At 68.8% G+C, this 57,671-nt stretch carries 45 protein-coding genes, 1 tRNA gene and 3 pseudogenes; 21 read left to right on the top strand and 28 right to left on the bottom strand.

The features are described 5' to 3' along the window. Positions 1–130 precede the first annotated feature (130 nt). Together aceB and ACFUJR_RS12250 are read left to right on the top strand one after the other, a co-directional pair. Entirely contained in the window at positions 131–1,762 is a 1,632-nt protein-coding gene (gene aceB, locus ACFUJR_RS12255; protein ID WP_383167670.1) for a malate synthase A, read from the top strand. A gap of 298 nt (positions 1,763–2,060) precedes the next feature. Beyond that, on the top strand, positions 2,061–3,215 hold the full coding sequence (locus ACFUJR_RS12250) for a GDSL-type esterase/lipase family protein (RefSeq protein ID WP_383167667.1): 1,155 nt from the start codon (positions 2,061–2,063) through the stop codon (positions 3,213–3,215). A 26-nt stretch (positions 3,216–3,241) separates the two neighbouring features. Here ACFUJR_RS12250 and ACFUJR_RS12245 read toward each other — a convergent pair whose 3' ends face one another. Continuing rightward, positions 3,242–5,128: a hypothetical protein gene (locus ACFUJR_RS12245; protein WP_383167663.1), complete on the bottom strand. Its 1,887-nt coding sequence runs from the start codon at positions 5,126–5,128 to the stop codon at positions 3,242–3,244. Between the two features lie 54 nt (positions 5,129–5,182). Next, positions 5,183–6,133 (bottom strand): fibronectin type III domain-containing protein, encoded by a 951-nt coding sequence (locus ACFUJR_RS12240; protein WP_383167660.1) that lies wholly within the window; start codon positions 6,131–6,133, stop codon positions 5,183–5,185. A 131-nt stretch (positions 6,134–6,264) separates the two neighbouring features. Between ACFUJR_RS12240 and ACFUJR_RS12235 the strand changes: the two genes are divergently transcribed. Then, positions 6,265–6,843, top strand: a complete 579-nt coding sequence (locus ACFUJR_RS12235) for a hypothetical protein (RefSeq protein ID WP_383167657.1) — start codon at positions 6,265–6,267, stop codon at positions 6,841–6,843. Positions 6,844–6,873: 30 nt separating this feature from the next. Further along, a complete protein-coding gene (locus ACFUJR_RS12230; protein WP_383167654.1) occupies positions 6,874–7,470 on the top strand; it encodes a TIGR03086 family metal-binding protein in 597 nt (198 codons plus the stop codon). 58 nt (positions 7,471–7,528) lie between these two features. Here ACFUJR_RS12230 and ACFUJR_RS12225 read toward each other — a convergent pair whose 3' ends face one another. The 9 genes from ACFUJR_RS12225 to ACFUJR_RS12185 all read right to left on the bottom strand — a co-directional run bounded on the left by ACFUJR_RS12225 (position 7,529) and on the right by ACFUJR_RS12185 (position 15,785). After that, entirely contained in the window at positions 7,529–8,290 is a 762-nt protein-coding gene (locus ACFUJR_RS12225; RefSeq protein ID WP_383167651.1) for an aspartate/glutamate racemase family protein, read from the bottom strand. Positions 8,291–8,358: 68 nt separating this feature from the next. Then, positions 8,359–9,807, bottom strand: a complete 1,449-nt coding sequence (locus tag ACFUJR_RS12220) for a nucleobase:cation symporter-2 family protein (protein WP_383167648.1) — start codon at positions 9,805–9,807, stop codon at positions 8,359–8,361. Between the two features lie 327 nt (positions 9,808–10,134). Next, on the bottom strand, positions 10,135–11,526 hold the full coding sequence (locus ACFUJR_RS12215) for an 8-oxoguanine deaminase (protein ID WP_383167646.1): 1,392 nt from the start codon (positions 11,524–11,526) through the stop codon (positions 10,135–10,137). Positions 11,527–11,602: 76 nt separating this feature from the next. Further along, positions 11,603–13,081 (bottom strand): nucleobase:cation symporter-2 family protein, encoded by a 1,479-nt coding sequence (locus ACFUJR_RS12210; RefSeq protein WP_383167643.1) that lies wholly within the window; start codon positions 13,079–13,081, stop codon positions 11,603–11,605. 70 nt (positions 13,082–13,151) lie between these two features. Continuing rightward, positions 13,152–14,075: a factor-independent urate hydroxylase gene (gene pucL, locus ACFUJR_RS12205; protein WP_383167640.1), complete on the bottom strand. Its 924-nt coding sequence runs from the start codon at positions 14,073–14,075 to the stop codon at positions 13,152–13,154. Between the two features lie 5 nt (positions 14,076–14,080). Next, the gene (uraH, locus tag ACFUJR_RS12200) at positions 14,081–14,473 is read right to left on the bottom strand and encodes a hydroxyisourate hydrolase (RefSeq protein ID WP_383167637.1); all 393 of its coding nucleotides are present in this window, start codon (positions 14,471–14,473) and stop codon (positions 14,081–14,083) included. Beyond that, positions 14,470–14,997 (bottom strand): 2-oxo-4-hydroxy-4-carboxy-5-ureidoimidazoline decarboxylase, encoded by a 528-nt coding sequence (gene uraD, locus ACFUJR_RS12195; RefSeq protein WP_383167634.1) that lies wholly within the window; start codon positions 14,995–14,997, stop codon positions 14,470–14,472. Before uraD ends, uraH begins: the two co-directional genes overlap by 4 nt. A gap of 156 nt (positions 14,998–15,153) precedes the next feature. Continuing rightward, entirely contained in the window at positions 15,154–15,492 is a 339-nt protein-coding gene (locus tag ACFUJR_RS12190) for a helix-turn-helix domain-containing protein (RefSeq protein WP_383167784.1), read from the bottom strand. A gap of 44 nt (positions 15,493–15,536) precedes the next feature. After that, entirely contained in the window at positions 15,537–15,785 is a 249-nt protein-coding gene (locus ACFUJR_RS12185) for a hypothetical protein (RefSeq protein WP_352189185.1), read from the bottom strand. Between the two features lie 140 nt (positions 15,786–15,925). Between ACFUJR_RS12185 and ACFUJR_RS12180 the strand changes: the two genes are divergently transcribed. The 4 genes from ACFUJR_RS12180 to ACFUJR_RS12165 all read left to right on the top strand — a co-directional run bounded on the left by ACFUJR_RS12180 (position 15,926) and on the right by ACFUJR_RS12165 (position 20,573). Then, positions 15,926–16,759 carry a TIM barrel protein gene (locus ACFUJR_RS12180; protein ID WP_383167631.1) on the top strand — a complete coding sequence of 278 codons (834 nt, stop codon included), beginning with the start codon at positions 15,926–15,928 and terminating at the stop codon, positions 16,757–16,759. A 134-nt stretch (positions 16,760–16,893) separates the two neighbouring features. Beyond that, the gene (locus tag ACFUJR_RS12175) at positions 16,894–17,808 is read left to right on the top strand and encodes a 2-hydroxy-3-oxopropionate reductase (protein ID WP_383167628.1); all 915 of its coding nucleotides are present in this window, start codon (positions 16,894–16,896) and stop codon (positions 17,806–17,808) included. 189 nt (positions 17,809–17,997) lie between these two features. Continuing rightward, positions 17,998–19,455, top strand: coding sequence for a catalase (locus tag ACFUJR_RS12170; RefSeq protein WP_383180173.1), 1,458 nt, complete (start codon positions 17,998–18,000; stop codon positions 19,453–19,455). A gap of 461 nt (positions 19,456–19,916) precedes the next feature. Beyond that, positions 19,917–20,573, top strand: coding sequence for an HNH endonuclease family protein (locus ACFUJR_RS12165; protein WP_383180176.1), 657 nt, complete (start codon positions 19,917–19,919; stop codon positions 20,571–20,573). Here the strand turns inward: ACFUJR_RS12165 and ACFUJR_RS12160 are convergent. Next, a complete protein-coding gene (locus ACFUJR_RS12160; protein WP_383180179.1) occupies positions 20,509–21,711 on the bottom strand; it encodes an MFS transporter in 1,203 nt (400 codons plus the stop codon). The genes ACFUJR_RS12165 and ACFUJR_RS12160 overlap by 65 nt on opposite strands. A gap of 74 nt (positions 21,712–21,785) precedes the next feature. Between ACFUJR_RS12160 and ACFUJR_RS12155 the strand changes: the two genes are divergently transcribed. Continuing rightward, positions 21,786–22,775 carry a transcriptional regulator gene (locus ACFUJR_RS12155; RefSeq protein WP_383180182.1) on the top strand — a complete coding sequence of 330 codons (990 nt, stop codon included), beginning with the start codon at positions 21,786–21,788 and terminating at the stop codon, positions 22,773–22,775. Between the two features lie 105 nt (positions 22,776–22,880). On the opposite strand, the gene gcl is transcribed toward ACFUJR_RS12155, so the two are convergent. Beyond that, positions 22,881–24,668: a glyoxylate carboligase gene (gene gcl / locus ACFUJR_RS12150; RefSeq protein ID WP_383180185.1), complete on the bottom strand. Its 1,788-nt coding sequence runs from the start codon at positions 24,666–24,668 to the stop codon at positions 22,881–22,883. Between the two features lie 961 nt (positions 24,669–25,629). On the opposite strand from gcl, the pseudogene ACFUJR_RS12145 reads away from it, so the two are divergent. The 4 genes and pseudogenes from ACFUJR_RS12145 to ACFUJR_RS12130 all read left to right on the top strand — a co-directional run. Beyond that, a pseudogene (locus tag ACFUJR_RS12145) lies at positions 25,630–26,070 on the top strand (hypothetical protein); the annotation flags it as partial. Between the two features lie 44 nt (positions 26,071–26,114). Continuing rightward, on the top strand, positions 26,115–26,690 hold the full coding sequence (locus ACFUJR_RS12140; RefSeq protein WP_383177848.1) for a hypothetical protein: 576 nt from the start codon (positions 26,115–26,117) through the stop codon (positions 26,688–26,690). A gap of 95 nt (positions 26,691–26,785) precedes the next feature. Further along, positions 26,786–27,616, top strand: coding sequence for a TIGR04222 domain-containing membrane protein (locus ACFUJR_RS12135; protein ID WP_383177845.1), 831 nt, complete (start codon positions 26,786–26,788; stop codon positions 27,614–27,616). 20 nt (positions 27,617–27,636) lie between these two features. After that, positions 27,637–28,206: a GNAT family N-acetyltransferase gene (locus ACFUJR_RS12130; protein WP_383177842.1), complete on the top strand. Its 570-nt coding sequence runs from the start codon at positions 27,637–27,639 to the stop codon at positions 28,204–28,206. Positions 28,207–28,252: 46 nt separating this feature from the next. On the opposite strand, the gene ACFUJR_RS12125 is transcribed toward ACFUJR_RS12130, so the two are convergent. Beyond that, complete coding sequence (locus tag ACFUJR_RS12125) at positions 28,253–29,836, bottom strand: AMP-binding protein (protein ID WP_383177839.1); 1,584 nt, start codon at positions 29,834–29,836, stop codon at positions 28,253–28,255. After that, the gene (locus ACFUJR_RS12120; RefSeq protein WP_383177836.1) at positions 29,833–31,521 is read right to left on the bottom strand and encodes an AMP-binding protein; all 1,689 of its coding nucleotides are present in this window, start codon (positions 31,519–31,521) and stop codon (positions 29,833–29,835) included. The genes ACFUJR_RS12125 and ACFUJR_RS12120 overlap by 4 nt, the downstream gene beginning before the upstream one ends. Positions 31,522–31,648: 127 nt before the next feature. On the opposite strand from ACFUJR_RS12120, the gene ACFUJR_RS12115 reads away from it, so the two are divergent. Further along, complete coding sequence (locus ACFUJR_RS12115) at positions 31,649–32,527, top strand: response regulator transcription factor (RefSeq protein ID WP_383177851.1); 879 nt, start codon at positions 31,649–31,651, stop codon at positions 32,525–32,527. Positions 32,528–32,558: 31 nt separating this feature from the next. Here ACFUJR_RS12115 and ACFUJR_RS12110 read toward each other — a convergent pair whose 3' ends face one another. Then, a complete protein-coding gene (locus ACFUJR_RS12110; protein ID WP_383177833.1) occupies positions 32,559–33,680 on the bottom strand; it encodes a winged helix DNA-binding domain-containing protein in 1,122 nt (373 codons plus the stop codon). Positions 33,681–33,838: 158 nt separating this feature from the next. On the opposite strand from ACFUJR_RS12110, the gene ACFUJR_RS12105 reads away from it, so the two are divergent. After that, positions 33,839–34,966 (top strand): magnesium and cobalt transport protein CorA, encoded by a 1,128-nt coding sequence (locus ACFUJR_RS12105; protein ID WP_383177830.1) that lies wholly within the window; start codon positions 33,839–33,841, stop codon positions 34,964–34,966. Between the two features lie 282 nt (positions 34,967–35,248). On the opposite strand, the gene ACFUJR_RS12100 is transcribed toward ACFUJR_RS12105, so the two are convergent. From ACFUJR_RS12100 to ACFUJR_RS12090, 3 genes are all read right to left on the bottom strand, one after another. Next, positions 35,249–36,496, bottom strand: a complete 1,248-nt coding sequence (locus ACFUJR_RS12100) for a tyrosine-type recombinase/integrase (RefSeq protein ID WP_383177827.1) — start codon at positions 36,494–36,496, stop codon at positions 35,249–35,251. 45 nt (positions 36,497–36,541) lie between these two features. Further along, complete coding sequence (locus ACFUJR_RS12095; RefSeq protein WP_383177823.1) at positions 36,542–36,838, bottom strand: helix-turn-helix transcriptional regulator; 297 nt, start codon at positions 36,836–36,838, stop codon at positions 36,542–36,544. 563 nt (positions 36,839–37,401) lie between these two features. Next, the gene (locus tag ACFUJR_RS12090; RefSeq protein WP_383177820.1) at positions 37,402–38,055 is read right to left on the bottom strand and encodes a hypothetical protein; all 654 of its coding nucleotides are present in this window, start codon (positions 38,053–38,055) and stop codon (positions 37,402–37,404) included. Positions 38,056–38,546: 491 nt separating this feature from the next. Here ACFUJR_RS12090 and ACFUJR_RS12085 point away from each other — a divergent pair. Further along, positions 38,547–38,630: transfer RNA gene (locus tag ACFUJR_RS12085), tRNA-Arg, on the top strand. Positions 38,631–38,645: 15 nt separating this feature from the next. On the opposite strand, the gene ACFUJR_RS12080 is transcribed toward ACFUJR_RS12085, so the two are convergent. From ACFUJR_RS12080 to ACFUJR_RS12070, 3 genes are read right to left on the bottom strand one after another with little or no spacing between them, the layout of a single operon-like run. Beyond that, positions 38,646–39,110 (bottom strand): IS630 family transposase, encoded by a 465-nt coding sequence (locus ACFUJR_RS12080; RefSeq protein ID WP_383450365.1) that lies wholly within the window; start codon positions 39,108–39,110, stop codon positions 38,646–38,648. Positions 39,111–39,131: 21 nt separating this feature from the next. Further along, a complete protein-coding gene (locus ACFUJR_RS12075) occupies positions 39,132–39,386 on the bottom strand; it encodes a winged helix-turn-helix domain-containing protein (protein WP_383450362.1) in 255 nt (84 codons plus the stop codon). Next, the gene (locus ACFUJR_RS12070) at positions 39,379–39,705 is read right to left on the bottom strand and encodes a helix-turn-helix domain-containing protein (RefSeq protein ID WP_383450359.1); all 327 of its coding nucleotides are present in this window, start codon (positions 39,703–39,705) and stop codon (positions 39,379–39,381) included. Before ACFUJR_RS12070 ends, ACFUJR_RS12075 begins: the two co-directional genes overlap by 8 nt. A 1,003-nt stretch (positions 39,706–40,708) precedes the next feature. Here ACFUJR_RS12070 and ACFUJR_RS12065 point away from each other — a divergent pair. From ACFUJR_RS12065 to ACFUJR_RS12050, 4 genes and pseudogenes are all read left to right on the top strand, one after another. Then, positions 40,709–40,915: pseudogene (locus ACFUJR_RS12065) on the top strand (transposase family protein); the annotation flags it as partial. Positions 40,916–41,437: 522 nt separating this feature from the next. Beyond that, the gene (locus ACFUJR_RS12060; RefSeq protein WP_383176358.1) at positions 41,438–41,785 is read left to right on the top strand and encodes a hypothetical protein; all 348 of its coding nucleotides are present in this window, start codon (positions 41,438–41,440) and stop codon (positions 41,783–41,785) included. A gap of 93 nt (positions 41,786–41,878) precedes the next feature. Then, positions 41,879–48,934, top strand: coding sequence for an RHS repeat-associated core domain-containing protein (locus ACFUJR_RS12055; protein ID WP_383176355.1), 7,056 nt, complete (start codon positions 41,879–41,881; stop codon positions 48,932–48,934). A 561-nt stretch (positions 48,935–49,495) separates the two neighbouring features. Then, positions 49,496–51,226: a hypothetical protein gene (locus tag ACFUJR_RS12050; RefSeq protein ID WP_383176353.1), complete on the top strand. Its 1,731-nt coding sequence runs from the start codon at positions 49,496–49,498 to the stop codon at positions 51,224–51,226. Positions 51,227–51,335: 109 nt separating this feature from the next. Here the strand turns inward: ACFUJR_RS12050 and ACFUJR_RS12045 are convergent, their stop codons facing one another. From ACFUJR_RS12045 to ACFUJR_RS12025, 5 genes are all read right to left on the bottom strand, one after another. Next, complete coding sequence (locus ACFUJR_RS12045) at positions 51,336–51,956, bottom strand: hypothetical protein (RefSeq protein ID WP_383176350.1); 621 nt, start codon at positions 51,954–51,956, stop codon at positions 51,336–51,338. A gap of 58 nt (positions 51,957–52,014) precedes the next feature. Continuing rightward, on the bottom strand, positions 52,015–53,583 hold the full coding sequence (locus tag ACFUJR_RS12040; RefSeq protein WP_383176347.1) for an alkaline phosphatase D family protein: 1,569 nt from the start codon (positions 53,581–53,583) through the stop codon (positions 52,015–52,017). 150 nt (positions 53,584–53,733) lie between these two features. After that, the gene (locus ACFUJR_RS12035) at positions 53,734–54,633 is read right to left on the bottom strand and encodes a carbohydrate ABC transporter permease (RefSeq protein WP_383176344.1); all 900 of its coding nucleotides are present in this window, start codon (positions 54,631–54,633) and stop codon (positions 53,734–53,736) included. Further along, complete coding sequence (locus tag ACFUJR_RS12030; RefSeq protein WP_383176341.1) at positions 54,630–55,598, bottom strand: carbohydrate ABC transporter permease; 969 nt, start codon at positions 55,596–55,598, stop codon at positions 54,630–54,632. The genes ACFUJR_RS12035 and ACFUJR_RS12030 overlap by 4 nt, the downstream gene beginning before the upstream one ends. Positions 55,599–55,607: 9 nt before the next feature. After that, positions 55,608–56,537 carry a hypothetical protein gene (locus ACFUJR_RS12025; RefSeq protein WP_383176361.1) on the bottom strand — a complete coding sequence of 310 codons (930 nt, stop codon included), beginning with the start codon at positions 56,535–56,537 and terminating at the stop codon, positions 55,608–55,610. A 463-nt stretch (positions 56,538–57,000) separates the two neighbouring features. On the opposite strand from ACFUJR_RS12025, the gene ACFUJR_RS12020 reads away from it, so the two are divergent. Further along, positions 57,001–57,441, top strand: coding sequence for a PaaI family thioesterase (locus tag ACFUJR_RS12020; RefSeq protein ID WP_383176338.1), 441 nt, complete (start codon positions 57,001–57,003; stop codon positions 57,439–57,441). Between the two features lie 146 nt (positions 57,442–57,587). Here the strand turns inward: ACFUJR_RS12020 and ACFUJR_RS12015 are convergent. Next, positions 57,588–57,671: pseudogene (locus tag ACFUJR_RS12015) on the bottom strand (transposase); the annotation flags it as partial.

The following is a 57,671-nucleotide window of genomic DNA, read 5'->3' as shown; positions in this document are numbered from 1 at the left end:
TCAGAAGCGCCTGATCCCTGACGGCGCTCCGCGGCCGTATCTCGGCGCCTGCGGCACTCCGTGCCGACCCCCTGACGCCCGGCGGCCGCAAGGCACCGCCCGTGAAGCCCGCTGAAGGAAGTGACAGTTCATGTCCGCACCAGCGCCGTCCCCCCTGGCCGTCGTCGAAGCCGAGCCCCTGCCGCGGCAGGAGGAGGTGCTGACCGACGCGGCCCTCGCCTTCGTGGCGGAGCTGCACCGGCGGTTCACGCCACGCCGGGACGAGCTCCTCGCCCGCCGGGCGGAGCGCCGCGCCGAGATCGCCCGCACCTCTACCCTCGACTTCCTGCCGGAGACCGCCGCGATCCGCGCGGACGACTCGTGGCGCGTCGCGCCGGCCCCGGCAGCGCTGAACGACCGGCGTGTCGAGATCACCGGGCCGACCGACCGCAAGATGACGATCAACGCCCTGAACTCGGGCGCCAGGGTCTGGCTCGCGGACTTCGAGGACGCCTCGGCCCCGACCTGGGAGAACGTGATCCTCGGTCAGGTCAACCTGATCGACGCGTACACGCGGAAGATCGACTTCACGGACCCGAGGTCGGGCAAGTCCTACGCCCTCAAGCCGGCCGACGAGCTGGCCACGGTCGTGATGCGGCCGCGCGGCTGGCACCTGGAGGAGCGCCACCTCACCTTCGAGGGCCGCCCGGTCCCCGGCGCGCTGGTCGACTTCGGCCTGTACTTCTTCCACAACGCCAAGCGCCTCATCGAGCTCGGCAAGGGTCCGTACTTCTACCTGCCGAAGACGGAGTCGCACCTGGAGGCCCGCCTCTGGAACGACATCTTCGTCTACGCCCAGGAGTACGTCGGCATCCCGCAGGGCACCGTCCGCGCCACCGTCCTGATCGAGACGATCACGGCCGCGTACGAGATGGAGGAGATCCTCTACGAGCTCCGCGACCACGCGGCGGGCCTCAACGCGGGCCGCTGGGACTACCTTTTCTCCATCGTCAAGAACTTCCGTGACGGCGGTCGGAAGTTCGTCCTCCCGGACCGCAACGCGGTCACGATGACGGCCCCGTTCATGCGGGCGTACACCGAACTCCTCGTCCGCACCTGCCACAAGCGCGGCGCGCACGCGATCGGCGGCATGGCGGCCTTCATCCCGTCCCGCAAGGACGCCGAGGTCAACAAGGTCGCGTTCGAGAAGGTCAAGGCGGACAAGGACCGCGAGGCGGGCGACGGCTTCGACGGCTCCTGGGTCGCCCACCCGGACCTGGTCCCGATCGCCATGGCCTCCTTCGACGCGGTCCTCGGCGACAGGCCGAACCAGAAGGACCGGCTGCGCGAGGACGTCTCGGTGGCGCCGGGCGACCTGATCGCGATCGACTCGCTCGACGCGAAGCCGACGTACGAGGGCCTGCGCAACGCCGTCCAGGTCGGCATCCGTTACATCGAGGCCTGGCTCCGCGGCCTCGGCGCGGTCGCCATCTTCAACCTGATGGAGGACGCGGCCACGGCCGAGATCTCGCGCTCGCAGATCTGGCAGTGGATCAACGCGGGTGTCGAGTTCGAGCACGCCGGACAGACCGTGAAGGCCACGCCCGAGCTGGCCCGTAAGGTCGCCGCGGAGGAGCTGGCCGCGATCCGCGAGGAGATCGGCGAGGAGGCCTTCACGGCCGGAAAGTGGCAGCAGGCGCACGACCTCCTGCTCCACGTCTCCCTCGACGCCGACTACGCCGACTTCCTGACGCTCCCGGCGTACGACCAGCTGACCGGCTGAGTCCCCCGCTTCGGCCGACCCGCACAGCGGCCGGACAACACGCGGTATCCCCGCGGAGACAACGGCTCCGCCCCTGGTGAACGCACAGCACCGGGGGCGGAGCTGTGCTCGTTCCGGAGATCTGCCGCTCCGTGAACCCCGCTCCGGAGATTTTCGCTCCCGTGTGTTTCACAGGGCACGTGACGCAACCGAAATACGCAGCTACCTAGCGGTAACAAGCCACGGCGTGTCAGATTCCGCATGCCACCGGCCGGCGGCTGTCCCCCACTCCTCTGCACCGACGCAGGAGAACACAGCCATGTCCAGAACCCCCCACCGCACGGTCCGAAGATCCCTCGCCGCCGCCGTGTCGCTGATCGGCCTGCTGGCCGTCGGAGTGACCCCCGCCGGCGCCGCCCCGGGCGCGGGCCCGACCGCCGTCGTGTCGATGGGCGACAGCTACATCTCCGGGGAGGCCGGACGCTGGCAGGGCAACAGCCTGACCACCACCGGCAGCCGGAACGGTACCGACCGGGCGTGGACGGGGAGCGCGTACGACCCCTCGCGGGTGTACGGCGCGACGGCGGCCAACGGCTGCCACCGCTCCGACTCCGCCGAGGTGAAGAGCGCGGGCGGGATCGCCTCGGCCCTGATCAACCTGGCCTGTTCGGGCGCGACGACCCGGAACGTCTTCCGCGCCTCGAACGGCGGCGTCGCGTACAAGGGCGAGGCGCCGCAGGCCGACCAGCTGGCGGCCGTCGCCGCCTCCCACGACGTCGAGGCGATCGTGCTGTCGATCGGCGGCAACGACCTGGGCTTCGCCGACATCATCACGAACTGCGCGACCGACTACATCATCTGGTGGTCGTACTGCCACGACGACCAGCAGGCCGAGGTCGACGCGAAGATCGACACCGTGATGGCGAACGTCGGCAAGTCCGTCGACGAGATCCGCGCGGTGATGTCGGGCGCCGGATACACGACCTCCGACTACCGGATCGTGCTCCAGTCGTACCCCTCGCCCATCCCCCGCGCATCGGAGAACCGGTACGGGGAGAGCGGCTGGAGCCGCACCAGAACGGGCGGCTGCCCCTTCTGGAACCTGGACTCCGACTGGGCGCGGGACTCGCTGGTCCCCCAGGTGGCCCAGCGGCTGAAGGGGGTCGCGGCGAGCAAGGGCGTGCAGTTCATGGATCTGCGCGACATGCTGCAGGGGCGTGAAGTGTGCGCGAAGGCCAGCAAGCTGGTCAGCGCGACGGTGCCGGCCTCGGCCGCGACGAGCGAGTGGGCGAGGTGGATCGACCCGAACGAGACACAGGGGCCGATCCAGGAGAACGTCCACCCCAACCACTACGGCCAGCTGGCGCTGGGCCGCTGTCTCGCGCTGATCCACGCGCGGCCGAGCGGCGACTTCTCCTGCCGCAACACGGCGGGGGCCGGCGCCTCCGGCATGTACCTGACGGCCGTCTCCTGACGGTCACGCAAGGCCCCCCACGGGGATCAGCGGGCGCGGCGTCCGCGCCGACCACGACGCCGCGCCCGCTCGCTCGTCCTCCTGGTACCGACCCCGATCCGTCCGCGTGCACGGGGCAGCGCGACGCCCAGCGCTCCGAGGGTCCGCTCCGCGCGGTACGGATCCGCCGCGACCATCTCCTTGACGAGGGCGTCGACGCCGCCCGGCCAGCCCTCGGCGGCGGAGTCGAGGAGCGTCCGCCCGGCGGCGGTGCGGCGGTGGAGCCGGTCCAGGATCAGCACGGCGCGGGCGGACAGCGGCACGCGGGCCTCGTCCGCCGGCTCGCCCCGGGCCCGCAGGACCCCGCAGGCGTACGCGCCCATCACCGGGTCGTCCAGGGCCTCGCGCAGCGCCTCGACAGGGACCGCCTCGGGGTCGAGGAAGCCGAACAGGGCGCGGGTGTATGCCGCCTCGAACGTGCCGGCGTTGACGGTGCCGAGGGCGTCGATCAGCGCGGACCAGGCCTCGACGGTGTCGCCGTGGGCGTGCAGCCACTCGGCGAGGACGCGGGTGGCGGCGGAGGCGGACCAGCCCTCGGCGGCGGCGATCACGGTCGGGGCGTCCCAGGCCGCGGCCTCCTCGGCGTCGGGCGCCGCGACCCAGCGCACCCGCAGCAGGTAGTGGAGGACCTCGACGCCCCAGGGGGTGAGGCCGAAGGCGTCACCGGTACGGAAGACCATGCCGGTTCGCGACAGCCGGTCCACAGCGTCGGCCATGGCGCGCGCGGACGGCTCGAGGCGGGCCAGGTCCTCGTCGGTGACGGGCGATCCGACGAGCCGGGTCAGCTCGTCGGCAGGCGGGACCCGGTACTCCTCGGGGGCCGTCGCCGGTACGAGGACGGGCGCGTCCTCCAGCCGGGGGTCGACCGGCCAGTCCTCGAACTCGGCGGCGCGGCGGGCCACCGACTCGGCGCAGGAGCCCCGCTGGTAGAGCGCGTACAGCAGATGCGCCGCCTCACCGTCGTACAGACCGCCGTCCTCGCCCTTCATCTCCTCGACGGCCGCGGCGAGCAGGTCCGCGCCGGCCTCGACGGACCGCTGCGGCTCGTGGGCCTCCACGGGCGGGGGCGGCAGCGGGATGGAGGAGTCGCCGTAGTAGTTCAGATGCTCGTCGAGGAGCGTGTCGGCGAGGACGAGATGCGGGAAGGCGTCCGGGCCGGGGGCGAGATGGGCGTACGGCCCCGCGAGCGCGCCCGCGAGGCCTTCGGCCGTCCACCGGTCGACCAGCCGGCCGCCGAGTTCGGCCACGCCGTGCGAGACGTCCGCGTCGGTCAGCAGCGGCCCCGCGGGTGAGGGCCGCTCCGCCTCCCGTACGTACGCCCCGGTGAGGGCGTCCGCGAGGAGCATGTCCGCGAAGTCGCTCCGGTTCATCAGGTCCGCCCGGTTGAGCCCGTCGGGCGGCCGTAGCCCCTCGTGCCCGGCGAGCCAGGCACGTACGGCGGCGGGATCGCCGGGGTCGGCGCCGTCGGCACGCAGCAGCGAGGCGTACCAGCGCTGCCAGGTGTAGTTGGCGGGGTCCGTCATGGCCCGTTCGAAGTCGGGCACGATGTCCTCGACCGCGGCCACGATCCGCGCCTGCCGCTTGGCGTTCAGCCGCCCGGCCTCCCGCACCCGTTCGGTGAGCGCGACGAGCACGGCGGGGTAGGCCGCGAGCTCCTCGGGCGTCGCGTAGACGAACGCCGGCACGTCCTCGACGAGCAGCCGCCGCACCAGCTCCACGCTGGGCTCGGGCAGCCCGCTGCGGCGGTCGGCCCCGCGCAGGGCCAGCAGCGCGAGCACCGCGTCGGCGGCGCGTACGGACGAAGGATCACGGAGCTGCGGTGTTCCGTCGAGGAACGCGTCGAGCCCGGTGTTGGTGAGCACGGTCCCTGCCACCTTTCCCAGGGTAGTTCCGGCACGCGCCGGACGACGAGGCGCGTGGCGGCGCCGTCATGGGACGACAACGGTGCGCTGGGCCGAGAAGTCACCCCAGGCACCGTCGGGGAGGCGGGCGCGGAGTTTGACGCTGTAGCGGGTGCCCTGGGTGGTGGGGACCGTGAAGGTGTAGGTGGCCTCGGCGGGTGGGGGGTCGGTGCCCCAGATGATCGTGGTGGCGAGGGCTTCGTTCAGGAAGAGCTGGTGTTCCGTGACCGGGGCGCCGGTGCGGGGTGGGGTCCAGGTGAGGGTGATCTCGCCCTTCGTTGCTTTCGCCGTGAGGTCGGTGGGGGCGGTGTTGGGGGCGGCGCCGGGGGCCGGGGCGGTGGTGAGGTCGGCGGGGGCGCTGTCCGGGGAGGAGTTCTCGGCGGCGTCGCGGGCGCGGACGGTGAAGGAGTAGACCGTGCCGGGGCGCAGGCCGGTGAGGCGCGCGGTGGTGGCCGTGCCGGGGACGGTGTGGATCCGGGCGTCGGCCTGGTAGACGTCGTACGCGGTGACCTTGGTGTCGTCGCGGGCCGGGGCCCACGCCAGGGTGGCCGCGTGGCTGCCGTCGGGGGTGGCGCGCAGGGCCTGGGGGGTCGAGGGTGCGGTGCGGTCCTGGGCGGTCGCGGCGAGGGTCGTGGCGGGGACGGCCGCGCTGTGCGGAGAGCGGTTTCCGGCGGCGTCGCGGGCCCGGACGGTGAAGGCGTACGGGGTCGAGGGTCTCAGGTTCACGATGTCGGTCATGAGGGTCGTCGCGGGGAGGTCCTTGACCTTGCGGCCGTGCTGGTAGACCTCGTAGCCGGTGACGGCCCGGTCGTCGGCGGCCGCGCTCCACATGACGTGGACGGTGCCGGCGCTGCCGGCGGACGCGGTGACTCCGGTGGGGGCGCCGGGGGCGTGGGTGTCCTTCTCGGGGCCGCCGGAGCAGGCGGCGACGGCGAGGATGGCGACGGTCAACACGCTTGCTGTGAGCGGGCGTTGCACAGGAATGCCTCCGTCCGTCGAAAAGGTCCAGACCTGTATCCCACGGCGTGGAGGCGCCCGGCAAGGGGTCGTTGTCAGTGGGGTGCGCTTCACTGAAGTCGTCACTCTCCGTGACCGAACGAGGGGGAATCATGACGGACCGCACGATCTACACGACACTGGCCGGGCTGCGCGGGCGCGGCTGGAGCGACGCGATGGTGCGCGACCTGCTGGGCGCGCCCGACGTGCAGGGACGGGATCCGCGGCGGTGGTCCGTCGCGCCCGTGCGGCTGTACCTGATGGCGCGGGTGGAAGCGGTGGAGAGGACGCCGGAGTTCACCCGGTGCGCGGCCGCCTCGGGCCGTCGCTCCTCGGCCGCGGAGGCAGGGGCCGAGCGGCGACGGCGGGCGGTCCTCGCGGCGATCCGGGCGCAGCCGATCGAGGTGCCCCGGCTCCCGGCGGTGGAGCTGGAGCGGCGCGCGGTGCGGCACCGGCATCTCCTCGGGGCGCGCGGCCCCGGCGGGGCGGGGGCCGGGGCGCTGGTGCGGTGGCAGGTGAGCTATCTGCGGCACGCCCTTTCGCGGTACGAGTACCTGCTCGACGGGCTGTACGGGTCGACAGGCCGGGCCGAGGCCGAACGGCTGCTGCGCCGAAGGGTCTACGAGGCGATCGCGGCGGCGTATCCCGCGCTGGCGCCGGAGTGCGCGCGTCGCATCGGGGCCGAGCGATGAGTTCCGGCGTTCCCGGGGGTCTGCGTCTGCATGGAGAACAAGGAGCACATCGACCTGGGACCGGCCGCGGAGCGAGTGGCGCGGCTCGCCGAGGGCATCGACGACGAACAGCTCGGGGACCCGACACCCTGTCCCGAGTACGCGGTGCGGGAGGTGCTCGCACATCTCACCGGGCTGAGCGTGGCCTTCCGCGACGCTGCCCGGAAGCACTTCGGGGCGACGACCGGCACACCGCCCGGCTCGGTCCGGCCGGTCCTGGAGGACGACTGGCGCGCCGCCCTGCCGAAGGCCCTGAACGAACTGGCGGAGGCATGGCGCGAGCCGGGGGCGTGGGAAGGCGACACCCAGGCGGGCGGCGTCGGGATGCCTGCGGCGGTCATGGGCATGGTCGCGCTCGACGAGCTGCTGATCCACGGCTGGGACCTGGCGCGCGCGACGGGACAGGCGTACGCGGTGACCGAGGAGGAGCTGGTCGTGTCCGAGGCGCTGTTGACGCCGGCGGACGATGCGGCGGCCGAGGACGGCTTCTTCGGCCCCGTCGTCACCGTCCCGGACGACGCGCCCCTGCTGGACCGTGTGGTGGGCCTGAGCGGCCGGCGTCCGGACTGGCGTCCGCCGACGTCCTGACCGACCACCGGGCGGCTCCCGCTGTCGAGTCGACCCTCGGACGGGAGAGTGAGGGCGATCAGGCCGGAATGCCGGGGGCGGCCGTGAGAAGCCGCGCGAGCCTGCGGCAGGCCGCCGGTATCGGGGCGATCACCGGAGTCTCGAACCGGGCGCGCAGGGCATCGGCCGCCTCGCCGAGTGGGCCACCTCCGATGACGACGGCCCGGGCTCCGTCGCGTACGACGCACTCCTGGACCGCGCGCGCCAGGCTTTCGCGGAGCGACTCCGGGTCGGCGGCCAGGGCCTGGGGGTCTCCCCCGGTCAGGCGGAGACCGGTGAAGCGGTCGCGGAGGCCGAGGGCGGCGACCCGCTCGACGATGGCCCCCGCCAGCCACGGCGTGGTCGTCGCGATGCCGAAGCGCCGCCCGGAAGCGGCGGCCTCCAGCATCGCCGCCTCGCCGATACCGACGACCGGCACCGGCACCTGCTCTCGTGCCGAGCCCGGGGCGAGTGCCCGCAGTTCCGCCAGCCCCGGGTCGCCGAACGCCGCCACCAGCAGCGCCCGGCAGGTACCGGAGGCCAGGGCCAGGCGGCCGGCCTCGGCCACCTCGGGGGCGGCGGCGCGCAGGGCGGCCGGGTCCGTGAGCATCCGCGGGCCACGCGCCACGGTCACCCCCCGGACGCCCGGTCCCAGCGTCCGCCGGGCGATCGCGGTCATCATCGCGGTCGTGGCCGTCGAGGTGTTGGGGTTGATCAGGACGACCGCCGACGCCGCGCCGCGGCCGGCGGAAGCGGCGGGGTCCCCGGACACGGCGACGTCCGCGTGTGCGCCGAGGTCCATCGGCACACGCGCGACGCCGGCCCCCGCGTCATACGCGGGGACCGGCTCGTCGGGCGGAGTGAAGGCGCTCAGTGGACGTGCGCCGCCTTGGCCGTGCGGGCCTCGGAGATCTCCTCGCCCGGTTCCATGGGCGCGGTGACCGTGTCCTCGTCGCCACGCCTGCCCAGGTGGTTGAAGACCAGGTTCAGCAGGACCGCCGCCACACAGCCGGTCGAGATGCCCGAGTCCAGGATGATCTTCGCCGTCTCCGGGAAGGCGTGGTAGAACGCGGGCTCCGTGATCGGGATGATGCCGACGGCCAGCGAGACCGCCACGATCAGCACGTTGTTGTCCTTCTCCAGACCGGCCTTGACCAGAGTCTGGATACCGCTCGCGGCGACCGATCCGAAGAGGACCACGCCCGCACCGCCGAGCACCGGCCGGGGGACGACCGAGATCAGCGAGGCGGCGACGGGCGAGAGACCCATCAGGACCAGGAAGCCGCCACCGCAGGCGACCACGAACCGGCTGCGGATCCTCGTCATCGCCACGAGCCCGATGTTCTGGGCGAAGGCGCTGCACATGAAGCCGTTGAAGAACGGGCTGATGGCCGAGCCGAGCGTGTCGGCGCGCAGTCCGGCCGCGATGGTCCTCTCGTCGGCCGGACGCTCGACGATCTCACCGAGCGCCAGCATGTCGGCGGTCGACTCGGTCATCGAGACCAGCATGACCACACACATCGAGATGATCGCGGCGACCGCGAACTGCGGGGCGCCGAAGTGGAACGGCGACGGGAAGCCGACGACGGACGCCTCCGCCACCGGGCTGAAGTCCGTCACCCCGAACGGGATCGCGATGAGCGTGCCGATGGCCAGGCCGACCAGGACCGCGATCTGCTTCAGGAAGCCGCGGGTGAACCGGCGCAGGACGAGGACGACCACGAGCGTGATCGCGGCGAGCGTGAGATAGGTCGTCGAACCGTAGTCCTGCGCCGCCGGGTTGGGACCTTGGGCCCAGCCGAAGGCGACCGGCAGCAGCGAGACACCGATGAGGGTGATCACGGTGCCGGTGACGACCGGCGGGAAGAAGCGGACGAGCTTGGAGAAGTACGGGGCGGCTATGAAGCCGAGCACACCGGCGACGATGATCGCGCCGAAGATGATCGGGAGCGCGTCGGCCTTGTCGTCCGTGGTGTCGACGATCGCCAGCATGGGCGCGACACCGGCGAACGTGACGCCGTTGACGAACGGCAGCCGGGCGCCGATCTTCCAGATGCCGAGCGTCTGGAGGAAGGTGGCGAGCCCCGCGGTGAAGAGGCTGGCTCCGGTGAGGAAGGTCAGTTCGGTGCCGGAGAGTCCGACGGCCGCACCGACGATCAGGGGCGGGGCCACGACCCCGGCGTACATGGCGGCCACGTGCTGGAGGCCACTGGTGAACATTCTCAGGGGCGGCAACGTCTCGTCGACCGGATGCTTCTGGTCTTCGGTGTCGGCGCTTGCGTCGTGTGCATCATTGCGAAACCTGGGCTTGGCGGCCACGGCGGTTCCTCCGGTCGGTTACACGTCGGCGGTGACGCGGATGTCAGGGAGGTGGTGCAAAGTGGTGCAGATCGTGCGCCTCACGGTGTGCGGCTCATGAGGATGTGGCGGGCGCCACGGGGTCTTCGGGTGCTGCGGGACATACGGTCGAGCGGCTGTGGGGGGGTACCGCCCGGTCGTGCCCCGGGAGGGGGGACACGTCGACCGTCCGGGGGGTGCCGTACCTCTTTTCGTACGGACACCCCCCGTCCGGCCGGCCACGGACCCCGCTCGGGTCCGCGGCGAACGACCGAGGGCCGTCCCCCTCGGTCGGACTCCTTGGGGAGGTCAGCCCTGGGCCGTGATCCGGGCCAGGCGCTGCGCCTCCGCGCGCGCGTCGCGCGCGATCGCCTCTTCGTCCGCGAAGAGCAGGCGGTTGTTCTCGACGATCTGCCTGCCGTTGACGAACGAGGCCGTCACCGGGGCCGCGGCGCCGAACACGATCGCGGTGACCGGGTCGGCGATCGAGGAGTGGCCGAGGCCGTCGATCTTCCAGAGGACGAAGTCGGCGAGCTTGCCGGCCTCCAGCGAGCCGATCGAGTCGGCGCGACCGAGGACCTGGGCGCCGCCGAACGTCCCGAGGCGCAGGGCCTGGCGGGCGTTGAGCGCGGCCTCGCGGTGGGCGCCGAGGCGGTTGATGAGGAGCGCGTTGCGCAGCTCGGTGTGGAGTTCGCCCGACTCGTTGGAGGCGGTGCCGTCGACGCCGAGGCCGACGGGGACCCCGGCACGCAGCATGTCCGGGACCCGGGCGATGCCGGCAGCCAGACGCGCGTTGGAGGACGGGCAGTGGGCGACGCCGGTCTTCGTACGGGCGAAGGCCTCGATGTCGGAGTCGTTCATGTGGACGCAGTGCGCCATCCACACGTCCTCGCCGAGGAAGCCGGTGGACTCGAAGTAGTCCGTCGGGCCCATGCCGAAGAGCTCGTGGCAGAACTTCTCCTCCTCCACGGTCTCCGAGCCGTGCGTGTGCATGCGCACACCGAGGCGGCGGCCGAGCGCGGCGCCCTCGCGGAGCAGCTCGGTGGAGATGGAGAAGGGGGAGCAGGGGGCGACGGCGACCTGGGTCATCGCGTCGAAGGAGGCGTCGTGGTACTTCTTCACCGTCTCCTCGGTCGCCGCGAGGGCGCCCTCGGTGGTCTCGACGGCGAAGTCCGGCGGCAGGCCGCCGTCCTTCTCGCTGCGGTCCATCGAACCGCGGGCGAGGGTGAAGCGGACGCCCATGTCCTGGGCCGCACCGATGATGGCGCCGGACAGGTCGCCGGAGCCCTTCGGGTAGACGTAGTGGTGGTCCATGGCGGTGGTGACACCACCGCGGGCCATCATGGCCAGCGAACCCTGGGCGGCGACGCGGACCATGGCCTCGTCGATGCGGGCCCAGGTCGGGTAGAGCGCCACCAGCCAGTTGAAGAGGTTGTGGTCGGTGGCCAGGCCCCGGGTGATCCACTGGTAGAAGTGGTGGTGCGTGTTGACCAGACCGGGCGTCACCAGGTGGCCGGTGGCATCGATCCGGCGGACCACGTTCTCCAGGCCCTCGGGCGCCTTGCCGGCGCCGATGGACTCGATCTTGTTGCCTGCGACGACGAGATGGCCGGAGGCGTACTCGGTGTCGCCGGCGTCCACGGTCGCGATCGCACAGTTCTCGATGACGATGCGCTCGACTGCTGCCGAAGGTGCTGCCATGGCGGTGCTTCCTTCATTCCTCGGGGGTTGGGGGTCCCTCCACGACGAAGTCGTAGGGGGTGGGCACGGCAGGACCCTAGGAGGATTTGAGTGCCGGAGCCGGGTGACGGGTCCGGGTGCCGAGATGGTGGAAGAACAGATTGAGCGTGACCGCGACGAGCGCACCGGCGCTGATGCCGGAGCCGAGCACGGTCTGTGCCCAGGCCGGGAAGTCGGCGTAGAAGGTGGGCGCTGCGAGCGGGATGATGCCCGCTCCGAGCGCGACGGCCACCAGGATGATGTGGGAGCTGTCGTCGAGTCCGGCTTCCGACAGGGTTCGGATTCCGGAGACGGCGATCGAACCGAAGAGGACGATGCCGGCACCCCCGAGGACGGGCATCGGGACCATCGACACGACCGCTCCGAGGACCGGGAAGGCGCCGAGGACGAGCAGGGCGCCACCGGCGACGGCGACGACGTAGCGGGAACGGACCCGGGTCAGGGAGACCACTCCGACGTTCTGGGCGAAGGCCGAGGTGGGGAATCCGCCGAAGACGGGGCCGAGGAGCGTGGCGATGCCGTCGGTCCGCAGGCCTCGGGTGATCGTGCCCCCGTCGCTCCTGCGCCCGCAGATCTCGCCGAGGGCGAGCATCCCGGCGCTGGACTCGGTCATCAGAACCAGCATCACGATGCACAGGGAGAGGATCGCGGCGGGCTGGAACTCCGGTGAGCCGAAGACGAAGGGGGCGGGCAGTGCGGCCACGGGCGCCTCGCGCAGCACGGTGAAGTCGGCCATCCCGAACGGGATCGCGGCCACGCTGCCGACGAACAGGCCGAGCAGCAGGGCGATCTGCTTGACGAAGCCCTTGCCGAAGCGCTGGAAGAGCAGGATCACGACGAGCGTGAAACCGGCGAGCGCGAGGTACTTCATGGCGCCGAAGTCGGCGGCCTCCTTGTTCCCGCCCTGTGCCCAACTCACGGGCACGGGCATCAGGGTGACGCCGATCAGGGTGATCACGACGCCGGTGACGAGCGGGGGGAAGAAGCGGAGCAGACGCCCGAAGAAGGGGCCCAGGACGAGGCAGAAGGCTCCGGCGACCATCACCGCGCCGTAGATGGCGGGGAGTTGGTGGCCGGGGGCGCTGGTCTCGGCGATCGCCAGCATCGGGGCGATGCCCGCCGACGAGGCGGCGTTGACGAAGGGGAGCCGGTTTCCGGCGAAGCGGCCGGCCCCGAGGGTCTGGAGGATGGTGGCGCAGCCGGCGATGAGCAGGCTCGCGGCTATGAGCCGGGTCATCCCGGCGGCGTCCAGGCCGACCGCCTGGCCGATGATCAGCGGAGGGGTGACCACGCCCGCGTACATCGCGGCGATGTGCTGGAGCGCGGCGGGAACGAGCCGCGAGGCGGGGAGCTTCTCGTCCACCGGATGGACCTCGGCCGAGGTGACCGGCGAGGTGACCGATCGGGTGACCGGCAAGGTGACCGGCGAGGTGACCGATCGGGTGACCGGCGAGGTGTCCGAGGGGGTGGAGCAAGGGCCTTCGGCAGGTGCCGGCCCCGTTGCGGGCTGTGCCATGAGTACGTCCCTCCGGTGGTGGCGGCCCCCGCCCGACTGCGGGCGGGCGGGGGCGGCCACGCGGTGCCGCCTAGAGGTTGGTCATGTCGACCGGGATCTGCGCCGTGGCTCCGTCCCGCAGCACCGTGGCCTCGATGAGGCCGTAGGGGCGGTCGGCGGCGTAGTAGACCTCGTTGTCGTTCTTGAGCCCGAAGGGCTCCAGGTCCACCAGGAAGTGGTGCTTGTTCGGGAGCGAGAAGCGGACCTCGTCGATCTCCGAGCGGTGACCGATGATCCGGGTGGCCATCTGGTACAGCGTCTGCTGCAGCGAGTACGAGTACGTCTCGGCGAAGGCCTGGAGCATGTGCTTCCGGGTCTGCTCGTAGGACTTCTCCCAGTTGGGCATCCGCTGGTCGTCGTCGGTCCAGTTGAACCGCCAGCGGCCGGACACCTGCGTGGCCAGGATGCGGTCGTACGCCTCCTGGAGCGTCGTGTACTTGTCCTTGATGTAGCCCCAGAACTCCGAGTTGGTGGAGTTCATGACGATGAGGTCCTTGAGGCCGGAGATGACCTCCCACTTCTCACCGTCGTACGTGATCTGGGTGACACGGGTCTCCTGGCCCTTGCGGGCGAAGGAGTGGTTGACCTCGTCGGCGCCGATGAACCTGGAGTTGGCGTCCGAGGTCGCGATGCGCTCCCAGGAGTACTCCTCGATCCGGATCCGGGCCCGGTGGATGGGCTCCTGGCTCGTCACGAAGTGGCGCGCCAGGTGGATGCCGAACTGCTCGGCCGACTCGATCCCGTACTCCTTGGCGAAGGCGTACACGGTGTTCTTGGTCGTGTCGGTGGGCAGGCAGTGGGCGTTGGAGCCGGTGAGGTGGACGTCGTCGAGGTCGCCGGAGAGGGCGACGGAGACGTTCAGGTCCTTGATGTGGTGGGTCTCGCCGTCCCGCGTGATCTTGACGACGCGGTTCTCTGCTTTGCCGTACTGGTTCTGGCCGAGAATCGTGGGCATGTCTGCTAGCTCCCTCGGTAAACGGAGTAGCCGAACGGGTTGAGCAGCAGCGGTACGTGGTAATGCTCGCCCGGCTTGACGGCGAACGTGATCGCCACCTCCGGGAAGAACGCACCGCTGTCCCTTACGCGGGGGGCGTCCTGCTGCGCCTCGGCTTGCTTCTTGTTGAAGAAGTACGCCTCGGTCTCGAAGTCGAGACGTACGTGGGTGGTGCCCTCCGGCAGGGCCGGCAGGTCCTTGCAGCGCCCGTCCGCGTCGGTGGCGGAGCCACCGAGCGTGACCCACGGCGCGTCGGAGCCGCTGCGGGCCGCGAGCGTGATGGCCACTCCCTCGGCGGGGCGGCCGATGCTGGTGTCCAGGATGTGGGTGGACACCGAAGCGGTGGTGTCGGTGCTCATGCGTTCTCTTCCTCGTTCTCCGCGCGCTCTACGAGACGGGTCAGCCTGATGCGGTTGATCTTGCCCAGTTCGGTGCGGACGATCTCCCGCTCCCGTTCGGGCGAGTTCTCGATCCGGTCGCGGACCGCGTCGCGCATCTGCTCACCGGTCTTGCCGGTCGCGCAGATCAGAAAGACATGACCGAACCTGTCCTGGTAGGCCAGGTTGAGTTCGAGCATCTCGGCCTTGAGTTCCTCTGAGGCACCGGCCATCCCGCTCTGCTCGCGGGAGGAGGTCGGGTCCCCTGCCTTCGGACGACCGATCGGCGGGTGGCCCGCCATCGCCTCGGCCAGATCCTCCGCGGTCAGTTCGGCCATGGCGGCGTCACTGGCGAGGAGAAGGGCTTCGACGGTGGCGTACGGGCGCTGGGCGAGAAGCTTGCTCCCCCACGCCGAGCTGGAGCACACCTCGTGGAGCGCGGCGACAGCGTCGCTGTCCGCCGAGGTGTTGAACCGGGTCAGACCCGGTGTCGTACCTGAAGTCACGGGAAGCCTCCGTGGCTGTTTTTCGCTGTGCGTCGGACGGGCTGCGGATAGCTAACGCCCTCCCGCAACACCACGTCAACACTTTGTTGAAAACTCGGTGACACAAAGGCCGCCGTCCCGACATCTGGACGACGGCCTCCGGCTGCACATGATCGACTAACCGTTCTCGGCGGCCTTTTCCCTGTTCAGGGCGGTCTCCCGGTTCAGGTAGTTGTACACGGTGAAGCGGCTGACACCCAGCGCCCCGGCCACCGTCTCCACTCCATGACGCACGGAGAAGGCGCCGCGCGCCTCCAGCGTCCGGACCGCCTCCTGCTTCGCCCTGCGGTCGAGTGCGGCGAGCGGCATCCCGTGCCGGCGCTCCATGGCCGCCAGGATGCGGTCCAGCGAGTCCGAGAGCTGGGGAAGCCGTACGGCGATCACGTCCTCCCCCTCCCAGGCGAGCACCACGTCGTCCGTTCCGGCCTGCTCGGGCCCGAGTATCTCGGCACCCATCGCGTCGACCAGCGGCTTGACCGCCGCCACCAGGGGATGCTCGCTCACGACTCCTCCCCGATCACGTTGACCTGGAGGGAGACGCGGGTCGCGCCGGCCGCCAGGGACTTGCGCAGCAGCGCGTCGACGGCGGTCAGGACCTCGTCGGAGCCGCCTTCCGCGGTATTGCCGAACGGACCGACGTCCACCGCGTCCAGGTCGGCCGCCTGGATGACCTCACGAGCCACGACCGCGTGCTCCGGCGCCTCGTCCAGGTCGAAGGGCTCGGTCGTGAACTCCACTCTCAAACGCACCATGGCCCCACGCTACTGGCCGGAACGGCACCGACGGCAGCCCCGAGCCGCCGGACCCTCTTGACAAGTGCGCGACTCCCCTTGCAACATTCCGTCAGACAGAAACTTACTTCCGCAATACGGAAGGAGCGCCGCCCCTCATGGGATACACGGACCAGCGCTTCGATGTGAACCTGTCGATCCTCTTCACGGAACTCCCGCTCCTGGAGCGCCCCGCGGCCGCCGCCGCGGCGGGCTTCACCGCGGTCGAGCTGTGGTGGCCCTGGATCGACACCGCCACCCCCGCCCAGAGTGAGCTCGACGCTCTCAAGAAGGCTCTGGACGACGCCGGCACCCAGCTGGTGGGCCTGAACTTCTACGCCGGGCAGCTCCCGGGTCCCGACCGCGGCGCGCTCTCCGTGCCCGGCGCGGAGTCGGACCGCTTCCGCGCCAACATCGAGGTGGCGGCGGACTTCGCCGCCTCGGTCGGGTGCAAGGCGCTCAACGCGCTCTACGGCAACCGCGTCGAGGGCGTCGACCCTCAGGTCCAGGACGCCCTCGCCCTGGAGAACCTGGTCCTGGCGGCCCGCGCGGCCGACCGGATCGGCGCGATCCTGCTGGTCGAGACCCTGAACAAGCCGGAGTCGCCGCTCTACCCGCTGGTGAGCGCACCCGCCGCGATCGAGGTCGTCGACAAGGTCAACGCGGCCACCGGACTCGGCAACGCCAAGTTCCTCCTCGACATCTACCACCTGTCGATGAACGGCGAGAACGTCAGCCAGGTCATCGCGGAGTACGCCGACAGGACCGGCCACGTCCAGATCGCCGACAACCCGGGCCGCGGCGCGCCGGGCACCGGCGAGCTCCCCCTGGAGCAGCTGCTCGACGAGCTCGGGAAGGCCGGTTACGACGGCTGGGTCGGCCTGGAGTACAAGGCCGCCGACGCCGCCGCCTCCTTCGCGTGGCTCCCCGCCGAGGCTCGCGCGGCCCGCTGACGCCGGAAGGGGGCCGACACCCCCTTCCACACGAGCCCCTCGTGGCCCCGGCCCGGCCTCACCGGCCGGAGACCGACGCCACGACGCGGGCGTCAGCTCCCCCTGACATCGCACAACCCCGAGAGGTACCCCCAATGAGCAACCTCACCGACTCCTCCCAGCCCACCCGCCCTGCGATCGCGTGGATCGGTCTCGGCATCATGGGCTCCCCCATGTCCGAGAACCTGATCAAGGCCGGATACTCCGTCACCGGCTTCACCCTGGAGCAGGACAAGCTGGACCGCCTCGCCGCGGCGGGCGGCACCGCCGCCGCGTCGATCGCCGAGGCCGTCAAGGACGCCGACGTCGTCATCACGATGGTGCCCGCCTCCCCGCAGGTCGAGGCCATCGCCTACGGCCCCGAGGGCATCCTGGAGAACGCGAAGCCGGGCGCGCTGATCATCGACATGTCGTCGATCACCCCGCAGACCTCCGTGGACCTGGCATCGAGGGCCAAGGAGAAGGGCATCCGCGTCATCGACGCCCCCGTCTCCGGCGGCGAGGCCGGCGCGATCGAGGCCGTGCTCTCGATCATGGTGGGTGGCGAGCAGGCCGACTTCGACGAGGCCCTGCCGATCCTGGAGGCCCTCGGCAAGGTCATCGTGCTCTGCGGTCCGCACGGCTCCGGCCAGACGGTGAAGGCGGCCAACCAGCTCATCGTCGCCGTCAACATCCAGGCGTGCGCCGAGGCCGTGGTCTTCCTGGAGAAGTCCGGCGTGAACCTCCAGGCCGCCCTGGACGTCCTCAACGGCGGCCTGGCCGGCTCCACCGTCCTGACCCGCAAGAAGGACAACTTCCTGAACCGGGACTTCAAGCCCGGCTTCCGGATCGACCTGCACCACAAGGACATGGGCATCGTCACCGACGCGGCCCGCAACGTCGGTGCGGCCCTCCCGGTCGGCGCCGTCGTCGCCCAGCTCGTCGCCTCCCTGCGTGCGCAGGGCGACGGCGGCCTGGACCACTCCGCCCTGCTGCGCGCCGTCGAGCGCCTCTCCGGCCGGCAGGTCTGATCCGGCGCCCCGTCACGGGGCCCCTGACTTCCGGTCGGCGGCGGCGCTGACAACCTGTCCTGTCGCGCCCAGGCGCCGCCGCCGCCCGGAACACCCTCCTTCGTTTTCAACAAACTGTTGACGTTCGCTTCAGCGGCTCCTTACGCTCCTGACACCGTCACCAGTGCAGCTCCCGTACGGAAGGTCACGATGTCGAAGCGCGTGCTTACGACCGAGTCCGGCGCCCCCGTCGCCGACAACCAGAACTCCGCCACCGCCGGCGTCGGTGGCCCCATCCTCCTCCAGGACCAGCACCTCCTGGAGAAGCTCGCGCGCTTCAACCGTGAGCGGATCCCGGAGCGCGTGGTCCACGCCCGCGGCTCCGGCGCGTACGGGTACTTCGAGGTCACCGACGACGTGACCGGCTTCACCAAGGCCGCCTTCCTCTCCGAGGTCGGCAAGCGGACCGAGACGTTCATCCGCTTCTCCACCGTGGCCGACTCGCTCGGCGGCGCGGACGCCGTCCGTGACCCGCGCGGTTTCGCCCTGAAGTTCTACACCGAAGAGGGCAACTACGACCTCGTCGGCAACAACACCCCGGTGTTCTTCATCAAGGACCCGATCAAGTTCCCCGACTTCATCCACTCCCAGAAGCGTGACCCCTTCACGGGCAAGCAGGAGCCGGACAACGTCTGGGACTTCTGGGCGCACGCCCCCGAGGCGACGCACCAGATCACCTGGCTCATGGGCGACCGTGGCATCCCGGCCTCGTACCGTCACATGAACGGCTACGGCTCGCACACGTACCAGTGGACCAACGAGAAGGGTGAGGCCTTCTTCGTCAAGTACCACTTCAAGACGAACCAGGGCATCCGCTCGCTCTCCGCCGAGCAGGCCGCCGAGACCGTCGGCAAGGACGCGAACTCGCACCAGACCGACCTGCTGCAGGCCATCGAGCGCGGTGTGAACCCCTCGTGGACCCTGTACGTCCAGGTCATGCCGGCCGCCGAGGCCGCGGAGTACCGCTTCAACCCGTTCGACCTCACCAAGGTGTGGCCGCACGCCGACTACCCGCTGCAGCGCGTGGGCCGTCTGGTCCTCGACCGCAACCCGGACAACGTCTTCGCCGAGGTCGAGCAGGCGGCGTTCTCCCCGAACAACTTCGTCCCGGGCATCGGCCCCTCGCCGGACAAGATGCTCCAGGGCCGCCTCTTCGCCTACGCGGACGCCCACCGCTACCGCCTCGGCGTCAACCACACCCAGCTGCCGGTGAACGCCCCGAAGGCGACCGTCGCCGACAACTACGGCCGCGACGGCTTCATGGCCACCCGCCAGGGCTCGCGCCACGACAAGAACTACGAGCCCAACTCGTACTCCGGCCCCTCGCAGACGGACGAGGCGCTCGCCGCCCCGCTGGCGATCCACGGCTGGACCGGCACCCACGCGGCGCCCGAGCACGCCAAGGACGACCACTTCTTCCAGGCCGGCGAGCTCTACCGCCTGATGTCCGAGGCCGAGAAGGGCCGACTGATCGCCAACATCGCCGGCGGCCTGTCCCAGGTGTCCCGCGAGGACGTCATCGAGAAGAACATCGCGCACTTCGCCGCCGCCGACGCGGACTACGGCAGGCGCGTGGCAGAGGCGGTCCGCGCCCTGCGCGAGGACTGATCCACGGCGGTGTCCAGACCGCGTACGGCATATGACGGGAGGTCAGATGCCGTACGCCGTCCGGACCGACGGCCCGGATGAGGGGTGGCCGGCGGTACGGACAGCGTGAGGACCGCGGCGGCGACGAGCCAGTGCGGTGGTAAGGGCGGACCAGGCCCCTTCTTGACCTGAAGGAAGGGTTCCCGGTCCATCCGTCGCCGTCGCCGCGGTCCCAACGCCCCACCTCCCCCAAGACTCCGCCCGGCGGCGCGAACGTCCTGTCGCGCCAGCCTCGCACCGTCGGGCGGGCACAACGAGAGCGCGGAACCAGGTTTACGGTCCCTGGTTCCGCGCTCTTTCGCGTCCCCGTGAAGTCCCGCGCCCGAGCGCATCGTTTCTGCGGTGAAGATCCACACCCGCTCGGGCGAGCGCACCGCGATTCGCCCTCCGTGCGCCCCTCCTCCGCCGCTGTCCAGTCGCACGTGATCAAGAATCTGGTGCGGAGCCTGACCCCGCTGGCGCTCGTCCTGTCCCCGCTCGCCGCCCCCTCCCCCGCGCTTTCGGCGAACGTCGTCCTCTTCCCCGACGCCCTCGCCGACCTCACCGAGGCCCCCGCCGGCTACGAGGTCTCCGCCTTCCCCCACTGGAACGCCGGCCTCGACCCCGCGGACGGCTGCGACACCCGGGGTGAGGTCCTCCTGGAGGAGGCCGTCGACGCCCCGAGGACCGGCACCGGCTGCGTCCTGACGGGCGGCAGGTGGACCTCGTACTACGACGGCCAGACCGTCACCGACCCCGCCGCGCTCCGCGTCGACCATGTGGTCCCGCTCAACGAGGCCTGGGAGTCGGGCGCCTCGGCCTGGACCGCGGCCCGGCGCGAGAGGTACGCCAACGACCAGGGCGTGCCCGGCACGCTCGTCGCCGTCACCGCCCGCAGCCAGAAGGACAAGGCGGGCCGTGGCCCGGCCGACTGGGTGCCGTCGGACTCCGCCCGGTACTGCTGCTACGTCGCCGAGTGGGTGGGCACCAAACTCCGCTGGGGCCTGAGCGCCGACAACGACGAGGTGGAGACGCTCAAGCTGTTCGCTGACGGGCCCTGCGAGGAGACCGTCGTGGTCCGCTCGAAGGCCCCTCGGTGAGGGCGAGCGTCAGTGTGACCGCGAGCGAGGCGAGGGCGAGCACCACCATCGCCGTTCGGGGCGAGGTGAACTGGGCGACGGCACCGGCCAGCGCCGCGCTCAGCCCCTGGAGCGCGAGCATGCCCGAGGAGTGCAGCCCCAGGGCGTGACCGCTCAGCTCGTCCGGGACCAGGGCCGTCAACCGCTCCTGGTACAGCAGGCTCGCGCCGTAACCGACAGCCGAGACGGTCACGGCCGCCAGCGCCCAGGGCAGTCCCGGGTCCCCTGCGAAACACAGGAAGGGGGCGGCGAGGAGCACCTGGAGCGGGGCGGCGAGCCGGGCGCGGAGGCCCTTCGGGAGGAACCGGCCGACGATCGTGTCCCCCGCCAGCATCCCGAGCGCGCCACAGGCGAAGAGCAGCCCGGCGCGCTCGGGGTCGTACGGCACGAAGAGCGACTCACAGCCCACGATCAGCCCGTTGGGCACCCAGAGCGCCAGGTACACCCGGCGGCGGGCGCGCGAGGACCACAGCCGTCGGTTGTTCCGCCAGGTCCGGGCCGCCGAAGGCCGGCCGGTGGCACGCGGGGCGCGACGGGTGAGGCCGAGGCGGGCCAGGAGGGCCGCGGCGAGGTAGAGGGCGGCGCCGGCCAGGACGGCGCCGCGCGGCGAGAGGACGGCGACGAGCAGGCCGCCGGCGGCGAACCCGGCGATCTGGCAGGCGCCGGCCGCCATGTTCAGCACGGAGCGTCCCAGCAGGTAGCCCCCGCGGGGCAGGATCTCGCCGAGGAGCCCGTACCGCACACCCCCGCCGACGGATCCGACGATGCCCTGCGCGAGCAGGATCGCGAAGACCGCCGGGACCGGCAGCCCCGGGAGGGCCGTCGCCGCGCTGCCCGCGGCGTGGAACAGCGCCGTCCCGGCCAGCACGGCGCGCGGCGGGAGCCGGTCGGCGGCGGAGAGGAGCGTGGCGGCGCCCAGGAGCTGGGCGAGCGCGGGGCCGAACAGGGCGAGGGAGGAGAGGAGCGGGGACCCGGTCCGGCTGTAGACGAGTGTGGCCAGTCCGAGGCCGGCCACCGTCTGGGCGGCGACCTGGACGGATCCGGCGAGGAAGAGCGGGGTGAACTCGGGCGTACGGAAGAGCTGGCGGTAGCTGTGCATGCGGCGGAGTCTGCGGGGCAGGCGGGAGGGCCGTTACTGTTTCGCGGGGGAGCGAAACATGAGGTGGGGGGATCATGGGCTGGTGGCAGGTCGACGCGGACGCGCTCGCGGGGAGCAGGTTCCTGCTCTCGCCGCTGGCCGAGACGACCGCCGCGCTCCAGACGCTGGACCGAAGCATGGCCGCCCATCCGGGCGAACGGGCGTGGCTGAAGACCCATCTTCCCGCCTACCGGGCCCGATTGGCCTCCGACCCGGTCGACGCGCTGCTCGTCCCGGCCGCGCTCGGGACCACGTGGAACGCCGACTTCGTGACCCCCACGCCGAGGGGCGACGGCGAGCGGAGCTTCGAGGAGGAGCTGTCCCGGATCCGTGAGACACCGCCCGCGGCCGCCGTGGCGGACCTGGCGGTGTCGCTCGGCGGACCGGTCCCCGAGCCACTGACCTCGGCGGCCGATCTCCCTTCCCGGATGGCCGAGTTGCTCACCTGGGTGTGGCGGGAGACGGTTCTGCCGACCTGGCCGCGGCGTCGGCGGATCCTGGAGGCCGATGTGCTGGCGCGCACGGCGCGGCTGGCCGGGGGAGGCTGGGCGGCTGCCCTCGACGAGCTGAATCCGGGGCGGACGCGCTGGCTGGGCGACGGCCGCCTCCAGGTCAACTCCCGTGACTATCCGCCGCGTTCGGTGACGGGCGGGCAGCTGGTCCTCGTGCCGGTCACACCGAGCCGGGGGTGGGTGTCCTGGGAGGGGACGGAGCGGTTCGCGATCGTCTATCCGTGCGCCGGAGTCCTGGCCGGGGCGGACGGCCCGGCCGTCCCCGAGGCGCTCGGCGCGCTGCTCGGGAGCGCGCGGGCCGGGGTGCTCGTACGCCTGGAATCGCCCCTGTCCACCAGCCAGTTGGTGGCTCTGACGGGACAGGGGCTGGGGTCGGTGGGGCGGCATCTGAAGGTACTGCTCGACGCCCGGCTGATACGGCGGAGAAGGGCGGGCCGCTCGGTCCTCTACGACTGGACGGAGGCCGGGACGGCGCTGGTTCGGGCGCAGGCCCCACGGACACGGACGACGTAGACGGCGTGCTCGACGCGGGTCGGGGCCGTCGCCGGGCGTACGGGCGCACGCGGCGGCCCCCGCTCCGGCACTCTCGGGTCGGGGGCCGTTCGGTGACGGGGCGGATCAGACCTTCAGGGCCTTGATCGCGGTCGGTGCGTGGCCGGGCTCCGTCGCGAGCTCCTCGAACTCGGTGACGTCGCTCATGTCGACCGTCTTGCTCATCGCGATGTTGGTGATGCGCTCCAGGATCACCTCGACGACGACCGGGACCTGGAACTCGACGGCCGTCTTCTTGGCCTGCTCCAGCGCCTCGCCCAGCTCGCTCGGGTCCTCGACGCGGATCGCCTTGACGCCCAGGCCCTCGGCGACCTTGACGTGGTCGACGCCGTAGACGCCGATCTCCGGGGTGTTGATGTTCTCGAACTCGAGGTTGACCTCGAAGTTGATCCCCAGGCCGCCCTGCGCCTGACGGATCAGGCCCAGGTAGGCGTTGTTCACGAGGACGTGGACGTAGGGGACCTTGTGCTGGGCGGCGACCGCCAGCTCCTCGATCATGAACTGGAAGTCGTAGTCGCCGGAGAGCGCGACGACCGGGGTCTCCGGGTCCGCGGTGGCGGCACCGATGGCGGCCGGGATGGTCCAGCCGAGCGGGCCGGCCTGGCCGCAGTTGATCCAGTGGCGCGGCTTGTAGACGTGCAGGAACTGCGCGGCCGCGATCTGCGAGAGACCGATGGTGGTGACGTAGCGCGTGTCCGGGCCGAAGGCCTTGTTCATCTCCTCGTAGACGCGCTGCGGCTTCATCGGGATGTTGTCGAAGTGCGTACGGCGCTGCAGGGTGGCCTTGCGCTCCTGCGCGGAGGCGGCCCAGGCGGAGAAGTCGGGGAGCCTGCCCGCGGCCTTCCACTCCTTGGCGATCGCGACGAAGAGCTCCAGCGCGACCCTGGCGTCGGAGGCGATGCCGAAGTCGGGGGCGAAGATCTTGCCGAGCTGGGTGGGCTCGATGTCGACGTGGACGAACTTCCGGCCCTTGGTGTAGGCCTCCATGTTGTAACCGGTGTGACGGTTGGCCCAGCGGTTGCCGATGCCCAGGACGAAGTCCGACTCCAGGAATGTCGCGTTGCCGTAGCGGTGCGCGGTCTGGACGCCGACCATGCCGGCGGCCAGCTCGTGGTCGTCCGGGATGGTGCCCCAGCCCATGAGGGTGGAGATGACGGGGATGTTCGTCAGCTCGGCGAACTCGACCAGCAGGTCGGAGGCGTCGGCGTTGATGATGCCGCCGCCGGCGACGATCAGCGGGCGCTCGGACTCCAGGAGGAAGTTCAGGGCCTTCTCGGCCTGCGCGCGGGTGGCCTGCGGCTTGTAGACCGGCAGCGGCTCGTACGTCTCCGGGTCGAACTCGATCTCGGTCAGCTGGACGTCGATCGGCAGGTCGATGAGGACCGGGCCGGGACGGCCGGAGCGCATCAGGTGGAACGCCTGCTGGAAGACACCGGGGACCTGCGCGGCCTCCAGGACCGTGGTGGCGGCCTTGGTGACGGGCTTGGCGATCGTGGCGATGTCGACGGCCTGGAAGTCCTCCTTGTGGAGCTTCGAGACCGGGGCCTGACCGGTGATGCACAGGATCGGGATGGAGTCCGCGATCGCGGAGTACAGGCCGGTGATCATGTCGGTTCCGGCGGGGCCGGAGGTACCGATGCAGACACCGATGTTGCCCGCCTTGGCGCGGGTGTAGCCCTCGGCCATGTGGGAGGCGCCCTCGACGTGGCGGGCGAGGGTGTGGGCGATGCCGCCCACGTTCTTGAGCTCGCGGTAGAAGGGGTTGATCGCCGCGCCGGGCACGCCGAACGCGTTGGTGACGCCTTCGCGCTTGAGGATCTCAACGGCCGCTGCGGCGGCGGTCATACGAGGCATGGAGGGCTCCTGCTTCGGCCAGGCGGAAACGGGTGCACCACCGGCTCGTGGGCTCGTTTCCGTATTGCGGAAGTATTGTTCTGCTATGTGGAAGCAATGTAGGTCGGGGGGTCGAGAGTCGTCAAGGGAGCGGGGTCGGACGTTGGCCGAACTCACTCCCCTCGCGTGGCGGATTGGTGGACTATGGGGTCGGGAAGACAGGGGGTTCGGCGTGGGGTTCGGTGTGGGTGACTCGGTTCCGGTGCGGTGCCCGGAATGTCTCCGTACGCAGCCGTACGCGGCGCCCGTCTTCCCCTGCGCCTGCGGCACCCCGGTCGTGCCGCCGGTACTCACGGGGGCGACGGGCGAACCGGTCACGCACCGCAACTGGACGGACGAATGGGTCACGGTCCGCTGCACCGCCTGCGGCCGTGAGGACGAATGGCCCCACCCGGAGCTCGGCTGCAGCTGCGGAACGGTCCTGCGCGTTCCCGTGAGCCCGCCGGACGGCGGATCCACGGCGGGCGGCGGTACCGGTACGGCTTCCGGTACGGGCCCGGGAACGGGTACGGCTCCCGGCACGGCGACGGACGGCCCTACCGGCCATGGCGTGGGCGCCGACACGAGCGCCGGCCCCCGTGGCCGGGACGCGGGCCCGACCACGGACGCCGCCCTGGGCGGGTGGCCCGAGAGCGACCACGACCCCGGCCACGGGACCGGCGCCGAGGCACGCGGCGACGCCGAGTCGACACCGGGGGGCTGGTTCACGCCGAGGAGCACGACGGGCGGCGCCGGTGCCGGTACCGGCACCGGCGGCATCGGCGATCCGGGCGGGATCGCCGATGCCGGCAGTACCGGGCACACGGCCCGGGGTCGCGCGGGCGGTGGGGACACCGGCCCCGGAGGCGACCCGTACCCACCGGACGGGCCCTTCGAGAGCCGCGCCCACGCCACGCCCGGAAAGAGTGGCCACCGTCCCTTCGCCGAGCGCTACCCCGCGCACACCCCGCTGCCGCCGACCGCCCGGCACCCGGCCCCGCCGAGGCCGTCGTTCCGGCCCATGACCATCCGCACGGCCCGGGACGCGGTCGCCACGTCGGCCGGGTATCTGCGCTGGCTGGGGTTCCGGGACGTCGTCCAGCCCGAGGAGCGGTCCGCGTCCGGCGTCGACCTGCGGGCGCCCGGACTCGTCGCCCAGGTCGACCCGAGCACCCGCCCCACCACCCTGCGGGCCGTCGAGTGCCTCTGGCTCAACGGCCTCAGCAACGCGGCGGTGAGCGTGTTCTTCTCCCTCGCCGGTTACACCCCGGAGGCCCGGTCCCGCGCCGACGAGCTGGGCATACCGCTCTTCGTCCTGGACCTCACCGGCACGCCCCAGCCCGTCAACACCCCCGCCGACGAACTGATCACCACCGGCGCCTAGAGGGTGCCGGGGGACTGTCGGTGTGGCCCGCTACGGTCTCGGACATGGGTAACCACTTCCAGACCGTCGTCGACCTCGACGCCACCGCCGCACAGGCCCCCACGCTCGCCCGGCACGCCCTGGAATGGCTCGTCACGGAGGGGATCGTCCGGGCCGAGCCGAGCGACTGCGTGCTCGGCGCGCCCCTCGGGCATCCGCCCGGCCCGCGCTGGGCGTCGGCCGTCGCGATCGAGGACCGGGAGCCGTGCGGCGGCCTGCGGATCGAGGTCGGGCGCACGGCCTTCCACGGCGGCCAGGGCGACGCCCAGTACGCCACCTGCCCCCACTGCGCTTCGCGTACCGCGCTGTACACCGACGACTGGGACCACGTGGAAGGCGCCTCTGAGCCCTTCGACCGGGCCATGTCCGCCTGGCGCGCCACGGGTTCGGCGACGGTCGACTGCGTCCACTGCGGGCGGGCCGGCGAACTGGCCGACTGGACCTGGGCCGACGACTTCTACGCGTTCGGACACCTCGGATTCGAGTTCTGGGACTGGACCGAGTTCGACCCGCGCTTCCTCGACGCCTTCGCCGCCGCGCTCGGCGGTCATCGTGTCGTCCGGGTGTGGGGGAAATACTGAAGCCGGCCCCCAGCTCAAAATAACCTCAGATTTCGGCCATTCACGCGTGATGATCACCCTACGCCGGGCACAACACCTTCGGGGGGTGTTGCGTCATGGGGGCGGACTCGTGGTGGTTCATCGGCGCGTCCTGCGCACAACTGCTCTGCGCGCTCGTCCTGTTGCGAACGCGCAGCCCGCAGAGGACCGAACTCGCCCCGCAGGCACTGGCGTTGCTCAGGGGCGGGCGACGTGCGGCGGTCGTCGTGGCCCTCGTCGCACTGCACCAGCGCGGGGCCGTCACGGCCGGCCGGAAGGGAACGATTCGGGCCAACGGCGGCCCCGGCCGGACGCGTGACCCCGTGCAGCTGGGCGTGCACAGTTCGCTGCGCCGTGCCCTGGGGCTGCGTGTCCTCGCCTCGCAGCCCCGGGCCCGGCGGGCCGTGGACGCGCTGCGGGCCGAGCTCGGCCGGGAGGGGCTGCTGCGCCCGCAGGGGCGCCTGCTCGTCGCGCGCACGCTGCTCGTGGACACGGTGGTCACGGTGATGACGGGCCTGGTCGTCACCGCCCCGTCCGGCGCGGGGCTCGCGCTCGCGCTCACTCTCGGGGCCGTACCGGCCGGCGCCGCGCTCGCCCTGCTGTTCCTGCCGCCGACGACCCGCGCCGCCCGCCGGCTCCTCGCCGGGCTCCGCGAGCGGCACCCACTGCCCGCGCATCGGCGCGAGGTGACCGACGGCAACCTGGTGCTGCTGTACGTCGCCCTCTACGGTGACCCGGCGCTCGCCCTGTTCCTGCCCCGCTTCTCCCGCGACGGCGGGCTGCTCGGCCGGGGCGGCGGCACGGACGGCTACGTGACCGGCCGCGGCTGGTTCGGCGCAGGGGACGTGGTCGGCGGCAGCGCAGGCGAGGCCGGAGGCGGCAGCGGAGGCGGAGGCGGCTCGGACTGAGGGCGCGCCATACTCGTCGTATGCGCATCAGAGCGGCCGCACCGGCCGAACTCCCGCTGCTCCAGGACATCGAGCGCGCCGCGGGCGAACCCTTCCGTTCCCTGGGCATGGCGGTCATCGCCGACGACGAGCCCCTGCCGCTGGACGTCCTGGACACCTACCGCCTGGCCGGTCGCGCCTGGGTGGCCGCCGACGAGACCGACCACCCGGTCGCCTACCTGCTGGCGGACACCGTCGACGGCGCCGCCCACATCGAGCAGGTCTCCGTGCACCCGGCCGCCGCCCGCCGGGGCATCGGGCGCGCGCTCATCGAGCACCTCGCCGCGGAGGCGGCCGCGTGGGGTCTCACGGGGCTGACGCTGACGACCTTCACCGAGGTCCCCTGGAACGCCCCGTACTACGCCCGTCTCGGCTTCCGTCCGCTCGCCGAGTCCGATCCGGAACTCACCGCCGGCCTGCGCGCCATCCAGCGGGCCGAGGCCGCCCACGGTCTGGCGACCTGGCCCCGCGTCTGCATGCGCCGCGAGCTGGCGGCGGCGCCCGCACTCCGCGCCGTCCCACCGCCGCCGCAGCCCGCGCCGTCCCCGTAACCCGCGCCGTCCCCGTAACCCGCGGGCCCGCCCGGCGGTGCGGCCCTCACCCGTACCGCTGCCGCAGCTCCACCTTCCGTACCTTCCCGCTCACCGTCATCGGGAACTCGGCGAGGATCTCCACCCGGCGCGGGATCTTGTAGTGCGCCAGGCGGTCGCGGCAGTAGGCGGCGATGTCGTCCAGGCTCGGCGGGTCCGCGGGGTCGCGCGGGATCACGCAGGCCAGGATCTCCTCGCCGTAGCGGGGGTCGGGGACGCCGACGACCTGGACGTCGGCGATCTTCTCGTGCCCGTGGAGGAACTCCTCGATCTCGCGCGGGTACACGTTCTCGCCGCCCCGGATGATCATGTCCTTGATGCGGCCGACGATCTGGACGTAGCCGTCCTCGCGCATCACGGCGAGGTCGCCGGTGTGCATCCAGCGGCCCGCGTCGATCGCCTCGGCGGTCTTGTCCGGCTCGTTCCAGTAGCCGAGCATCACGCTGTAGCCGCGGGTGCACAGCTCGCCCGACTCCCCGCGCTCCAGGGTGAGGCCGGTGGCCGGGTCGACGATCTTCACCTCCACGTGCGGCATGACCCGGCCGACCGTCCCCGTCCGGCGCTCCAGGTCGTCGTCGCGGCGCGTCTGGGTGGAGACGGGCGAGGTCTCCGTCATCCCGTAGCAGATGGACACCTCCGCCATGTTCATCTCGGCGACGACCCGCTTCATGACCTCCACCGGACAGGGCGAGCCCGCCATGATCCCCGTGCGCAGGGAGGAGAGGTCGTACGAGGCGAAGTCGGGGAGGCCCAGCTCGGCGATGAACATCGTCGGTACGCCGTACAGCGAGGTGCACCGCTCCTCCTGGACCGCGCGGAGCGTGGCCGCGGGGTCGAAGGAGGGGGCGGGGATCACCATGCAGGCGCCGTGCGAGGTCGCCGCCAGGTTGCCCATCACCATGCCGAAGCAGTGGTAGAAGGGCACCGGGACGCAGATCCGGTCCTCCTCCGAGTAGGCGATCATCTCGCCCACGAAGTAGCCGTTGTTGAGGATGTTGTGGTGGGAGAGGGTCGCTCCCTTGGGGAAGCCCGTCGTGCCGGAGGTGTACTGGATGTTGACGGGTTCGTCGCAGGAGAGCGTCGCCGGGCGCAGCTCCCCGGCCGTACGGGAGAGGAGTTCGTCCCAGCTCGCGTCGCCGAAGTAGACGGTCTCCCGCAGCTCCGGGCAGTCGGCCTCGACCTGCTCGACCATCGCCCGGTAGTCGCTCGTCCGGTGCGTGAGCGAGGCGAAGAGCATCGAGATACCCGCCTGCCGGAGCACGTACTCCAACTCATGGGCGCGGTAGGCCGGGTTGATGTTGACCATGACGGAGCCGATGCGCGCGGTGGCGTACTGGACGAGCACCCACTCGGCGCAGTTCACCGCCCAGATCCCCACCCGGTCGCCCTTGGCCACCCCGCTGCCGAGCAGCGCGTCCGCCAGCCGGTCCACGTCCGCGCCGAAGCGCGCGTACGTCCAGCGGCGTCCGGTCGGCACGTCGACGAGTGCCTCGCGCTCCGGCCAGGTCGCGACGGCCCGGTCGCGGTTCGCTCCGATCGTGTCGCCGAGGAGCGGGACGGGGCTCGCGCCGTGCGCGTAGGAGAGGCTCATGCGAGGTCCCCTTCCGCGTACTCCGTGCCCTCGCCCTTCGCCGTACGCTCGCGCAGCTCGATCCGGCGGATCTTCCCCGAGACCGTCTTCGGCAGCTCGGCGAACTCGATGCGACGCAGCCGCTTGTACGGGGCGAGCACGGCGCGCGAGTGGGCGAAGAGGGCCCGTGCGGTCTCCTCACCCGGCTCCCAGCCCTCCGCGAGGACGACGTACGCCTTCGGGACGGCGAGCCGCAGCGGATCGGGGGCCGGGACGACGGCCGCCTCGGCCACCGCGTCGTGCTCCAGGAGCGCGCTCTCCAGCTCGAAGGGGCTGATCTTGTAGTCGCTTGCCTTGAAGACGTCGTCGGCGCGCCCGACGTAGGTGATGTATCCCTCGGTGTCGCGGGAGCCGATGTCGCCCGTGCGGTAGTAGCCGCCCGCCATCGCCTCGGCTGTGCGTTCCGGGTCGCCGTGGTAACCGGTCATCAGTCCGACCGGGTCGTTCGACAGGTCGAGGCAGATCTCGCCCTCCTCGACGTCCGCCTTCCCGCTCACCGGGTCGACGAGCGTGACCCGGAAACCGGGGCTCGGACGCCCCATCGAGCCCTCCTTCAGGCGCTGGCCCGGGCTGTTGGAGACCTGGACGGCGGTCTCCGTCTGCCCGAAGCCGTCGCGGATGGTGACGCCCCACGCCCGGCGCACGGACTCGATCACCTCGGGGTTGAGCGGCTCGCCGGCCGCGACGACCTCGCGCGGCGGCTGCTTCAGCTGCGTGAGGTCGGCCTGGATGAGCATGCGCCAGACGGTCGGCGGCGCGCAGAAGCTGGTGACGCCGTTCCGCTCCATCTCGGCCATGAGGCGCGCCGGGTCGAAGCGCGTGTAGTTGTGGATGAAGACGGTCGCCTCGGCGTTCCAGGGCGCGAAGAGGTTGGACCAGGCGTGCTTGGCCCAGCCCGGCGAGGAGATGTTCAGATGCACGTCGCCGGGCTTGAGACCGATCCAGTACATGGTGGCGAGATGGCCGACGGGGTACGAGGTGTGGGTGTGCTCGACCAGCTTGGGGCGGGCGGTGGTGCCGGAGGTGAAGTAGAGCATCAGCGGGTCGTCGGCGCGGGTGACGCCGTCGGGCTCGAAGGTGTCGGACGCCTCGGACGCGTGCTCGGGAGATTCCTGGTAGGGGATCCATCCCTCGCGCTCGCCCCCGACGACGATCCGTGTGTACTCCCCCGGCACGTCGTCGAACTTGGCGGTGTCCTCGGCGCGCACGATCACGTGCCGGGCCCGGCCGCGCTCGACACGGTCGCGCAGATCGGCGGGGCCGAGGAGCGGGGTGGCGGGGATGACGACGGCCCGTAGCTTCATCGCGGCGAGGGCGGTCTCCCACAACTCGGCCTGGTTGCCGAGCATGACGATGATCCGGTCACCGGCCCGGACGCCCTGAGCGCGCAGCCGGTTGGCGGCCCGGTGGGAGCGGGCGGACATCTCGGCGAAGCTCAGCCGCGTCTCGGTGCCGTCCTCCTCCACGATGTGCAGCGCGGTCCTGTCGTTGCCGGCCGCGATGACGTCGAACCAGTCGAGGGCCCAGTTGAACCGGTCCGGGCGCGGCCAGGCGAAGCCCTCGTACGCCGTCTCGTAGTCCTCGCGATGCCGGAGCAGGAAGTCGCGGGCTGCCCGGAACCTCTCCGTCGCGGTGGTGGCCGTCATGTGTCCTCCTCGTTGCGGTTCCGGTCACGGACATCGTGTAATCAGTGACCCAGGTCTCACTACCCCCGTTCGGGGGTGAAGGAGTGGTCGCGTGCCTGAGCGGATCGAGCGGGTCGAATCGACGGAGATGCGGGCGGCGCTGCTGCGGATGCGCCGCACCACCGGCCTCGCCGTCGTCTTCGGCGGTCTGCTGCACGACGGACGCCGGCTGCGGATCGCGGAGTTGAACGGAACGCTGACTCCGGCGCTGCGGGGGCTCGCGATCTCGACGGGCAGCGGCCTGGGCGGGAGGTGCCTGGCGCTGTCGCGCCCGTGTGCCGTCGTCGACTATCCGTCGGCGCGGCACATCACGCACGAGTACGACGGCCCGGTCTCGGCCGAGGGGCTCCGCTCGGTGATCGCGGTACCCGTGGTCGTGCGGCGGAAGGTGCGGGGGGTGCTGTACGGCGCGCTGCGGGACGCGCTGCCGCTGGGCGAGCGCGTCTTCGACGCGGCGGTGTCGGCGGCCAGGGACGTGGAGCAGGCGCTGGCGGTACGGGACGAGCTGCGGGAGCGGGCGACGGCCCCGGCGCTCGGGCTGGGCGCGGGGCCCGGGCCGGGTGCGGGGCTCGGGCTGGGAACGGGGCCGGGGCTCGGGCTGGGAACGGGGCGGGGGCCGGATGGGACGCCGTCGTGGGAGGAGGTCCGCCAGGCGCACGGCGAGTTGCGCGAGCTGGCCCCGCGTGTCACGGATCCGGAGCTGCGGGCACGCCTCCTGGCGGTGTGCGGCCGCCTGGAGACGGCCTCGGCGGGCCCGGAACGTCCGGCGGGCGTGTCGCTCACACCGCGCGAGCTGGATGTCCTGGCGGCGGTGGCGACGGGGGCGACGAACGCGGTGGTGGCGGAGAGGCTGGGGCTGCGCGCGGAGACGGTGAAGGGCTATCTGCGCTCGACGATGCGGAAGCTGGGAGCCCACACGCGCCTGGAGGCGGTGGTGGCGGCGAGGAGGGCGGGGTTGCTGCCGTAGGGAGGGGTGTGGCGAGGGATCGTCGGGTCGTCTACGCGTCCACGACACCGAACTCGACCCCGAACGGAACCCCCTCCACGCCCACCACCCCGGCCCCCGCCATCCGCTCGGCCTCCTCCTCCAGGGCGGCTCGCTGGGCCTTCGTCGTACGGCCGAAGGGCTGGATGGTCGTCGTGGTGCGCTCCTTGGTCTCCTCCAGGCGCCACAGCCCGGCGACGAGGCCGTCGAGGAGGAAGACGGAGAAGGCCTGGTTCCCCTTCCAGGTGCGGCTCCTGGTCGCGGCGGAGACGAAGCGGGTCCGGTCGGCGTGGGAGAGAAGGAGGTTGTCGAACTCGGGAAGGAAGCGCGGCGGGGCCGGGGTGTCCGCGTCGGGGCGGGGGGCGTCGAGGAGGTCGAAGAGTTCGGCGCCGTGCTCGTCCTGGAAGGTGAGGAGCTGGGGACGCAGGCGCTCGAAGGCGTCGCGGAGCCGGGTGAGGCCGCACCAGGTCTGCATGTCCTTGACGGAGGCGGGGCCGAAGGCGGCGAGGTAGCGCAGGACGGTCGCGTCGGGGGCGGGGACGGGTTCGGCGGGGCGGCCGAGCCAGTTCTCGGCGGTGGTGAGGCGGACCTGCCCGCTCCGGCGCCAGAGGCCCCGCGGGGTGACCTGGACGAGGGGCAGGAGGCAGCGGGCGGCGACCGAGAGCGACTGGGGGTCGGCGTCGGGCCAGTGGACGAGGAGGGCCTCGCGGATCTCCTTGGGGGTACGGGGTGCCTCCTCGACAAGCTCCCGGGAGAGGGCAGCGAGGCGGTCGAGGTCGACGCCGTCGAGGCCCTTGCGGAACATGGTCAGCTCGCGAGCGCGGGCGGCCTGGAAGAGGGGCCGCAGGGTGAGGACGTCGTCGGCGGTGTGGGTGTGGATGGTGGAGCGCATCGTGACGATCCGGGCGACCGCGCGGGACTGCATGAGGTCGGAGAGGTGCTCGGGCCGGAAGCCGGAAAGCCGGGCGGCGAGGGCGTGGTACGGCGGCTTGGTGTTCTGCGCCTGGAGGCCGAGGAGGTGGGAGACGGCGTCCTCGGCGGACAGCGCGGCGGGCTCCAGGAGGAGCTGGCGGGCAAGCGTGGCACGGCCCAGGGCGCGGGTGGAGAGGACCGGGTTCGTGGGGGTGGAGGCCATACGACCACGCTAGTCGGAGTTGCGGACAGTCCTGGTCCGCAATGCGGAAGTCCAGGCCTGTGCTCATCGGCTGCCGTCGCCGAGCTACGCGGATTCACCCCGTATATCCTTCCTGGGAGCCACTGGCCCAGATCATGCATACGGAGATGGACCCCACGATGTCGGATCGTCGCCCCCGCGCATCCTGGCGCCGCCAGCCGGAACCGCCGGCGGCGCAGCACCCGGAGCCGCAGCCGTCCGGACCCGGTCCCGAGCAGGCGGACCGGCCGAGCGTGGTGCAGGCGACGCTGTACCGGGACGGTCGCAAGGTGGCCTCCCCCGCGACGCTCGCCGAGACGTTCCGCCAGCTGCGCGAACACCCGGACGGCATGGCGTGGATCGGACTGCACCGGCCGACGGAGTCCGAACTGCACTCGCTGGCCGGCGAGTTCGACCTCCATGAGCTGGCGGTCGAGGACGCGCTCGAGGCACATCAGCGCCCGAAGCTGGAGCGGTACGGGGACACGCTCTTCGTGGTCCTGCGCGCGGCCCGCTACCTGGACGCCCAGGAGGAGGTCGACTTCGGCGAGCTGCACATCTTCGTGGGCCGGGACTTCGTGATCACGGTCCGCCACGGAGCGGCCCCGGACCTCTCGGCGGTCCGCCACCGCATGGAGGAGGACCCGGACCTCCTGGCCCTGGGCCCGGAGGCGGTCCTGTACGCGATCCTGGACGCGGTCGTGGACGGCTACGCACCGGTGGTGGAGGGCGTCCAGAACGACATCGACGAGATCGAGACCGAGGTCTTCGGCGGCGACCCGGCGGTCTCGCGCCGTATCTACGAACTCTCCCGGGAAATGGTCGAGTTCCAGCGCGCGACCCGCCCGCTGGTGAGCATGCTGCACGGCCTGATGGCGGGCTTCGCCAAATACGGCACGGACGAGGAACTCCAGCGCTACCTCCGCGACGTGGCCGACCACGTCACCCACACCAGCGAACGCGTGGACGGCTTCCGCCAGGCCCTGACGGAGATCCTGACGGTGAACGCGACGCTGGTGACGCAGCAACAGAACGCGGAGATGCGGGCGTTGGCGGAGGCCGGTTTCGAACAGAACGAGGAGATCAAGAAGATCTCCTCGTGGGCGGCCATTCTGTTTGCACCCACATTGGTGGGAACGATCTACGGCATGAACTTCGACGCGATGCCGGAGCTGGACTGGACCTTCGGCTATCCGTTCGCAGTTCTGCTGATGGCGGCGGTGTGCTTGAGTCTCTACTTCGTCTTCAAGCGGCGGGACTGGCTGTAGTCGACACACCGGACCTAATGATCCACTTCGCGTCAGCGAACCATACGGGAGGGCCATTTCGAGGCCCTGGGGAGAATCTGGGGAGAATGCGCAGCGCTGGGGAGCGAACAACCGACTCCCCCCACCTGCGGCTGCCTGCCTCGTGTCGCGGGTTCCCGAACGTCGGGCCGCCATCGCGGCCGTCACTGAGAGTGGCGAATCCGGCTACCCCAAGGGTCATCGGCCGAGTAGCGGTCGCGCGACGAAAACGGGTGGCACAGCAGATGCCGTGCCACCCGCTTCTCACGCAAGGGCGAAGTCTTCCGGGACGTACTCGGGGAACGTCCCCAGCAGCCTGTCGATGGCTGCACGCCCCTTGCCGCCGGCCTCGGGCATGGAGTGAGCGTAGTGGTCGAGGGTGATGGTCGGGCTGGAGTGGCCGAGCCAGCGGGCGAGGGTGACGACGGACTCGCCGGCTTCGAGGATGATCGAGGCATAGGTGTGGCGGAGGACGTGGAAGCCATCCTTCCGGGATGCCTTCCAGCGCTGCCCCTTCTCCCGCATGGGGATGACGCCGGCCTTCGCGAGCGCGGGCTTCCAGACCTCGACATTGAAGATGTTGGCCCGGATCGCGTTGCCGTACGTCGTGGTCAGGACGAGCGGGAACGTCTGCTTCTCCCGCTCGGGCTCCGGGCCGCCCCAGGGCAGCTCGACCTCGACAGCCGGGTGCTGCAGAAAATAGGCGGCCAGCTCCGCGGCGACCGACGGCGGCATGTCGACGATGCGTGTCTTCCCGCCCTTGGGAAGGGTGAAGTACAAGCGTCCACTGAGAAGTTGAACCTGCCGGCGGACACGGATGAGGCCGCGCTCGAAGTCGACGTCTTCCGGAGACAGGCCGAACACCTCGCCCTGGCGGAGCCCGCACCCGAGGGCCACCACGGCGGCGATCCGATACCGCGGGTTGATGACATCCCGGACCCGCTGCGCGGTCTCCAGCGGCCACGCCTCCCGCTGGTCCTCCGGCGCCTTGGGCCAACGCACCGACTTGGCGCGCATCGGGTTGCGGACAAGGCGCTTGTCGTCAATGGCGGTCTCGAAGACGTTCGAGAGGGTGGTGAGAATCTGGCGGGCGTAGCGGGGTGCACACTCGCCTTCGAGCGTGGCGATGTAACCGCGCAGGACGGTCGCGGAGACATCTCTCAGCGCCACCTCGCCGAGGTGCGGAAGGATGTGGAGGCGTACGCGCTCGTCGACGCGCTTGACGGTTCCGGGGGCACCGCGGACGCCAGCCTGCCAGTGGCGGGAGATGTAATCGGCCATGGTGATGGAGCCGTCACGTGGGTCGACGAACTCGCCGCGCTCGCTGTCGGTGCCAGCCCTGCGGAGCCACGCCTTGGCGTCCTCCAGCACGTCGAAGGACATGTCCCGGACACCGGGGATTCCGGAGACCCGGTACCGGGTGCCCTTCCCGTAGCGGGCGGTGCGCTCCCGTTTTCCGGTGACGGGGTCCTTCTTCTTGTTGATCCAGCGGTCTTCTATGTAGCCGGCCAAGTACTTCCTTTCAGGTAGGGATGGAGAGCTGTCGGCCCGGCCGCGTCAGGCGGTTGCCGATGAGTCGGGGCGACGCTGCGGCGCAGCCATCACGGGGTTCAGGGCGGGGTTGGAACGCGAGTCCGCCTGCTCTTGCTCGCGTATCCAGGCATCGAGGGCATCGAGCCTGTACGTCACACGCCCACGGGGGCCCATACGGAAGCTCGGCGGCCCCTGGCGACGGTGACGCCAGACGTAGAGCGTGCGGGGCGACAGGCCGAGGTATACGGCGGCATCGCCAACGGTCAGGAATGCCTTACGGACAACACTGTCGAGAGTGTCCGCGGTGGTTGAAGCCGACATCAGACATGTAGGCACAGGAGGTCCTCCAGGGGACATGAGGTCCATGGACAGTTGATGCAGGGGAGTGCAGACTCGCGCCGCACGGTCAAGGCGCGTGGGAACCGTTGTGGACCCGGAGTCAGGTGCCGGCTGCCCGTGTGGCGGGACGTGAATCACCGACGAAGGGGTGGGAATGAACGCCACCGTTCGAACTCGGCAGGCAGGGCGGGAAAGGGAAGCTGCGGAGGTTCGTGCGGGACGACAGCGCGGACTCGGTGCGGTTGAGGCGGGCGACGATGCTGCCGGCTTCATCGGCGTCAGCATCGTTCTGGTCATCGCCCGCCTGCCCAGGCCGGCGCGGACACCGTGAGGGACGTTGACGGACAAGAGGCCCCGCACTGACCCACTGGCCCCACGGGGGAATCACGTCCCAGCCGGCGAAGGGCCCGGCAGCAGGAACTCTCGGACGCGCGATTTCCTACGCCAGGCTCGCCTGTCGTATCGAGTAGGCGGTCAACGCCGCGGGGCCGCGCCGGCGCCTTCGAAGAGACCCGCGCGCTCGGCATACGTCCGACCGTCGGCGCCTACGGGCATAGCAAGGCGGCTTCCATGAGGTCGTAGGAGATCTCGCCCGACGGCCGGAAGCAGTGCGGGAAGCGCCGGGCGAGTGCAGGGGCGCTGACGCCCACCCACTCGGCCACCATGAACACCTCGGCGGCAGTGCGGTATCCGCCCAGCCATTTGGTAATCCGCGCGTCCCGGAGGCCGGACACGCGCCTGCCGAGTGGCGTATCGATCTCGTGCTCCGCCAGAACCGCCTCTCGGGCCTGACGCCACGCCCTCCGATAGACCGCACCGGACAGGGGCCGACCGCCTTCACCAGCGAACACCGCGTCGTCAGCCCGAAGGTCGTATCGAGCTATCTGTGCCTTCAGAATTCCGGCGAGCTCAGGACACGCCGGCACAACCCGTGGGACCGCCGACGTCCCGTCAGCCCCGCCCCTGCCGTTGCCACGCCGAGGGGGAATCACGAGGCCGCCCTCGTCTGCGTCAGACAGCTGGACGTCGCGGACCCTGAGCCCGAGCGCCTCCTGCGGCCTCAGCGCCGCAAAGGCGACGGACGAAAGGAAAGCGTACGTAGCGGGCCCGCTCCCCGGGCGCCGCCCAACCCACTGCAACAGGGCATCTCGCTGCTCTTCCGACAGCAGGAACCTCTCATCAACAAGGGCGACAGACACAGTCAGGAACTCCTCACAAAGGGACGTGACTACAACACGGCAGGGCCGTCTCGGCGTCACCGCCGACGAACACGTTCCATACTCCACAGAATTCCCGGTTAACCTAACCGGGGATTCTCTGCTATATATTCGCCGAGACGCCCGCCAGAGCCAGTCACGGACTGAGGCAACACATGCTCAGGGATATCGTCAGACCTGAATCTATTTTGGTCGCGTGACGACACATCAGCCTGACGGCTGACCCGACTCGCCTTCTCCTCACAGCTCTCGAATCGGTCTGATCAAGCTTGACATGCCCCTGCCTAGCGCTCCAGTGTCCAGCGCCCCGATGTCGTCTGCCAACGGCGAACTTGCCTAAAGGGAAGAGGATTTCGCACCCCGTCGACCCGCAAGCCTTCCTCGAGGAGGGCTCTTCCTGAACTTCACCGCCGCCTGGCCAATCGAGGAGACAGAGCCGCAGGGCTATCCTGGGAGAATCTGCCACGGTCACGGCCGGCGCAACGAAGATCCTGAAGCAGGGAAAAGAGCAACGGCCTCCGGAGCCGTATGCGCAGGTTCGAATCCTGCCGAGGGCACTGAGCGACTATTGATCAGAAACTCATGGGGTTCTCGTCCAGGACGTAGCGGACGTGTGGGTCGCTGGAGTAGTCGCGGACGATGTGCGGCTGGCGCTGGCGTCGGCGGAGGAAGCGGCGGGTTTCGGCGGCGAGTTCGGCTTGATCGCGGGCTCGGTGCTGCCGGGGCGGGCTGTGCTTGAGGTCGGCGTTGACCAGCTCGTCGGGGTTCAGGACGGGTGAGTACGGTGGGAGGAAGTGCAGTTCGACGTCGTCGGGGTGGGCGGCGAGCCAGTCGCGGACTTTCTTGGAGCGGTGGGCGGAGTGTCCGTCGACGACGAGGTGGACCTTGTGGTTGAAATGGCCGGCGAGCCGGTCCAGGAAGCGGCACATCACCTCGGCGGTGAAGCTCTCGGTGAAGACCATGAAGTGCATCCGGCCCTTGGTGCTGATCGCCGACATCGCGTTCACCGAGAACCGGTTCCCGCTCCGGCGCACCACGGGCGTCTTCCCCTTCTCTCCTCACGTGCGGCCGGTGACCTGGTCGGACCGGATGCCGACCTGGTCGGCGAAGAGGATCTCGCAGCCTTCGGCCTTCGCCTTCGCGTCGCGGATCTTCGGCCAGGTCTCCTGATGCCAGCGCGCCACGGCCTCCGGGTCCTGCTCGACGGCCCGCTTGTCAGGGCGCTGGAAGGAAAGCCCCCACCGCTTCAGGTACTTGCCCACCCCCGGTTCGGTCAGCCGCACCCGGTACAGCTTCGCGATCAGCTCACCCACCAGCCGCCGCGTCCACAACTGACCGACCCAGGTCTCGGGACCGGTGGTCGAGGACCGCCTGCCGCACAGCGGCCTGCACGGCCTCCCCGAGCACCTGGTGCACCCCGACCGGCTTGCCCCGCGGCCGCATGACCAGCGCCTCCCGCCCGCCGGCCAGCCACTTCACCCACCAGCCATCGACCGCCTTCAGCGACACCCCGAACACCGCCGCCACGCCCTCAACGGTCCCACCCGCCACCAACGCGGCCACCGCCCGCAACCGCAGACCCTCCTGCGCCGACGGCGACAGATACCGCGCGTCCCCCACCAGATCGCTCACACCCCACCAACGACCCAAAACCCAAACCGTCTCGGATCAATATGTCGGGGATCTTGGAGTTCTCGGGACGAGGGCTGTTGGCGCTTGGAACACTTCGGACGGTCCTGCGTAGTTCTGTCCTCCTGAGGTGACCAGTGTCCGTTCGTACCCGGTTCGGTGCGGTAGTTCCCGAGTTCACAGCCCAGATGGCGCGGGCCAGTAACCCCAGCGGCACCACGGCGATGTGGGTACGTGACCACCTCGATAGTCTCTGGGACGACAGGGACTTCGCTTCGTGGTACCCGAGCGATGGCCGCCCCGGACTCTCACCGGCCCCAGCCGGCCACGGTCTGTGTCCTGCAGCTTCTGCTCAAGCTCTCCGACCGGCAGGCGGCCAAGGCCGTGCGGTTCCGCGTCAACTTCAAGTACGCACTCGTGCGCCACGAGGCGCCGCTATTTCCGGGCGGGGGTGAAAGACCCCTGCCGCTGGCATGTCGCAGCAGGCTGGCGAAGCTGAGGGCAGCCTAACCGCGGAGACGCGCGGGAGGGTGGCAAGCAACCCTGACAACGACGGGACATACTGGTACTGCCAGACAGTACGGGCCCGGCAAGCGAGATGAGAAGCCGTACGGGAGGAACCAGTGCCCGAAGCCTCGTAACACTTGAACCGGCTCGAACCTGGTGGATCTGGGCCGGGTGCAGTGCGCGTGACCGCCCAATCGCGGCGGTCGCGACTCCGTCGCCAGTGAAGTGCGCTGGTGCGGAGGCCATGTTGAAGGTCTGCGGCGCAGGCATGGCGATGCTGCCGGGGTACAGCTGGGCGGCTCACTCGACAACCGGATAGCGGTGAACGTGGGAAGCGATCCGATGCCGCCCGAGGTCCGGCAGCCAGCCGGGCCGAGGGCAGGCCCGTCGTCGGTTGATGGCAGCGGATCGTGGCGGAGTCCTCGTAGTAGTCCCAGCGCGCGAGAGGCGCGTAACTCCGTTCGACTTGCAGGTTCCAAGATCGGTTGAGATACGGCTTCTGACGACCGGCATCAAAGGCAAGCCACTCCAGGAACTCACCCCCACCGAAAAGACCCTCAACCGGGCGCTGGCCGCAGCACGAGCGCCCGTTGAACGCGATGTCGCGCGTCTGCAGTCCTGGCGGATCTTCCGCAGGTCCCGGTGCAGCCCCAACCGCATGACGTCAATCGCCAAGGCCATCCTCACCCTGGAGCGTCGGCGCTGAAGAAGCTCAATAAGAGCGGAAACCGGTCGGCCGCACCGAGAACTGCAGCGTCCTGGCGACCAGCGCGGCCACTTGCTCGTCGGTGACCGACAACGGACCGCCCGAGCGAGTCATGTGCCCTGCCCCAGGCCGACGATGCGGCCCACCGCATGCGCGGTCGAACCGAACCGGTCGGCCACACCCTTGTTCGAAACACCTTCGCACAAGCCAGGGTGCCCCCGCACCTCAGAGCCGGAATGACAGGCGATCGAGCCTCTCTGCAGCCCGCTACCTCCCTCGCCTGCCCGGCATTTGAGGTTGGTGCGGCGAACTCGGCGGCTCCACCGCAGGTGGCCGAGAACCGGCAGGTAGCCCGCCTCCGTATCGGAGTTTGAGACGTGCCCTACATCTCGAAGGGTTCGTCGTCATCGCAGTCGCCTGTGCACAGGTTCACGTCGTGACCGATCCCCGGTCATTGGCAGGTACTCAACAGAAAGAGATGTGGACATGAGGATCAGAGCTTTCCTTCTTGGTGTTGCGAGTGTGGGACTCGTGCTCGGCACGGCGGCCTCCCCGGCACTGGCTTCTGGCGGAGAAGTTCAGGCCAGCGCCTGCGCGAAGTGGGGTCCGACCATCCAGTTCGACCCGATCAGCCGGGAGGTCATCGCGTACGGCTCGTCGTCCTGCGACTTCTCGCTGACGATCAGGCACGACAAGACGTTCCAGTCGGACCCGGTTCTTTCGCGCGGCTACTTCTCGGCGAATCAGGGAGGAAGTGTTTCCTTCCAGTGCCAGAGCTCAGGCGGTAGCGACGGAAACGTCTATGCGATCGTCACGGACGCGAGCGGCAGTGCGGAGACGAGCAGGATCTCCGTGAGTAACTGCCTCTGATTTCTCATTCATCGCGAGGGTCGGCTCTACCGCCACTGGCAGTAGAGCCGACCCCATTCGGATCTGTTCGTTCGCTGCCCTTTGGAGGGGCTGATGAAGCGTATAAGTGCTTATAGGAGAGGCGGAGGCCGGCGCGCTGCCGGGCTTGTACTGGCCATGGCATTGGGTGCGGGCATTGCACCCTGGTCGATCGCCTCGGCTGCGGCTGATGAGGGAGGTGGGGATACTCCTACTTTGACGGAACAGGCACCCGGTGGCATATCGGTGTCCGGTACGTCAGGGCAGGTGGACAGTAAGCAAGGCGTGTTCGGGCAGTCTTATCCATTCACACTACCGAAGGGGCGGATGGGTTTCACGCCCTCGCTTGGTCTGCAGTATTCGTCGACCGGCGCTGTTCATGGCGGGATTGCCGCCGGATGGACATTGTCGGCTCCGGCGATCAAGGGTGACAGGCGAGCCGGATCTCTGAAGTTGGCGAACGCGTTTGGTTCGGTTCCGGCCGACCCGAAGCACTTCCGGGCGCCGGACGGAAATGAGCTGGTGCCTGTTGATGGGCTTCCGGTAATCACCGGCGCGAAGGGTTTCCGGTCCGTCCACGACCAGAGCTACGCCCGGTATGAGTATCTGGGCAATATCGCGAGCAATCCGTACTGGTGGCAGGTACTGACATCGGACGGTGTGACCCGGTTCTACGGCAAGAAGAGTGACCACCCGTACACGTACGCTCCGTTGGTCGCGGAGACCACGAAATATGGGGATCGGATCAGCTACTCGTATGTCACAGTGGACAAGGACGGCGAGCCGCCGGCGACTACGGATGTTCCGCTCGGATTCCAACTGAGCCGCATCGACTACCAGGACCCGGACGACAACACATACGCCTCGGTGATCTTGCAGTACGCCGCCCCGACGTACTGCAACAGCACCCAGGATGTCCAGGGCTCGATTCCCCTGGGGAGTCGACTCGACTATAGCCTCGGCTTCGGGCACCTGACGGGCGGCGGTCGCCTCGACTTCGTGTCGACGTGGCGTGATGCCGATGGCGATCCGGCGGCGCCCAAGCCTGGTGAGCCTGTGTGGGCGAAGGTTCGTGAGTACGCCCTGACGTACGACGCGACGACGGAGTGCGCCAACCAGTCGGCGACTCCGTTTCGGCAGCTGAAGTCGGTCCAGGAATCGGCGACTTCGCCGAACGTGCCGGTTGGTCAGCCCGGATATATGACAGTTAAGCCGCCGGTGGAGTTCACCTATGGCAAGGCCGAGGCTTATACCCGTCCGGACCAGTTCGAGGCGGAGCAGCCGCTGGGTGCGCCGTTGCCCAGGGACGGGCGTATGGGCGGCACGAAGTGGGTGGATGTCAACGGTGACGGTCTGGTCGATGTTCTGTCCCAGAGTGAGGGCAGTTGCCAGTATGACGTGCGGATCAACCGTGGTGGTGGTGTCTTCGATCTGAATCCGGCTGATTTTGCCGGCCTTGACATGAGTTTTGTGACGGCTGATGTTCCGGTGCAGCCGGGGGACCATTATGAATGCCGGGGAGGCGCGGGTCTGCTCTGGGATCCCAGCGAGGGTGCTGGTCCTGGTGTGCAGCCGATGGCGTGGGTCTCGAACGGATTCCAGGACATAGACAAGGACGGGCTGCCCGACATCGTTGCCCAGCCACGGGCGGAGGTGTGGGCGAGCAGCAACGGCCCGGGGGTGATCACCTCCGAGCACTACTACGCGAGTACACACGATTTCCCCAAGGCGGGGCAGGGCGACAACTGGCATTGGGAGAAGGGGGCGTCGTTCAGCGACAAGGACGACACGTTTGCCTTCAAGGAGTGTGAGGGCGGCTGCCAGCTGAACCCGTACACGCAGCGGCGCTGGTATGTGTACTACAACCAGGGCGACGGGACTTTCAACACCACTCCCGAGGTACGGAATCCCACGCCTGCTGGTGCGTATGTCCCCCGGGCAGGGGCTGACGTGAGTGGCCAGACGAGCACGGCGTCGGTGTCGACGATGGATATCGACGGCGACGGCCATCTCGACTTCCTCGGTGACCACGGTGACCAGACGACGGCGACCACGCCACTGCGTCGGGGCAACCAGAGTGGTGATTTCGACAGTGAGGTCACGGCTGACTGGCGGCTGGGTTACAAGGAGTTCAACAAGCAGGACCGTGTGAACAGCCCCGATTACTTCTTCCGCGCGGTCTGGACGCAGAACGCGAGTCTGGTCGACTTCAACGGTGACGGTCTTCCCGACCAGATCCATGAAGAACACCGGCCCGACTTCTTTCCCAGGACGAATCTATACTTGAACCGGGGTGACGGGTTCGGGAAGGACGGCCTAAGGGACGCCGGGCTGAAGGACACGTTCGGCGAGGAGACCGCCTATCTGTGGCGCGGTGCACTCTCCGACTCGCCCCCCTACGGGGGAATGGAGTATCCCGCTGACAGCACCACCACCCGTCGTATGGTCGATTTGGACTATGACGGGCTGCCCGAACTGGTGACGTATCAGCCGGCCGGTGACGGGATTCCGGCGACGTACCGGATCTATCACAACGGTGGTACGGGGTTCGTGCTCCTGCGAGCAATCGAAGGACCTCAGGTTGCCCGCTATTTCACCGGCGTGTCGACTGACATGATCGCCCCGCTCTACGATTACGCCAAGATCACGACCTCGTTCGCCCGGGACATCAACGGTGACGGTCTTCTCGACCTGGTGGGCGACCCGGACCGGGACGGCAACCCCGGTGTCCGGCTGGCCAAGCCGGTGCTCGACACCTCGGCCGACTACGCCGCCCCCGCGCATCTGCTGCGAACCGTCTCCAACGGCTACGGCGCGAAGACCACCATCACCTACGAGAGCCGCCCCGACATCGGCCGCTGGGTGGTCGGGAAGGTCGAAACAGACCCGGGTCAGGGCGACAAGTCCGGCACCATGTACACGTACGGCAAGGCGGTCAAGGGCAAGGACGCCTATGCCCGCCTTGGCTTCCGCGGTTTCGAGTCGGTCCAGACGGTGAACTTCGGTGACGGGGTCGCCGCCGCACAGCAAGGGGCGGTGCACACCACGTTCGGATACATCGAGAGCCCACGGGGCCTGCCCACGCGCACCGTCAAGGCACTGGGCGCTGAGGCATACGATCCGCAGACAGAGCAGAACGTGATCAGCGTCGCCGATCACGGCTATTTCAAGCGAATCCTGCCCAGGGCGGTCCGTCCTGACGGCATGTCCCTGGCCTACTCGTTGCGCACGATGCTGCCTTACACCACAGACAGCTACATCTGCGCCACGGCGGACGGCGAGACGACCACCGCGTGTGTGAGCGCGGCGAAGAAGCTGTCGCACAAGTCCGTGGTCGAGTCCGTCTACGCGGACGTGGCCGGTCAGCAGGAGTTTGTCGCCGACCGCGTCAAGGCCACGGAGTCGACCTTCACGAACACCCAGGGCCAGCAGGAAACCATGCGCTCTTCCGTCACCGTGCAGGCAGCCTGGGGCCCGGCTGTCTACCGCATGGCGATGTACGACACCAAGCAGGAACGTGTCCTGGACGGTGTGACCGAGCAGACCGGTGCGCAGCACTACCGCTACTGGGATGGCTACGGCAACGGAGGCACCTATGAGTTCCTCAAGACCGTGACCGTCGATGACGGGTCGGGCACGGCGGCGACGTCGTTCATCGAGCCGTACTTCGCGGGTGCCGCCATTGGGCAGGTCCACAAGGTGTGGCAGGCCGAGCAGTACGCGAAGGACGGCACGGGCGGCGCATACAGCAACGCCACCTACGACGGGTTCGGCATCAACACGGTGCGGACCGTGAACGAGGCCGGGCACGTCGTGGAAGCGGTCACCGACTTGGGCACCGGAACGGTCCTGAAGACTACAGGGCCCAACTTCGCTTGCGAGGACGGCAGCAGCGCCGGCTGCACGTTCGACACCGCGGTGAAGGCGGAAGGCACCGCGGTGTCGGTGGACGGTTTCGGCCGGCCACTGACCGTGACACGGTCCTCGGTCAGCCCCGTCCCGGACGTGGTCGTCTCCAAGGCCACCTACGACGACGCAGCCGCCTACAACTCCGGCGGTACGGCGCTGGTGTCCACAACCTCCGAAACGCTGGGGGCCGCAGGCCAGTTCAGCCACAGCGTCAGTGAGATGGATGGTCTGGGCCGCACAGTTCGTACGGTGACCCAGCAGGACCCGCACCCGCAGCAAGAGACGCTGTACGCCTACGACGCGCTCGGCGGTCTGAAGAGTCACACCAGCCCGGACCCGGACGGGACCGGCACAGTCGGCTACACCTTCGAGCGTGACGCGATGGGGCGCGCCGTCAAGATGTCGGGTCCGAACCCGAAGTGGGGGTCAGGCACCACCACCGTGCTGGCCGAGGCCACCTACGAAGGTCTCGTGGAGACAGTGCGGCAGCGCGTCAGCGACTCCAGCCCGTACACCGAGAAGCGGATGGAACACGACCCGGCGGGCCGACTGGGCAAGATCGGCGAACGCAAGGCAGCTGGCACAGGCGATGCTGCCCTGGCCTTCACCACCTACGCCTATGACGGTAACGGCAACGTCGCGAAGATCACCGATCCGGACGGTGTGGTCACCGACCTGGTCCACGACTGGGCCGGGAACCGCACCCAGGTGACGTCCTCGGGCAAGCAGTGGTCCTACGGCTATGACCGCAACGGCAACCTGACCTCACTCACCGAGCCGCACCCGGCCGGGCAGACGGCCGCCTACACCCGTACCACCACCTACGACGACCTCAACCGGCCGGTCACCGAGACTCCCGCGGTGCGCGATCTGACTCCCGAGGAGCAGACCGCGTTCAAGACCGGGGTCACCCGCCACTTCTACGACAGTGCCCACTCCTCACTGACCGGAGCGGACACCGTCCAGCAGATCGGACGCCCCTCCTACACCACCAGCCCTGTCGGCACCACCGTCCACCGCTACAACCACCTGGGCAACGCGGCGGGTATCAGCCAGACCCTCACCGAAACCGGAGGCCTTCCCGCCACCACCGAAACCCAGCACCAGTCGATCGTCAGCACCCCGACTGGACTCACGCACTCCGCCCAGTTCAGCTCAAGCAGCGGTCATAGCGGCTCCACCGTCGTCTACGCCTATGACCAGGCCGCCCAGCCACTGTCACTGAAGACCTGGGTGAACTCGACGAACATCAAGGTGGCCGAACTCACCCGTAACGCGGCCGGCCTGGTGACCGAACGCCGGGCCAACGCCAATAGCGCGCAAGGTTTCGCCTCACCGCGCATCGCCTTCGACCACACCACCGCCGGACAGCTCTCCGTCCAGGCGGTCTATCTCAACTCGACCACCCTCTACCGCAGCAGCTTCAACTACGCGGGCAACGGGCAGGCCGAGAACAGCACCGAGACGCTCCTCAACGTCCCGACCACCACAACGACCTACACCTATGACCACCGCCACCAGCTGACCGGAGCCACCCAGATCTCCGGTGGCGTCGGCTACAACGCCACCTTCGGCTACACCGACGGCGGACGCCTGGCCGAGGCGAACATCGGCAACAGCACACCCGCGGTCCGCATCAACCCGCGCAACGTCACCTACACCTACGACCCGACCAACCCCCAGCAACTGAACAAACTGACCAAGCCCGACAACACCGACTACGCCACCTACACCTACGACCAGGCCGGCAACACCACCACCCGCACCGTCGGCGGTGAAACCATCACCCAACGCTGGGACGGCCACGGCCGCCTCGCCCGCACCACCCGCGAAGACGGCTCCACCGAAACCTACTTCTACGCCGGCGCCGGCCCCGACCGCATCGCCGTCCAGCACACCAACCCGGCAGGAGACACCACCCAGGTCCGCCGCACCTTCGGCGCACTCGAAACCATCTACACCCCCACCAGCGACCCCGAATACCGCCAACACCTCACACTCGACGGCACCATCGGCCGCCTCGACGGCAACAGCACCCAGGCCACCCTCGAGTACTACTACACCAACCCCCAAGGCCACGAAGCCCTCGCCATCAACGCCACCGACGGCCGCATCATGCGCGCCGCCACCTACGGCCCCTACGGCGAACTCCTCACCCAACAACTCGACCCAGGCACCGCGGCAGGGAAGTACACCCGCGAATTCAACGGAAAAGAATACGACACCCACAGCGGACTCCACTACTACGGATACCGCTACTACGACCCCATCAACCTCCAATGGACATCCACCGACCCCCTCTACCGACTCGCACCCGACAGAAACCCCACCAACCCCCGCACCGCCAACCTCTACACCTACACCAACAACAACCCCATAGGATTCATCGATCCTGACGGACTCGCCCCGGGCGGTGCCGATGTCTCGATGTGGGACGAATCGACCTGGTTGACCTTCGGATACTTCGGACCCAGTGGGTTCAATATGACGAAGGAGCAACGAGACGACCGGTTCGCCGGAGACGTCGAGGCACTCTCCATACACCTTGGCGAGTTGGGTCTGTCATTTGTTCCAGTGGCAGGTGACCTCTATACCCTGCACGTGACTGAGCCGGGGTCGAATGCACAAGCGTTGGCAGGCGCCAGTTATATGATGGTGCTCGTAGGTGCTGTCATTCCAGGCCCTATTGACAATGTCGCTTTCAGGGCAAGCAAGGGTGCCATCCTCACTGGGGATGACGTTGGAAGGGCACTTAGGTCAGCCCCTCACGGCACGGTGTTCGAGGGCGCCTATATTCCTAGGACCAGGCAACTTTACCTGCGACAGCAAGGAACGATGCCCGGTCATCATGGTGGCGATGCGCTACTGGGTAACCCTTTGAAGACGGCACACAAGGCAGACGGCTCACACCGGCATATGATGGGATTTACGGCGACGGTCACTGATCAGGGAACCGAAGTGTGCATGATATCTAATATCAACAGCTCGGGCTCCTGGCAGCAGTACGGGCACTCCAGCATTCTCTGGGAGGGCGAAGGGGTTGTGAATATGAGCAAAATCCCGCCGCGGGCAAGGAACCGGCAAAATATCATGAACGAACTTCAGTCCGTTTCCGGTACGCCCGCCTTCCAGACCCCTAGATCAATCCAGGAAGGCCTCTTCCAGGATTTGCTGGAAGAGGTGGGCCGAGCCAAGGCGAGAATACTGCTCCAGGGTCGCTAATTCCGGTGTGATATCCGCTTGCAGGCGGCCTTAGCCAAGAGCCTGGACCTCTCTCCAGGGAGGGCTCCAGGCTCTTGGCGAGCTGGAAAGCGCGTCCTTCAAACGCCCCCTCCTCAGGCTGATGCTACGCCGAACCAAACGTCTCCCTGCGAGCGTATAGGAAAGCGTTGGGGTCAATACAGGCCGAGGCGCCCTATGAGGTCTGAGCTCAGAGTGACTCAGCACCCCATAGGCGCCCACGATCTGAACTTCGACCGCCTTCAAGGACTGGCACATCGGAGAGGGTAAATGAATAGAATACTCACATGGTCGAAATGGGTGGCGGTGATGTGTGCAGCCGCGCTATGCGTCCTCAGCTTCGGAGGTGGCGCTGCTCTCGCCGGGGAGGGGGATTTCGCCACTTCCAGTGGAGAACCCGATACAACTGATGTAACTTCGCAGGGTATCCCGGATCCGCCGGAAAATGCACCGGAAATGCCCCCTTGTGATCCCTTTCAATGGTGGTGGGGAGTCACACATTACTGGGTCAGGTCCTGCGATCCGAATCCCGATACGCTGGGTTTGGCATATAGACTGTCCTATTATGTATCGAGTGACAGCAATACGGTAGATGAATTTGATGTCTGCGTCCCGAACATTCCAGATTCACCGCCGTTTTACGTCGGCTATCGACGTTCTACCGGACACGAGCCCGGCGACCTCGCGAATGCCACGTGGATGGGCACATGTGCACCAAAAGCTGATCCCCCGCAGGTAAACGTCACCGGGAGCGTCCTCACCAAAGACCCTGAGGGGCCCGAGGACTCACGAGCGCTAAGCGGAGCGCGGTACGAACTCTGGTATCGAGGAAAGGCCGGGGCCGGCACAGCGGTTGAGTGGCGTCCGGTCAAGGACGGTGTCGGCGGAAGCGGGAATCCCGTAACAGGGCATCTGAACGAGGCAGGTGAGTACAACCTCAACTTCATCTATCCCCAGGACTACAAGCTGCCCGACGACGGGACGCTCTGGGAAGGGTGCGAGGACTCAGGAACGCGCTACCTGAACTCACACGCCTGCGCAGCGTCCGACATCGTCCTCCGCGTCTACGCGCGAAACTCGGACGACTCGGCCCTCGTCAGGGCGATCGATGGTACAGATGGGGCAGCGGCCAACGTCGAGCTGGGGCGGTTCTTCGAACGGGCGCCGGGGAACGACGTGCATTTCTCCGACGAACCTGCCGCGTTCGCCTATCGCGCGATCCACAACGTGCGGGACCTGAAGGTGTCCAACAGTGCCGTTCTTCCCGTCACCATCCAGCTGAACGATTCGGGCGACAACCGGTACAGCTTCCTCACGCGGATCGCGAACCTCGACAAGGACTACGCGGCGTACTCCACCGCCGAGCACGAAGTGGGCCACGCGCTGGAGCATTACCTTCAAGGAACCGGCCTTGTCGGCGCCCCTGACTGTAATCCTCACAATTTCCACGCGCCGAGCAACCAGGAATGCGCCCGGCAGGAAGGCTTCGCGACCTTTGTCGCCGTGGCTGCAGAGCATTCGCCGGGCATGGATCCCCTCTACGTCAGCACCGAAGGCGCGGCCAACGTGGAGCGGTGCACGGTCCAGGGCACGGGATCTCCGTACCCGAGCAGCTGCTTCGGTGGTAGCAATGTAGAGGGCCGCGTGGCGGCCGCGCTCTGGGACCTGTACGACAGTACGTCAGCCCCTGTGGAATCCGAGAGGGGATTCACGGATTACTCCGAGAACTCCCTTGACGTGATCGCCGCCACTTGGGCTGCCGCCAAGCCTCGCGCTTTTGATGACTTCGAGAAGGCGTGGACTGCGGCAGGACATGTCAACGACAAGAAGACGATGTTCCTCAACACCCTCTCCTACGCCAAGCTGGTGGACAGTGCCGTCGCGGACACCACGGGCTCGTGGTCCAGTGAGAGCTGTGGCATCGCCTCCTGCGTCGGCGCGAACGTGCTCCGTTCGAACCGACAGGCGACGGACTCCCCGAGCAGTGTGGTGTGGAACGTCAATGTGGCGCTCAGTAAGGGCGTCTACGACCTCTGGGTCAACATCCCCGTCGCCGGCGAAGACGCGGCGGCCGTCTACCAGGTCACCACGGCCACAGGAACGGCACATCTGACAGTCGATCAGCAACAAGGTCCGGGCTGGATCAAGATCGGTGGGACGGAGGGCCTGGCGTTCGACGATCTCCAGTCCCTTCAGGTAACGCTCAGCAACGGCTCAAGCACACCGTATGCCGACCTCGTGGCCGACGGCCTGCTCATAGCTCCACGCAGCTGATTGCGGTCGGTGGCTCCATCCCCTCCGCCGCGAACGACGGAAAGGCGCTCCCCCATCTCCTGGGGGAGCGCCCTCGCTGCGCTACTTCGGTGGTGCCAATCGACTGCTGTCAGCGGGTCCGGTGCACGGCAAGGGTCACGTGGTACTCCGCGCCCGATCCCTTCATGACGATGGTGTAACGCTTGTGGTCACCGACATTCTTGATGTCGAGTGCGAGTCCCTGTTGGGTGAACTGGTAGGTGGAGCTGTCTATGAAGTCGTCGTCGCCGCCGAGCTGTCGGCCTCCGTCTTCCTCCCACGCCTCGATCTTGATGGTGTTGGCATAGGTGCCGGTGCTGTTGACCGACCAGGCGTCGTCGCTGCCGAACAGTACGTCGTCGGGGTAACTGTCGGAGTGGACGATCTTGGGGGTGATGGCTCGGTGGTAACGGTCAAGATGGTAGATGTCGCCGGCGTCGAAGTGCCCCATCGTGGCGGTGTACATGGTGTCGTACGACAGCGGTGAGTTCGGCAACGTCGTCTTCATGTAGATCTCATCCGAGTTGGACCCGCCGTCGAAGCTCGTCTCCGAGACGCACTTGATGGTGTCCACTTCGAAAACGTACCTGCGTGATTCGACAGGGATGTCGGCTGCTCCGGCGGAGGTCGGCTGCATGGCGGCGGCGAGTGCCGCCAGTGCGCCCCCGACGGCGATCCGCCGCCAGCCGATGGGGCGAGTTCTCTTCTTCATCCGGATTCCTTTCCTGTGGCCGTCTGGCTCGACTGTCTGTTCGCGTCGGAAATGCCCGTCAGTCCCAGTCGGTGGCCATCAGGGGGATGTGGGTTGTCTTGTTGGAGAAGGTCATCGACCGGTCCTGGACGGTGCAGCTGGCGATGAGTCGATCGGGCTGCGCGCCGGTTTCGGTGACGAACTGCGTCCCTCGCCACTGGACGTTGATCCGGTTGTAGTCGACATCCAGGAGCATCCAGCCGCGGTGTCCACTGGTCCACAGGACGTCGTCGTTCGTGGCCTTGATCTCGCCCGTACCGGGGCCCAAGCCGCCGTACGTTCGTTCTCCGTCACCTTCGGAGGTGATCGAGGAGGTGACCAGCTCGACCGCCCGCCGGTTGCCGTTCTTGTCCGAGACGTACTGGGCGAAGGCGTTGTGTACGTCCCCGGTCAGCACGACAGGGTTGCGCACACCCATTCTCACCAGGTCGCCCAGCACCCGCTGCCGCTCTGCGTCGTAGTTGTCCCAGGCATCCACGTTGAAAGCACCCGTGGGGTCCCAGCCGGCCATGACCACCTGCTGGGCCAGGAAGTCCCAACGGGCACCCCGGTAGTTCTGTCGCAGCATTTCCCTCTGCTGTGGGCCGAGCAGGTACCTGTTGGTGTCCTCTTCCCGCCCCGAGTCCTGGTCCGACCGGAACTGCCGGGTATCCAACAGGTGGAAGGAGGCCAACTTGCCCCAGGCGTGGTGTCCAGTGATGTCTATGCGACTGTTCTTCGGCTGCCGCGACATGGCCATGGGAGTGTTCTCCCAGAATGCCTTCATCCCGTTGTGCCGGCGGACCCACCACCCAGCCGAACCAGCGCTGGCGGGAGTCTCCGGAACGTCGCCCGCCCAGTCGTTGTCGATCTCGTGGTCGTCGAAGAGCGCGATCATCGGGGCCGACGCCCTCATGCGCCGCTCGCTGGGGTCGGAGTGGTATTGGTTGTGCCGTATCCGATAGTCCGCCAGAGTGAAACAGTCCCCTCGGCTGGGCAGATGATCTCGAATCGCGGGGTCGTACGAGTCCGCGTAGACGTAGTCGCCGAGCATGAGCACCAGGTCCACGTTGTACGTGGCGATGTGGTCGTACAGGTGGAAGTACCCGTGCTCGAAGTTGGCGCACGAGGCAGCCGCGATCTTCAGCGGCGTGGTGCCGTCCGTCGACGCCGGAAACGTCCGCATCCGCCCGACGTCCGAACGCCAGTTGCTGTATGAGAACTGATAGAACAGTTCCGTGTTCACCGGCAGATCAGGCACGCTCAGGTGGACGGTGTGGCCATGAACGTCATAGGCAAGGGCCGTCCCGGAAGCGACGACATCCGACAGGGCTCGGTTTCGGGCCACTACCCAGTTGACCCGCACATCACCGGTGGGCATGCCGCCCCGACCATCGGATTCGAAGAGCGAGATGGCGAGCTTCGTCCAGAGCACGTTGTCCACCGGGCTGGAGGACACCCCGAACCGGAACGGGTTGAGCAGGAAGGCGGGCTTCACCTCGACCGCACTCGCACTTCCCGGATTCAACCCGATGGCTGCCGCCCCGAGCCCTCCGGCCGCCACACCGGCCGCGGCCTTGATCAGCCGTCTGCGGTTCATCCACGGCATTCATTTCCTCCTCCATGCGTTGGTGCCCGCAGCGGGCTGCGGGCACCTTCACGACCACTCGGTCGCCGTTTATCAATACGCGACCTGATAGCGATTGGATCTCGCGCTGTTTCACATGGAGGAACCGCCAGACCCTGGCGCGGGCTCGGCTCAGCCCTTGAGCCCGGACCGGGACACCCCTTCGATCACCCACCGTTGCGCGACGACATAGAGAAGGAGCACCGGGACGCTGGCGATCACGGCGCCGGCCATGAGGAGGTCGTAGCGAATGTTGTTCGCGCCCTGGAAATTGGCCAGCCCCGCGGGAAGAGTCAGGCTCTCAGGGCTGAGCAACACGTAGAGGGGCCATAGGAAGTCGTTCCAGGATGCCAGGAAGGCGAGCAGCGCCAGAGTAGCGAGCGCTGGACGGGAAAGAGGCAGGATGACCCGGACGAAGATCTGCCATCGGTTGCATCCGTCGATCTCCGCGGCTTCTTCCAGTTCCGCCGGCAGGGCGAGGAAGAACTGCCTGAGGAAGAACACTCCGAACGCGCTCGCGGCTCCCGGGACGATGACCGAGGGCAGCGTATCTATCCAACTGAGTTCGTTGACCAGCAGAAAGTTAGGCACCAGCAGGATCACCGGTGGGACGAAAAGCGTGGCGATCACCGCGACGAAGATCGTTCGGCGACCGCGGAACTCCAGACGCGCGAGAGCGTACGCCGCCGGTGTGGCCGTCAGGAGCACCAGGGCCGCGTGTCCACCCGCGGCCATGAGGCTGTTGAGCAACCACAGCAACACCGGGCTGTCCGTAGTACTCAGGATCTCTCGGTAGGCGGCGAGGCTCACAGGATCAGGGATCCACTGCGGTGACGTGGCACCCGCTTCCTCTCGCTCCTTGAGGGAGGTGACCAGCATGTACAGCAGGGGGCTCAGATAGAGAGCCGCCACCACCGCGAGCACCAGTTGCAGGAGGGAACGCCGCATTCTCCTCCGGACGTGGGCACGACGGTGGTCGGGAGAGCCACCGCCCGGGGCGAGAGCGGCGTAGGTGGCCGAGTCGGTGGTCATGGCTTCTCCTGCCGCTCGCGGAAGACACGGAAGACGATCACGCTGGCGGCCATGAGGGCGAGCGCGAGAATGAAGCTCATGGCCGACGCGGTGCCCATCTCGAAGCGCCGCAGCCCCGTCTCGGCGATGAGGAAGATGGCTGTCTTGGTCTCGTCGGCCGGTGCGCCAGTGGTGATCAGGTAGGACTGGCCGAACATGTTGGCGGACGCGAGGATGGTGGAGTTGACGACGAACAGCGCCACGGGCCGCAGCCCTGGCAGGGTGACGTGGCGGAAGCGGTGCCAGGGGCCGGCACCGTCCACCCGGGCGGCTTCGTACAGCTCGGACGGAATGTCCTGAAGTCCGGCCAGGTAGATCACCGCGTTGAAGCCGAGCGTCCACCAGACCGTGACGCCGACGAGCGCCCACCAGGCGGCAGGGGTGTCCGTCGTCCACTGCGTCGTATCGGGGAGGCCGAGGGCACCCAGATAGTGGTTGACCAAGCCGATGTTGCCGTCGAGCAGGAACCTCCACACGACTCCGACCACGGCGACGCCCAGGACGTACGGGGCGAAGTAGACGGCTCGGTAGAAATTGCGGCCCCGGAACTTCGCGTTCATCAGGAGGGCGACGAGCAGCGGGACCAGCAGAAGAAAGGGCAGCGAGAGTGCGGTGAACACACCCGTCGCGCGCATCGCCGTCCAGAAGCGGCTGCCCTCCACTCCGTCCGGCTGGAAGAGCTCGGCGTAGTTGGCGACTCCGACGAAGGGCTTGGCCGCGAAGTTGATGTCCCAGTCGTGCAGGCTGATCCACAAGCCGTAACCGATCGGGATCAGCATGAAGGCGGTGAAGAGCAGCAGGTACGGTGCGAGGAAGAGGTAGGGGGTCCACCAGCGGTAGGAACGGACCGCGGCCGGGGGCCGGTTCCTACCGCCAGGTGCGGATCTCCGCCGGTGTTTCGCTCGCACGGTCGGCAGTTGAGCCATGGAGCGTCCTTAGCGTGTGTACTTCTTCTTGTTGTCGGCGAGCAGCTTGTTGGCGGTCGCGACACCGTCCTTGAGAGCCTGCTGGGGCGACGACTTCCCCAGCACCGCCTGCTGGACGGCCAGTTCGAGTGCCTTGGCCTGGACGTCGCCGATGCCCGGAACGGCCGGCAGGAAACGGAATACGGCGGGGTCGGCGGCGAGGCCGGTCTGGGGGAGTGAGGCGACCGCGGATTCAGCGCGCACGGAGTTCCGGGCCGGGATCATGCCCGCCTTGGCCCACTCGGTCGACTTCTTGCTCATGTAGTCGATGAAGAACTTCGCGGCCTGGACCTTGTTGTCGTCCTTCGCGCCCTGGGAGGTGAGTACGAAGTTGTGAGAGGCGGTCCACACCGCCGGAGTGCCGCCGATGTTGGGTATGACCGACATGCCCCAGTCGAGGTTGCTTGCATTGGCCTTCAGATCGTTGATCTGCCAGATGCCGTCCCAGGTGAATGTGCCCTTGTTGTTCTTGAACGCGTTGTACTGGGCGTCCTGGGCGACCTGGCGCGGACTGTGCTCCTGAGTGACCTGGGTGTACATCCACTGAAGCGCCTCGATGCCGGCGTCGGAGCCCCAAAGGGCCGTCGTGCCGTCGGCGTCGTAGAGCTCGCCTCCGAACTGCCAGAGGAGAGACATGAACATCAGGTGCGCGGGCCACTTGTTGGGCATCCAGAACGGCTGTGACAGGCCCTCGCCCTTGAGGTCCACGAGCGCCTGCTCGAAGCCGGCCCTGTCGGTGGGTGCGGTCTGCAGCCCGATGCGCCGCAGTTGCTTGGCGTTCCAGTAGTTCGCGAGGCAGTGCACGTCCAGGGGCACGCTGTAGCGGCGCCCCTCATAGACGCCGGCCTGCCAGACGGCGGGGATGAAGTCGGAAGCCCGCAATCCCGCAGAGGTGACCACGTCATCGAGGGGGGCGAGGGTGCCACGTGCGGCGAACGACGGAACCTCTGCGGCTTGATCACCTCGGTTTTGGACAGGTCGATCGCGGACTCCATCAGTGCGTTGACAGTCGTACGCGTCGCCGACCGATCTGATCGAGGCGGCGATGCCGGCCTTCTCCAAGTGCTCGACCAGTGTGAAGGATGAACCATGCCAGGTTCGGTGGAGACTTCCTCATGCTCGACGAGCTCGTCCGGGACGTCGAGCGCGGCAGGATACGGAACCAACAGGGCCCCTTCGGTCGCCAGCGCGGAGTGGATACACCATGTCGACGACGAGGGCCCTGCCTCATGACCATCCCTCTGATCAGCCCGTTTCACCCGTCAGCACAGAATGAAAGAGGTTCACTCAAGCGGCATGAACCGATCTTGACAGGCCGCGCCGCACGACGCGATGCTCAGGAGACTAGTGAAATGAGGTCGCGGTGAACGCATACCCCCCGGATCTGGAACTCGCTCGGAAGGCACTGGCCTCCCAACCCTTCAGCATCTACCTGGGCGCCCGGCTGACGGCTTTCGGCGACGGCGCGGCCACCCTGGAATTGGACGTCCGCGAGGAGCTGCGCCAGCAGAACGGTTTCGTCCACGGCGGTGTCCTCAGCTACGCCGCCGACAACGCGCTTACCTTCGCTGCCGGTACTGTCGCAGGCCCCGGGCTACTGACCGCCGGCTACACCATCGACTACCTGCGCCCCGCCCAGGGCGCGGTACTCCGCGCTCATGCCGAGGTCGTGCGCCCCGGCCGCACCCGGGTCGTCTGCCGTTGCGACCTGTTCCTGCTGGACTCCAGCGGCAATCAGATGCTCTGTGCGATCGCCCAGGGCACCATAGCCGTCGCTGAAACCGCCCCGCCGGTTTCTGGGTAGCAGGAGTTCCGCACACGGGCTTTCTGACCTGACTGTTCCTGATCACGAAGGTGTCCTCGCTCGGTAGCGTGACGATCGCAAGTCCGATGCTGCGCGGCTGCGGCAGGGCCGTTGAGCTGGAACGTTACGACCGGGCTAGTGCCGCATCAGGCAACGTTCGCCCTGTCGACGACGGCGCGTAGGTGCCGGTCGTCGGCGTGGCGGTTTCGCCAGATGATGTAGCGGCGGAT

This window comes from Streptomyces sp. NPDC057271 (assembly GCF_042668715.1).
Taxonomy (GTDB): Bacteria; Actinomycetota; Actinomycetes; order Streptomycetales; family Streptomycetaceae; genus Streptomyces.
Note: the sequence above shows the minus strand (reverse complement) of the source record. Positions and strands in the feature narration are given on the sequence as shown.

Excerpts from the sequence above, each read along its gene's own strand:
- ACFUJR_RS12235 (WP_383167657.1), top strand. The coding sequence starts at position 6,265 with ATGACGGACCGCACGATCTACACGACACTGGCCGGGCTGCGCGGGCGC.
- ACFUJR_RS12250 (WP_383167667.1), top strand. The coding sequence starts at position 2,061 with ATGTCCAGAACCCCCCACCGCACGGTCCGAAGATCCCTCGCCGCCGCC.
- ACFUJR_RS12190 (WP_383167784.1), bottom strand. The coding sequence starts at position 15,492 with ATGGGTGCCGAGATACTCGGGCCCGAGCAGGCCGGAACGGACGACGTG.
- ACFUJR_RS12140 (WP_383177848.1), top strand. The coding sequence starts at position 26,115 with ATGGGTAACCACTTCCAGACCGTCGTCGACCTCGACGCCACCGCCGCA.
- ACFUJR_RS12105 (WP_383177830.1), top strand. The coding sequence starts at position 33,839 with ATGTCGGATCGTCGCCCCCGCGCATCCTGGCGCCGCCAGCCGGAACCG.
- ACFUJR_RS12040 (WP_383176347.1), bottom strand. The coding sequence starts at position 53,583 with ATGCCGTGGATGAACCGCAGACGGCTGATCAAGGCCGCGGCCGGTGTG.
- aceB (WP_383167670.1), top strand. The coding sequence starts at position 131 with ATGTCCGCACCAGCGCCGTCCCCCCTGGCCGTCGTCGAAGCCGAGCCC.
- ACFUJR_RS12160 (WP_383180179.1), bottom strand. The coding sequence starts at position 21,711 with ATGCACAGCTACCGCCAGCTCTTCCGTACGCCCGAGTTCACCCCGCTC.
- ACFUJR_RS12170 (WP_383180173.1), top strand. The coding sequence starts at position 17,998 with ATGTCGAAGCGCGTGCTTACGACCGAGTCCGGCGCCCCCGTCGCCGAC.
- gcl (WP_383180185.1), bottom strand. The coding sequence starts at position 24,668 with ATGCCTCGTATGACCGCCGCCGCAGCGGCCGTTGAGATCCTCAAGCGC.
- ACFUJR_RS12110 (WP_383177833.1), bottom strand. The coding sequence starts at position 33,680 with ATGGCCTCCACCCCCACGAACCCGGTCCTCTCCACCCGCGCCCTGGGC.
- ACFUJR_RS12230 (WP_383167654.1), top strand. The coding sequence starts at position 6,874 with ATGGAGAACAAGGAGCACATCGACCTGGGACCGGCCGCGGAGCGAGTG.
- ACFUJR_RS12215 (WP_383167646.1), bottom strand. The coding sequence starts at position 11,526 with ATGGCAGCACCTTCGGCAGCAGTCGAGCGCATCGTCATCGAGAACTGT.
- ACFUJR_RS12045 (WP_383176350.1), bottom strand. The coding sequence starts at position 51,956 with ATGAAGAAGAGAACTCGCCCCATCGGCTGGCGGCGGATCGCCGTCGGG.
- ACFUJR_RS12135 (WP_383177845.1), top strand. The coding sequence starts at position 26,786 with ATGGGGGCGGACTCGTGGTGGTTCATCGGCGCGTCCTGCGCACAACTG.
- ACFUJR_RS12095 (WP_383177823.1), bottom strand. The coding sequence starts at position 36,838 with ATGTCGGCTTCAACCACCGCGGACACTCTCGACAGTGTTGTCCGTAAG.
- ACFUJR_RS12120 (WP_383177836.1), bottom strand. The coding sequence starts at position 31,521 with ATGACGGCCACCACCGCGACGGAGAGGTTCCGGGCAGCCCGCGACTTC.
- ACFUJR_RS12125 (WP_383177839.1), bottom strand. The coding sequence starts at position 29,836 with ATGAGCCTCTCCTACGCGCACGGCGCGAGCCCCGTCCCGCTCCTCGGC.
- ACFUJR_RS12030 (WP_383176341.1), bottom strand. The coding sequence starts at position 55,598 with ATGGCTCAACTGCCGACCGTGCGAGCGAAACACCGGCGGAGATCCGCA.
- ACFUJR_RS12210 (WP_383167643.1), bottom strand. The coding sequence starts at position 13,081 with ATGGCACAGCCCGCAACGGGGCCGGCACCTGCCGAAGGCCCTTGCTCC.
- ACFUJR_RS12225 (WP_383167651.1), bottom strand. The coding sequence starts at position 8,290 with ATGGACCTCGGCGCACACGCGGACGTCGCCGTGTCCGGGGACCCCGCC.
- uraH (WP_383167637.1), bottom strand. The coding sequence starts at position 14,473 with ATGAGCACCGACACCACCGCTTCGGTGTCCACCCACATCCTGGACACC.
- ACFUJR_RS12175 (WP_383167628.1), top strand. The coding sequence starts at position 16,894 with ATGAGCAACCTCACCGACTCCTCCCAGCCCACCCGCCCTGCGATCGCG.
- ACFUJR_RS12130 (WP_383177842.1), top strand. The coding sequence starts at position 27,637 with ATGCGCATCAGAGCGGCCGCACCGGCCGAACTCCCGCTGCTCCAGGAC.
- ACFUJR_RS12180 (WP_383167631.1), top strand. The coding sequence starts at position 15,926 with ATGGGATACACGGACCAGCGCTTCGATGTGAACCTGTCGATCCTCTTC.
- pucL (WP_383167640.1), bottom strand. The coding sequence starts at position 14,075 with ATGCCCACGATTCTCGGCCAGAACCAGTACGGCAAAGCAGAGAACCGC.
- ACFUJR_RS12035 (WP_383176344.1), bottom strand. The coding sequence starts at position 54,633 with ATGACCACCGACTCGGCCACCTACGCCGCTCTCGCCCCGGGCGGTGGC.
- ACFUJR_RS12155 (WP_383180182.1), top strand. The coding sequence starts at position 21,786 with ATGGGCTGGTGGCAGGTCGACGCGGACGCGCTCGCGGGGAGCAGGTTC.
- ACFUJR_RS12055 (WP_383176355.1), top strand. The coding sequence starts at position 41,879 with ATGAAGCGTATAAGTGCTTATAGGAGAGGCGGAGGCCGGCGCGCTGCC.
- ACFUJR_RS12115 (WP_383177851.1), top strand. The coding sequence starts at position 31,649 with ATGCGGGCGGCGCTGCTGCGGATGCGCCGCACCACCGGCCTCGCCGTC.